Origin of the sequence: Flavobacterium psychraquaticum (assembly GCF_034497725.1) — a bacterium.
Taxonomy (GTDB): Bacteria; Bacteroidota; Bacteroidia; order Flavobacteriales; family Flavobacteriaceae; genus Flavobacterium; species Flavobacterium psychraquaticum.
Window position 1 is genome coordinate 57,672 of record NZ_JAXKVR010000023.1, and the last position, 57,671, is coordinate 115,342.

55 protein-coding genes (2 of these 55 cut by a window edge) are annotated in these 57,671 nt (G+C 32.6%); 39 read left to right on the forward strand and 16 right to left on the reverse strand.

The window, feature by feature from the left end:
* The 7 genes from T1L09_RS03025 to T1L09_RS03055 form a co-directional block, all read left to right on the forward strand.
* On the forward strand, positions 1–769 hold the 3' portion of the coding sequence (locus T1L09_RS03025) for an OmpA/MotB family protein (RefSeq protein WP_322549474.1). The gene continues 71 nt to the left of window position 1, outside the view; the window shows 769 of its 840 coding nt (coding positions 72–840); its start codon lies beyond the left edge, outside the window; it ends in the stop codon at positions 767–769.
* A gap of 323 nt (positions 770–1,092) precedes the next feature.
* A complete protein-coding gene (locus T1L09_RS03030) occupies positions 1,093–1,911 on the forward strand; it encodes a hypothetical protein (protein ID WP_322549475.1) in 819 nt (272 codons plus the stop codon).
* Positions 1,912–1,964: 53 nt separating this feature from the next.
* On the forward strand, positions 1,965–2,444 hold the full coding sequence (locus T1L09_RS03035; protein WP_322549476.1) for a hypothetical protein: 480 nt from the start codon (positions 1,965–1,967) through the stop codon (positions 2,442–2,444).
* Positions 2,441–3,169, forward strand: coding sequence for a curli-like amyloid fiber formation chaperone CsgH (gene csgH / locus T1L09_RS03040; protein WP_322549477.1), 729 nt, complete (start codon positions 2,441–2,443; stop codon positions 3,167–3,169). Before T1L09_RS03035 ends, csgH begins: the two co-directional genes overlap by 4 nt.
* Before the next feature lie 11 nt (positions 3,170–3,180).
* A complete protein-coding gene (locus T1L09_RS03045; RefSeq protein WP_322549478.1) occupies positions 3,181–3,633 on the forward strand; it encodes a curli production assembly/transport component CsgF in 453 nt (150 codons plus the stop codon).
* A 71-nt stretch (positions 3,634–3,704) separates the two neighbouring features.
* Positions 3,705–5,132: a CsgG/HfaB family protein gene (locus T1L09_RS03050; RefSeq protein ID WP_322549479.1), complete on the forward strand. Its 1,428-nt coding sequence runs from the start codon at positions 3,705–3,707 to the stop codon at positions 5,130–5,132.
* A 2-nt stretch (positions 5,133–5,134) separates the two neighbouring features.
* Positions 5,135–6,622: a carboxypeptidase regulatory-like domain-containing protein gene (locus T1L09_RS03055; RefSeq protein ID WP_322549480.1), complete on the forward strand. Its 1,488-nt coding sequence runs from the start codon at positions 5,135–5,137 to the stop codon at positions 6,620–6,622.
* A gap of 194 nt (positions 6,623–6,816) precedes the next feature.
* Here the strand turns inward: T1L09_RS03055 and T1L09_RS03060 are convergent, their stop codons facing one another.
* A complete protein-coding gene (locus T1L09_RS03060; protein ID WP_322549481.1) occupies positions 6,817–7,437 on the reverse strand; it encodes an L-threonylcarbamoyladenylate synthase in 621 nt (206 codons plus the stop codon).
* 41 nt (positions 7,438–7,478) lie between these two features.
* Positions 7,479–9,812, reverse strand: coding sequence for an ATP-dependent helicase (locus tag T1L09_RS03065; RefSeq protein WP_322549536.1), 2,334 nt, complete (start codon positions 9,810–9,812; stop codon positions 7,479–7,481).
* A 221-nt stretch (positions 9,813–10,033) separates the two neighbouring features.
* Between T1L09_RS03065 and T1L09_RS03070 the strand changes: the two genes are divergently transcribed.
* The gene (locus T1L09_RS03070) at positions 10,034–10,558 is read left to right on the forward strand and encodes a DUF7935 family protein (protein ID WP_322549482.1); all 525 of its coding nucleotides are present in this window, start codon (positions 10,034–10,036) and stop codon (positions 10,556–10,558) included.
* Positions 10,559–10,609: 51 nt separating this feature from the next.
* On the opposite strand, the gene T1L09_RS03075 is transcribed toward T1L09_RS03070, so the two are convergent.
* Positions 10,610–11,317: a hypothetical protein gene (locus tag T1L09_RS03075; protein ID WP_322549483.1), complete on the reverse strand. Its 708-nt coding sequence runs from the start codon at positions 11,315–11,317 to the stop codon at positions 10,610–10,612.
* Between the two features lies 1 nt (position 11,318).
* A complete protein-coding gene (gene folP / locus T1L09_RS03080) occupies positions 11,319–12,152 on the reverse strand; it encodes a dihydropteroate synthase (RefSeq protein WP_322549484.1) in 834 nt (277 codons plus the stop codon).
* Positions 12,153–12,255: 103 nt separating this feature from the next.
* On the opposite strand from folP, the gene T1L09_RS03085 reads away from it, so the two are divergent.
* The 4 genes from T1L09_RS03085 to tpiA all read left to right on the forward strand — a co-directional run bounded on the left by T1L09_RS03085 (position 12,256) and on the right by tpiA (position 15,286).
* Positions 12,256–12,795, forward strand: a complete 540-nt coding sequence (locus tag T1L09_RS03085) for a DUF1599 domain-containing protein (protein WP_322549485.1) — start codon at positions 12,256–12,258, stop codon at positions 12,793–12,795.
* Between the two features lie 148 nt (positions 12,796–12,943).
* Positions 12,944–14,029 (forward strand): MauE/DoxX family redox-associated membrane protein, encoded by a 1,086-nt coding sequence (locus tag T1L09_RS03090; RefSeq protein WP_322549486.1) that lies wholly within the window; start codon positions 12,944–12,946, stop codon positions 14,027–14,029.
* Positions 14,030–14,031: 2 nt separating this feature from the next.
* Complete coding sequence (locus T1L09_RS03095) at positions 14,032–14,529, forward strand: TlpA family protein disulfide reductase (RefSeq protein ID WP_322549487.1); 498 nt, start codon at positions 14,032–14,034, stop codon at positions 14,527–14,529.
* A gap of 4 nt (positions 14,530–14,533) precedes the next feature.
* On the forward strand, positions 14,534–15,286 hold the full coding sequence (tpiA, locus tag T1L09_RS03100) for a triose-phosphate isomerase (RefSeq protein WP_322549488.1): 753 nt from the start codon (positions 14,534–14,536) through the stop codon (positions 15,284–15,286).
* 58 nt (positions 15,287–15,344) lie between these two features.
* Here tpiA and T1L09_RS03105 read toward each other — a convergent pair whose 3' ends face one another.
* Positions 15,345–15,689 (reverse strand): DUF2853 family protein, encoded by a 345-nt coding sequence (locus T1L09_RS03105; protein ID WP_322549489.1) that lies wholly within the window; start codon positions 15,687–15,689, stop codon positions 15,345–15,347.
* A 70-nt stretch (positions 15,690–15,759) separates the two neighbouring features.
* Positions 15,760–17,415 (reverse strand): 2-succinyl-5-enolpyruvyl-6-hydroxy-3-cyclohexene-1-carboxylic-acid synthase, encoded by a 1,656-nt coding sequence (gene menD / locus T1L09_RS03110; protein WP_322549490.1) that lies wholly within the window; start codon positions 17,413–17,415, stop codon positions 15,760–15,762.
* A 79-nt stretch (positions 17,416–17,494) separates the two neighbouring features.
* On the opposite strand from menD, the gene T1L09_RS03115 reads away from it, so the two are divergent.
* Positions 17,495–17,989 (forward strand): GNAT family N-acetyltransferase, encoded by a 495-nt coding sequence (locus T1L09_RS03115; protein ID WP_322549491.1) that lies wholly within the window; start codon positions 17,495–17,497, stop codon positions 17,987–17,989.
* Between the two features lie 78 nt (positions 17,990–18,067).
* Here the strand turns inward: T1L09_RS03115 and T1L09_RS03120 are convergent, their stop codons facing one another.
* Positions 18,068–18,658, reverse strand: coding sequence for a glutathione peroxidase (locus tag T1L09_RS03120; protein ID WP_322549492.1), 591 nt, complete (start codon positions 18,656–18,658; stop codon positions 18,068–18,070).
* A 112-nt stretch (positions 18,659–18,770) separates the two neighbouring features.
* Here T1L09_RS03120 and T1L09_RS03125 point away from each other — a divergent pair, with 112 nt between their 5' ends.
* Positions 18,771–19,136, forward strand: a complete 366-nt coding sequence (locus T1L09_RS03125; RefSeq protein ID WP_322549493.1) for a potassium channel family protein — start codon at positions 18,771–18,773, stop codon at positions 19,134–19,136.
* Between the two features lie 24 nt (positions 19,137–19,160).
* Here the strand turns inward: T1L09_RS03125 and T1L09_RS03130 are convergent, their stop codons facing one another.
* A complete protein-coding gene (locus T1L09_RS03130; RefSeq protein ID WP_322549494.1) occupies positions 19,161–22,322 on the reverse strand; it encodes a cytochrome c biogenesis protein CcsA in 3,162 nt (1,053 codons plus the stop codon).
* A 104-nt stretch (positions 22,323–22,426) separates the two neighbouring features.
* Complete coding sequence (locus T1L09_RS03135) at positions 22,427–23,158, reverse strand: biotin--[acetyl-CoA-carboxylase] ligase (RefSeq protein ID WP_322549495.1); 732 nt, start codon at positions 23,156–23,158, stop codon at positions 22,427–22,429.
* 85 nt (positions 23,159–23,243) lie between these two features.
* Here T1L09_RS03135 and rsfS point away from each other — a divergent pair, with 85 nt between their 5' ends.
* From rsfS to T1L09_RS03175, 8 genes are all read left to right on the forward strand, one after another.
* Positions 23,244–23,615, forward strand: a complete 372-nt coding sequence (gene rsfS / locus T1L09_RS03140; RefSeq protein WP_322549496.1) for a ribosome silencing factor — start codon at positions 23,244–23,246, stop codon at positions 23,613–23,615.
* 9 nt (positions 23,616–23,624) lie between these two features.
* The gene (ftsH, locus tag T1L09_RS03145; protein ID WP_322549497.1) at positions 23,625–25,553 is read left to right on the forward strand and encodes an ATP-dependent zinc metalloprotease FtsH; all 1,929 of its coding nucleotides are present in this window, start codon (positions 23,625–23,627) and stop codon (positions 25,551–25,553) included.
* Positions 25,554–25,658: 105 nt separating this feature from the next.
* Positions 25,659–26,270 carry an LUD domain-containing protein gene (locus tag T1L09_RS03150; protein WP_322549498.1) on the forward strand — a complete coding sequence of 204 codons (612 nt, stop codon included), beginning with the start codon at positions 25,659–25,661 and terminating at the stop codon, positions 26,268–26,270.
* Between the two features lies 1 nt (position 26,271).
* Positions 26,272–27,078, forward strand: coding sequence for a phosphatidate cytidylyltransferase (locus T1L09_RS03155; RefSeq protein WP_322549499.1), 807 nt, complete (start codon positions 26,272–26,274; stop codon positions 27,076–27,078).
* Positions 27,068–27,721 carry a phosphatidylserine decarboxylase family protein gene (locus T1L09_RS03160; protein WP_322549500.1) on the forward strand — a complete coding sequence of 218 codons (654 nt, stop codon included), beginning with the start codon at positions 27,068–27,070 and terminating at the stop codon, positions 27,719–27,721. The genes T1L09_RS03155 and T1L09_RS03160 overlap by 11 nt, the downstream gene beginning before the upstream one ends.
* A complete protein-coding gene (locus tag T1L09_RS03165) occupies positions 27,721–28,008 on the forward strand; it encodes an acyl-CoA-binding protein (RefSeq protein WP_322549501.1) in 288 nt (95 codons plus the stop codon). The genes T1L09_RS03160 and T1L09_RS03165 overlap by 1 nt, the downstream gene beginning before the upstream one ends.
* The gene (locus T1L09_RS03170) at positions 28,005–28,781 is read left to right on the forward strand and encodes a superoxide dismutase (protein ID WP_422718388.1); all 777 of its coding nucleotides are present in this window, start codon (positions 28,005–28,007) and stop codon (positions 28,779–28,781) included. The genes T1L09_RS03165 and T1L09_RS03170 overlap by 4 nt, the downstream gene beginning before the upstream one ends.
* A gap of 67 nt (positions 28,782–28,848) precedes the next feature.
* Positions 28,849–32,091, forward strand: a complete 3,243-nt coding sequence (locus tag T1L09_RS03175) for a T9SS type B sorting domain-containing protein (RefSeq protein WP_322549502.1) — start codon at positions 28,849–28,851, stop codon at positions 32,089–32,091.
* Between the two features lie 52 nt (positions 32,092–32,143).
* Here T1L09_RS03175 and T1L09_RS03180 read toward each other — a convergent pair whose 3' ends face one another.
* Positions 32,144–33,076: a peptidylprolyl isomerase gene (locus T1L09_RS03180; protein WP_322549503.1), complete on the reverse strand. Its 933-nt coding sequence runs from the start codon at positions 33,074–33,076 to the stop codon at positions 32,144–32,146.
* A 124-nt stretch (positions 33,077–33,200) separates the two neighbouring features.
* Positions 33,201–34,358 carry an MFS transporter gene (locus T1L09_RS03185; protein WP_322549504.1) on the reverse strand — a complete coding sequence of 386 codons (1,158 nt, stop codon included), beginning with the start codon at positions 34,356–34,358 and terminating at the stop codon, positions 33,201–33,203.
* A gap of 158 nt (positions 34,359–34,516) precedes the next feature.
* On the opposite strand from T1L09_RS03185, the gene T1L09_RS03190 reads away from it, so the two are divergent.
* The 5 genes from T1L09_RS03190 to T1L09_RS03210 all read left to right on the forward strand — a co-directional run bounded on the left by T1L09_RS03190 (position 34,517) and on the right by T1L09_RS03210 (position 39,569).
* Positions 34,517–35,236 carry a 3-ketoacyl-ACP reductase gene (locus T1L09_RS03190; protein ID WP_322549505.1) on the forward strand — a complete coding sequence of 240 codons (720 nt, stop codon included), beginning with the start codon at positions 34,517–34,519 and terminating at the stop codon, positions 35,234–35,236.
* A gap of 100 nt (positions 35,237–35,336) precedes the next feature.
* On the forward strand, positions 35,337–36,020 hold the full coding sequence (trmD, locus tag T1L09_RS03195; protein ID WP_322549506.1) for a tRNA (guanosine(37)-N1)-methyltransferase TrmD: 684 nt from the start codon (positions 35,337–35,339) through the stop codon (positions 36,018–36,020).
* A gap of 133 nt (positions 36,021–36,153) precedes the next feature.
* Positions 36,154–36,510, forward strand: coding sequence for a 50S ribosomal protein L19 (gene rplS, locus T1L09_RS03200; RefSeq protein WP_322549507.1), 357 nt, complete (start codon positions 36,154–36,156; stop codon positions 36,508–36,510).
* 155 nt (positions 36,511–36,665) lie between these two features.
* On the forward strand, positions 36,666–38,888 hold the full coding sequence (locus T1L09_RS03205) for an NADP-dependent isocitrate dehydrogenase (RefSeq protein ID WP_322549508.1): 2,223 nt from the start codon (positions 36,666–36,668) through the stop codon (positions 38,886–38,888).
* A 105-nt stretch (positions 38,889–38,993) separates the two neighbouring features.
* Positions 38,994–39,569, forward strand: coding sequence for a hypothetical protein (locus T1L09_RS03210; protein ID WP_322549509.1), 576 nt, complete (start codon positions 38,994–38,996; stop codon positions 39,567–39,569).
* 39 nt (positions 39,570–39,608) lie between these two features.
* Here T1L09_RS03210 and T1L09_RS03215 read toward each other — a convergent pair whose 3' ends face one another.
* Positions 39,609–40,277: a hypothetical protein gene (locus tag T1L09_RS03215; protein WP_322549510.1), complete on the reverse strand. Its 669-nt coding sequence runs from the start codon at positions 40,275–40,277 to the stop codon at positions 39,609–39,611.
* Positions 40,278–40,399: 122 nt separating this feature from the next.
* Between T1L09_RS03215 and T1L09_RS03220 the strand changes: the two genes are divergently transcribed.
* The 3 genes from T1L09_RS03220 to T1L09_RS03230 are packed head-to-tail and all read left to right on the forward strand — an operon-like array spanning position 40,400 to position 44,304.
* On the forward strand, positions 40,400–42,772 hold the full coding sequence (locus T1L09_RS03220) for a TonB-dependent receptor (protein WP_322549511.1): 2,373 nt from the start codon (positions 40,400–40,402) through the stop codon (positions 42,770–42,772).
* Between the two features lie 4 nt (positions 42,773–42,776).
* Positions 42,777–43,607: a DUF4249 family protein gene (locus tag T1L09_RS03225; protein WP_322549512.1), complete on the forward strand. Its 831-nt coding sequence runs from the start codon at positions 42,777–42,779 to the stop codon at positions 43,605–43,607.
* A gap of 34 nt (positions 43,608–43,641) precedes the next feature.
* Positions 43,642–44,304, forward strand: coding sequence for a thiamine diphosphokinase (locus T1L09_RS03230; RefSeq protein WP_322549513.1), 663 nt, complete (start codon positions 43,642–43,644; stop codon positions 44,302–44,304).
* Here T1L09_RS03230 and T1L09_RS03235 read toward each other — a convergent pair whose 3' ends face one another.
* Entirely contained in the window at positions 44,305–44,874 is a 570-nt protein-coding gene (locus T1L09_RS03235; RefSeq protein WP_322549514.1) for a C40 family peptidase, read from the reverse strand.
* 105 nt (positions 44,875–44,979) lie between these two features.
* Here T1L09_RS03235 and uvrB point away from each other — a divergent pair, with 105 nt between their 5' ends.
* Both uvrB and T1L09_RS03245 read left to right on the forward strand, forming a co-directional pair.
* Positions 44,980–46,971 (forward strand): excinuclease ABC subunit UvrB, encoded by a 1,992-nt coding sequence (gene uvrB / locus T1L09_RS03240; protein ID WP_322549515.1) that lies wholly within the window; start codon positions 44,980–44,982, stop codon positions 46,969–46,971.
* A 2-nt stretch (positions 46,972–46,973) separates the two neighbouring features.
* Positions 46,974–47,444 carry a DMP19 family protein gene (locus tag T1L09_RS03245; RefSeq protein WP_322549516.1) on the forward strand — a complete coding sequence of 157 codons (471 nt, stop codon included), beginning with the start codon at positions 46,974–46,976 and terminating at the stop codon, positions 47,442–47,444.
* A 154-nt stretch (positions 47,445–47,598) separates the two neighbouring features.
* On the opposite strand, the gene T1L09_RS03250 is transcribed toward T1L09_RS03245, so the two are convergent.
* The gene (locus T1L09_RS03250) at positions 47,599–48,000 is read right to left on the reverse strand and encodes a TerB family tellurite resistance protein (RefSeq protein ID WP_322549517.1); all 402 of its coding nucleotides are present in this window, start codon (positions 47,998–48,000) and stop codon (positions 47,599–47,601) included.
* A gap of 262 nt (positions 48,001–48,262) precedes the next feature.
* Between T1L09_RS03250 and T1L09_RS03255 the strand changes: the two genes are divergently transcribed.
* Entirely contained in the window at positions 48,263–48,730 is a 468-nt protein-coding gene (locus T1L09_RS03255) for a DUF1456 family protein (RefSeq protein ID WP_322549518.1), read from the forward strand.
* Between the two features lie 43 nt (positions 48,731–48,773).
* Here the strand turns inward: T1L09_RS03255 and rho are convergent, their stop codons facing one another.
* Entirely contained in the window at positions 48,774–50,567 is a 1,794-nt protein-coding gene (gene rho / locus T1L09_RS03260) for a transcription termination factor Rho (protein WP_322549519.1), read from the reverse strand.
* 188 nt (positions 50,568–50,755) lie between these two features.
* Here rho and T1L09_RS03265 point away from each other — a divergent pair, with 188 nt between their 5' ends.
* Positions 50,756–51,166: a DUF4293 domain-containing protein gene (locus T1L09_RS03265; RefSeq protein WP_322549520.1), complete on the forward strand. Its 411-nt coding sequence runs from the start codon at positions 50,756–50,758 to the stop codon at positions 51,164–51,166.
* Positions 51,167–51,301: 135 nt separating this feature from the next.
* Here the strand turns inward: T1L09_RS03265 and T1L09_RS03270 are convergent, their stop codons facing one another.
* Positions 51,302–51,796 (reverse strand): metallophosphoesterase family protein, encoded by a 495-nt coding sequence (locus T1L09_RS03270; RefSeq protein WP_322549521.1) that lies wholly within the window; start codon positions 51,794–51,796, stop codon positions 51,302–51,304.
* A 118-nt stretch (positions 51,797–51,914) separates the two neighbouring features.
* Here T1L09_RS03270 and truA point away from each other — a divergent pair, with 118 nt between their 5' ends.
* The 5 genes from truA to T1L09_RS03295 form a co-directional block, all read left to right on the forward strand.
* Positions 51,915–52,667, forward strand: a complete 753-nt coding sequence (gene truA, locus T1L09_RS03275; protein WP_322549522.1) for a tRNA pseudouridine(38-40) synthase TruA — start codon at positions 51,915–51,917, stop codon at positions 52,665–52,667.
* Positions 52,667–54,484 (forward strand): ABC transporter ATP-binding protein, encoded by a 1,818-nt coding sequence (locus T1L09_RS03280; RefSeq protein WP_322549523.1) that lies wholly within the window; start codon positions 52,667–52,669, stop codon positions 54,482–54,484. Before truA ends, T1L09_RS03280 begins: the two co-directional genes overlap by 1 nt.
* Positions 54,485–54,599: 115 nt before the next feature.
* Positions 54,600–55,988 (forward strand): dihydrolipoyl dehydrogenase, encoded by a 1,389-nt coding sequence (gene lpdA / locus T1L09_RS03285; protein WP_322549524.1) that lies wholly within the window; start codon positions 54,600–54,602, stop codon positions 55,986–55,988.
* Between the two features lie 197 nt (positions 55,989–56,185).
* Complete coding sequence (locus T1L09_RS03290; RefSeq protein WP_322549525.1) at positions 56,186–56,965, forward strand: MlaE family ABC transporter permease; 780 nt, start codon at positions 56,186–56,188, stop codon at positions 56,963–56,965.
* 8 nt (positions 56,966–56,973) lie between these two features.
* Positions 56,974–57,671, forward strand: partial view of an ABC transporter ATP-binding protein gene (locus tag T1L09_RS03295; RefSeq protein ID WP_322549526.1) — the 5' portion only. It continues 49 nt past the right edge of the window; the window shows 698 of its 747 coding nt (coding positions 1–698); its start codon is at positions 56,974–56,976; its stop codon lies beyond the right edge, outside the window.

Here is a 57,671-nt window from a genome sequence, read left to right on the forward strand (position 1 = left end):
CACGGAATTAGAAACGAAGAACAAAGAAATTCAAGATTTATTAAACACAGCTACAGTAAAGTTAAACTCTTGCTTAACGGAAAGAGAAGCATTAGCCAGCCAAATTGATTTTTTAAAGAAGAATAATTCTGATTTAATTAACAATATGGGTAATTTAACTACACTTACTACAAAAGGAGCTGAAAACCTTGAAAAATCACTAGAAAGCTTAAAAGAGAAAGATTTAAGAATCACTCGTTTACAAGATGCTTTAACGAAAAAAGATAGTGTAACATTGGCTTTAGTTACAAGCTTAAAACGTGAAGTAGGTATTGATGATCCAGACATTAATATTAATGTTGAAAAAGGAGTTATTATGATTTCTATCGCTGATAATTTATTATTTAAGTCAGGAAGTTATGACGTTAGTGATAGAGCCAAAGAAGTTTTAGCTAAAGTAGCAAAAGTAATTAACAGCAAACCAGATTTTGAATGTATGGTTGAAGGTCATACCGATAATTTACCAATTAAAAATGCAGTTTTATTAGACAATTGGGATTTATCTGTAAAAAGAGCAACATCTATTGTAAGAGTATTACATAAAGATTTAGGTGTAAATCCAAAACAATTAATTCCAGCAGGAAGAAGCTCATACATTCCTTTAGTGGATAACGATTCTCCTGCAAATAGAGCTAAAAACCGTAGAACAAAAATTATCATAATGCCAAAAATTGATCAGTTTTACGAAATGGTTGAAAAAGAAATGAAAAACTTGAGTAACGGTAAATAAGCGACTTAGATACAATTTATAAAATTAAAACACCTCATTTGCTTGAGGTGTTTTTTTTTATTCATTTTTTTTTAGAAAAGGTTTCGATACATAATTAGCACTTCATCTATGATTTTAAACAATTCGTAGAAAAGTAGATCAAAAAATACAATATTAACATCTTAAAGTTTGTATAATTAAATAATCTGTATAATTTTGGTAAAAATAAAACGCATTTAGCCCCCCAAAGCTACTTTGATAGAATGCCGCTGATAAAAACAACTCACCTAACTTTTTGGTCATATTTATATTTTGAATTTAATAACCAATTAAATATTTATATTATGAAAAAAGTTGTTTTAAGCATCTCCGCGATGCTATTTGGACTTGCAATGTGTGCACAAGCCAATTTAAGTTTAGTAAACCAAACAGGTTTAAGTAACTCGTCTGATGTGGACCAATTCGGATTGTTAAATTATTCTTCTGTAGATCAAAACGGCCGTTTCAACGTTGCCGAAGTAGATCAAGTCGGAGCGCTTAACGGATCAGATATAATTCAAGATGGAAGACGAAATGATGCTAAAGTAGATCAATTTGGTATTGCAAATTATTCCAATGTCAATCAAGACGGAAGAAGAAACGAAGCCGATGTAATGCAAGTTGGTATTGGAAATGATTCTGACATTGATCAAGTAGGAAGAAGAAATAGTTCTTCTGTAGATCAATTAGGACTTTTCAATGAAGCAAATGTTGCACAAACAGGATTACGCAACGATGCTACTGTTTTACAAATTGGAGATGATAACGTTGCTGATCAAATCCAATATGGAAATGACAATTCAGCTGATGTAATTCAATTTGGAGAACGTAACTATTCTTACCAAGGACAAGATGGAAATGGAAACTCAGCTTTGACATTACAACTAGGAGAAGACAATACTTCTGTTCAATGGCAAATTGGTGATGACAACTCTGCTATCCATATGCAAGATGGTGATGGTAACTACGCCTTCTCTAACCAAGTTGGGCAAGATAACTTTTCTTTAATTATGCAAGATGGTACTACAAATAGTGCTATTACAAATCAAACAGGTCAAATGCATATGAGTTTTGTTAACCAAAGTGGAACTAGCAACAATTCATTAGTAAATCAATCGAACTAATTTTTTAATAGATAGGACAAGTGAGTATTCTTACTTGTCCTATTTTTATTCATATGAAAAATCTAACTAAAATATTCTTTCTTTTTACAGTGCTAATTGGCTCAAATGGAGCTTTTTCGCAAGAAATTTTATTGAAAGAAGCCGAAGTTTTAAATCAAATTAATACAGCATACAAATTAACAGCAACAGTCTCCGAAAAAAATAGTGTTATAGTTACACAAATAGGATCGCAAAACTGGAATCAAAATACGATAACAGCAAATCAATCAACCATTCAAATTTATCAGAACGGACAATTTAATGCTACTGACATTTATCGAATGGAAAACGAGGTAAATGAATTTATAATTCAAAATGGGGATTACAATTCAATAAATGAAATGGTTATCGGAAGTTACAATTCAACAAACAATTATTTAATCCAAAACGGTGATAATAATAGAATTACAAGTTTTGGAAGTAACTCAATATCTGAAGATTTAAAAATTAAGATTAATGGAAATAATACTTCAGTACTAATAATTAACCGATGAAACCTAAAAGCTTATTATATGCTATCTTATCAATTATACTTTTTAGTACTCCACTTCAAGGGCAAATTTTGAATATAGAAGTAAAAGCGAAAATCGAGTTAAGTTATTTTGAAGAAATGGTTTCTGTAACAGGAACTGCAGAAAACTTAGCTGATGGTATGAAGAATTTATCTTACACCCTGTCAGTTATTAAAAAAGATAAAAAAAATGGAAATACTTCAAATAATTCTCAAAAAGGAGATTTTACTTTGAAACCAAATCAAAAACAAGAACTTTCTACAACTAAAATCAACCAAAGTGCCACAGACGAAATTATCATTTTACTTTTAATTTACGATGAAAATGATATTATGGTTGGAAAAGATCGAATCGTTGTGGATGAAAAAAAAAGTGAAATAGCACGGAAAAATGAAGATGAGTTAGAAATACTAGGAATCGTCTCCGATGATACCAAAACCAAAATAGGAAAAGATTTTTACGATTTATATTTCTCGAAATACAATATGGAAGCCATTAAAGGCAATCAAATTGTACAAATTGAAGAACAACTTAGTATGGGGAGAACCACTATTATAAAAATAAGCATAGATAACAGAATAATTTCAGAGTTTATAGCCAATCCAAATGAGGAGTTTTTAGCGCAAAAAGCAAACGAAGTAATCCAATTAACTAAAAGATATTTTAAAGATATCGCAAAGCTCCGAAATAGAGTGGAACAATATTAAAAGCTAGAAAAATGAAAACATATTTAACAGTACTTGCTTGTTTTTTTGTGGGATTTTCATTGGCTCAAGATTTAACATACAAACCTAAAAACCCTGCATTTGGCGGAGACACATTCAATTACCAATGGATGTTAAGTTCGGCAGAAGCTCAAAATTTATTGAAAGATCCAGAAGCCGAGAAAGGTTTTGGACAAAAGTCAGAATTAGAACGATTTAAGGACAACTTAAACTCTCAATTGCTTAGTTATTTGTCTAGAGAATTATTTAATAATCAATTTGGAACAGGGACAAATGGTTCTGGAACTGGGACTGGTGGGACAGGAACAGCCGGAAGTTTGCAAAACGGTGTTTATACCTTTGGAAGTTTATCAGTTGAAATATATAGTTCAAACTTAGGGTTAGTAATTAATATTTTAGACATACTAACAGGTGAAGAAACACAAGTTATCATTCCTGGGAATTGATAGATAGACAAATAATTTCTATAATAGTTTTAAAAAGCCTTTAAACTCTCATTTTACTTAAAACCGTACCGATGAAACCAATTATAACCCTATTTTGTTGTAGTTTATTTTTACTTTTAACTAGTTGTGGCGCCTATTTTAATCAACCCGTAACCGAGCAAAAAGCATCTTATGGTGAACAAACACCAGCTACGGTTTCTTTAAAAAATTTACCACTACCAAAAGAGCAAATCGTAGTTGGTGTCTATAAATTTAGAGATCAAACCGGACAATATAAACCATCAGAAAATGGAAGTAATTTTAGTACGGCGGTTACCCAAGGCTCTACATCTATACTTATAAAAGCATTGGAAGATTCAAAATGGTTTATTCCTATCGAAAGAGAAAATCTAGCCAATTTATTACAAGAAAGAAATATCATAAGAACTACGCGTCAAGAATATTTGAAAGATGCCAGTCCAAAAGACGCACAACTAACTCCACTACTCTATGCTGGTGTTTTGTTGGAAGGTGGAATTGTTTCTTATGATTCTAATATCATTACAGGCGGTTTTGGAGCACGCTATTTTGGCGCGGGAAGCTCTACACGATACAGACAAGATAGAGTTACAATCTATTTAAGGTTAGTTTCTACTCAAAACGGAAAGATTTTAAAAACAATCTACGTTTCAAAAACTATTTTATCTCAATCAATTGATGCCAGTCTTTTTCGCTATGTAAAATTCAAAAGATTATTAGAAGTAGAAACAGGATTTACTAAAAATGAACCGTTACAATTAGCCGTTACTGAAGCGATTGAAAAAGCAGTAGAAGGTTTGGTAATTGAAGGTATAAACGATAATATTTGGGTTTCAAATGCTCCTATTTCTACCTTAACAGAAGTAATTAACGAATACAATAAAGAGAAAGATGAATCAGAATCTACCTTAATTTATAAACGCTATTTCAAAGAACGCAGAGCAAAATTTGCGCTTAATGCAGATATTGGTGGTGCATTAATTCAAGGCGATTATCCAAGTCCAGTTATAAAACCTGCGCTCCGGGTAGGAATGCGTTACTTCGTAATCCCCTCATTTAGTATCAGTACCTCAGCCAATATATTTTGGTTAGAAAATAAAAACAAATTTAATGATGCGCACACTTCGTTCGATTTGAATTCTGAAATTATATTTCTTCCTTATGATAGAATTTCACCTTTATTATACATAGGAACAGGAATCGGAGCACGATCAAACTATGAAGCACCTTATTTGAAATTACAAAGTGGATTAGGAATAGAATATTTAGCAACTGATAATCTTGGCATTCGCATTTTAGGAGAAATAAATCTTACCCAAACAGACAAAATAGATGCTATTGAAGCAGGAATTCGAGATGATAACTATTATCGCTTTTACTTTAGCTTAAACTACTATTTTCCGCGAAAAAAATATGACGAAAAAGCAATCAAGCGACACGTAAAAGAACTATCAACTGAAGGAACTCTTAATTTAAATTAATTATGAACAAGCTACATAAAATAGGCCTTTTCTTAATAATGTTAGCATTATCGTTCTCTTGTTCAGAAGAAACCCTTGATGAAAGTGGATTTGGAACTGTGAAAGGTCGTGTTGTGCAAGCAATTACTTTTGAACCCATTGCAAATGCAAAAGTTTCATCGAATCCTAACTCCAGTTCTGTTTTTACAGATGTTGATGGATATTATACAATTGAAAATATCAAAACTGGAGATTATGCATTTGAAGCTCGAAAAGACGGATATATCGCAAAATTTGAAGCAGGAACAGTTATAAAAGATTTGGTAATTGAGGTTATTTTTGAGTTGGCACCTGTAGAAGAAATTAATCAATCGCCAACAACACCAGTACTTTTGACCCCCGCCGACAATGCAACTGATATTAGTTTGAGTGTTAATTTAACTTGGCAATCAACCGATGTTGAATTGGATCCGCTAACTTATAAAGTAACACTTCGAAATGATATAACGAATGAAATTACAGTTTTTGAAGATATTACAACTGCTTCTTATACTTTAACGGGATTGAATTATAGCACGAAGTACTTCTGGGAAGTTTCTGTTTCTGATGGAATAAATCCGGATGTAAATAGTTTGACACATTCTTTTAGAACTTTAGCTTTTCCAAATGCACGGTATCTTTTTACCAGAAAAATTGGTGATAATAATGTAATCTACACAGCCGATGATGCTGGAAATAAATTGCAAATTACTTCAGACGCAACAAATAGTTTCCGACCAAGAAAAAATATTCCAGCTAATAAAATTGCTTTTTTAAGAACAACTGGAGGTCAAGCCCATATTTATACTATGAATCCAGATGGTTCAAATGTTTTTAAAGTTACAGCCGGAATTCCTGCTGCAGGATTCAATCTAGATCATTATAATTTTAGTTGGAAAAGTAACGGAAGTCAGCTCATCTATTCCAATTTTGATAAACTCTATAAAATTAATGCCGATGGAAGTGGCTTAGAACTCATTTTTCAAACACCAAACGGTAAATTAATTTCCGAATGCGATTGGAGTATTGACAGTTCTATTATTGCGATAAAAGTCAATAATTTGTATGGTTATGAAACCGAAATTTATGTGATTGATTCCGGCGGAACAATTATAGAAAATGTAATATCTGGAACTTTGGGTGCAATTAGTGGTTTACATCTTTCTGTAACGAACAACAAACTAATCTATACCAGAGACATTACGGGCTTTGAAAGTTTTGATTACCGTCAGTTGGATTCTAGAATTTTTCAATATGATTTCATTACAGATTTAAGTACTGCAGTTGATGTACAAAAACCAGCAGGTTATAATGATAGTGACGTTAGATATTCACCAACTGAAGCCGAATTATTATTTATGAGTACACCAAATGATGGATTATCGCCAAAAAATAGTTATAAATATTCAATAGGAACAACAAGTTCAAGAGTACAACTTTATGAAAACGCAATAATGCCCGATTGGAAATAAAAAAAGCAGGCCTAAAAGACCTGCTAAATGTAAATCCTAATCTTTTTATTAATAACCAATTAAATATTAAATTAAGAAAATACATAGTTTTAAAGTTTAACTTCTAAAACTGTGAATGTCTTGACTTAAAATTGGTATTACTTAGAATAGTATAAGCTAAATTATAATTAAAAAGCGATAAAAAAAATATTTATCTACAAAATATCTAAACTTCCTTTTCCTTCACGAATAACTTCGGGCTCATCACCAGTTAAATCTATAATAGTTGAAGCTATATTGTCTCCATAACCTCCATCAATGATTAGATCCACTTTGTTTTGCCACTTTTCGAAAATTAATTCAGGATCAGTTGAATACTCGATTACATCATCGTCATCTTTAATAGAAGTTGATATTATTGGATTACCAAGCATTTCTACAATTTGCAAAGCAATATTATTCTGCGGAACACGAATTCCAACTGTTTTTTTCTTTCTAAATTCTTTTGGCAAGTCATTATTTCCTGGTAAAATAAAAGTATAAGGTCCAGGCAAAGCACGTTTTAAAATCTTAAACGTTGATGTATCAATTTGCTTCACATAATCAGAAATATTGCTCAAACTAGAACAAACGAAAGAAAAATTTGCCTTTTCTAACTTAATTCCCTTGATTTTAGCCAATTTTTCTAAAGCACGCGAATTCGTAATATCACAACCAAAACCATAAACAGTATCGGTTGGATAAATAATTATGCCACCATCTTTCAACACAGCAACTACTTTTTTAATAGCAGCTTCATTGGGTTTATCTTCGTATATTTTTATAAATTCTGCCATAACTTTTTGTTTCAGGTTAATTTTGTTTGAAGTTTCAGATTTTATCCAATCACTTCCAATTTTGCAAAACGAAGTAATAATTTCTTCAATCCGCCAACATCAAATCTAATTTCGGCTTTTTTATCAGCTCCAATTCCTTCTATATTTACAATTTGTCCTTTTCCAAATCGTTCGTGCATTACTATATTTCCCGGAGCTAAATTCGAATCAAATAAATTAGCACTTCCTGAATTCGAATTGCTCGACATTGGCTTCAGCTTTCTGATATTTGCTGATGGATTTAGTTGATCGCTTATCAAATTAGCCGGTGGTGTTCCCATTTTTGGTTTAGCCAATCTTAACTTAGATTTATCAATATCACCAAAAACATCAATATCCATTACAGGTTTATAACGATAACCGGAATCAACTGGATTCAAATATTCTAAATATTGGTCGTCAATTTCTTCAATGAATCGAGAAGGCTCACTATCTACTAGTTTTCCCCAACGATAACGCGATTGGGCGTAAGTCAAATACGCTTGATGTTCTGCACGCGTTAAAGCCACGTAAAACAAACGACGTTCTTCTTCCAATTCACTTCTGGTATTCATACTCATCGCACTTGGAAATAAATCTTCTTCCAATCCGACTACAAATACGTGTGGAAACTCTAATCCTTTCGCCAAGTGAATCGTCATTAACGCTACTCTATCGTCATCACCCGTATCATTATCTAAATCGGTAACCAAAGCAACATCTTCCATAAATTCGGCTAATGCTCCTCTTGCTCCATCAATTTCAACTTGTCCTTCTGTAAAATCTTTGATCCCGTTTAAAAGTTCTTCGATATTTTCAATTTTAGCAATTCCTTCCGGCGTTCCGTCTTTTTTCAATTCTTGAACTAATCCTGTTTTTTTGGTAACGTGCTCTGTCAAGAAAAAAGCATCTTGATTTTCATTAATTACTTGAAAACTTTTAATCATCATCACAAAATCATTCAATTTAGTTTTCGTTCCTGAATTTAATTTCAAATCAATCTTGTCAATATGTTCCATTACTTCAAAAATCGAACGCTTGTAGTGATTTGCAGCAACAGTTAATTTTTCCAAAGTTGTATCGCCAATTCCCCTTGCCGGGTAATTGATAACTCGCACCAAAGCTTCTTCATCTTTTGGATTAATCACCAATCTAAGATAAGCCAAAACGTCTTTAATTTCTTTACGCTGATAAAATGATAAGCCACCATAAATTCGATACGGAATATCACGCTTACGCAATGCATCCTCCATAGCACGCGATTGTGCATTGGTACGATATAAAATTGCAAATTGACCGTTTAACATTTGGTTTTGCATCTTTTCTTCAAAAATGGTAGCCGCTACAAAACGACCTTCTTCCCCATCCGTTAAACTGCGATGCACTTTTATCTTTGGACCATCTTGATTCGCAGTCCAAACAATTTTATCTAATTTGGTTTTATTCTTATCAATTACGTTATTAGCCGCTTCTACAATGTTTTTTGAAGAACGATAATTTTGTTCTAATCGATACATTTGAACATTCTCATAATCTTTCTGGAAATTCAAAATATTATTGATATTCGCTCCACGGAAGGCATAAATACTCTGGGCATCATCACCAACTACACAAATGTTATGAAAACGATCTGATAAAGCACGAACAATTAAATATTGCGAATGGTTTGTATCTTGGTACTCATCAACTAAAATATAACGAAAACGATCTTGATATTTCGCTAAAACTTCCGGAAAAAGATTCAATAATTCGTTTGTTTTTAATAACAAATCATCAAAATCCATCGCACCTGATTTGAAGCAACGCTCTACATAATTCTGATAAATTTCTCCCATTCGAGGCTTTTTGCTCATCGCATCGGCTTCCTGTAATTCGGGATTATTAAAATACGCTTTAACCGTAATTAATGAGTTTTTGTAGGAAGAAATTCGGCCTAAAATCTGTTTTGGTTTGTAAATTTCTTTGTCCAATTGCATTTCCTTGATGATTCCACCAATACAACGCAATGAATCTTGCGAGTCATAAATCGTAAAGTTCGAAGGATAACCCAATTTATCGGCTTCACTTCTTAGAATTTTAGCAAATACCGAGTGAAATGTTCCCATCCAAAGGTTTTTAGCTTCGTTATTTCCTACAATATCAGCAATACGTTTTTTCATTTCACGTGCTGCTTTGTTAGTAAATGTCAAAGACAAAATATTAAAAGCATCGACTCCCTGACTCATTAAATTAGCAATACGAACCGTAAGCACACGTGTTTTTCCAGAACCTGCACCTGCAATAACAATCATTGGCCCATCTTTTTGTAAGACTGGTAACTGTTGTGCCTCGTTTAATTGGCTAATATATTTCTGTATATCCTTCATTTTCTGATTAACTTTTAACTAATCTACAAAAATACGCTTTGAAACGGGTTATTACAAGTTTTATTTTAATGCATTTATTAGAACACGGATAACACAGATTTAGCGGATTAAAACAGATTTTTTAATTTTTTATGATTTCTTAAATCTGTGTTGTTAAGTGTTTGTAATTTGATTTTTTTAAACTTAATTTGCGATAATAAAATAAACCAAAAATGACAATCGAAAGTAAATTATTAGAAATTGCCGCTTACACATTACCAGCTCTAATTACAGGTGGTGTAGCTTTTGTGATGATGCAAAAATTTTATAATAGTGAAGAAAGTAAGCGTAAATTTGAATTATTAAGAGAAAATCAAAAACAAGCTTTACCGATTCGTTTGCAAGCTTATGAGCGAGTAGTTTTACTTTTAGAACGTATAAATCCTACGCAATTACTTTTACGAGTTGCTCCTATTAGTAAAAGTAAAGAAGATTATGCGACATTGTTAACGCACAATATTCAAACGGAATACGAGCATAATTTAACACAACAAATTTATTTAACTGCCGAAACTTGGGATATTATTTTAAAAGCCAAAAACAGCACAGTTCAAATGATACGAAAAAATGCAATTCGTGAAGATATTGTTGATGCTGATAAACTTAGAGAAGCAATAATGCTAGAATTAACAGAAGTTGAATCGCCCAGTAGTATTGCAATCAGCTTTTTGAAAGAAGAATTAAAAAGAGTTTTTTAAATAGAAATCCCGAGCAAAACTCGGGATTTCTCATTTTTATTAAGTTTACAATTACATCGGAGGCAATTGGTTTGCATCGTATATAAATTCAAACGAAGACAATTCGACTTTTTCATTTGTGGCTTGCCACGCTAATAATTTGCTTTTGATATAATCACCATAAGTTAATTCCTTATCAAAATTCAAATGCAAGAGTACTAATTTCCCATCCGTCGAGAAATCAGAAAATTCTTTTATAAAAGCTACAAATTCTTTTCTGCCGACTTCAAAACCATCAACTATAATGACATTATCTTTCTTGAAATTTACCGTGAAATTGTGGTAATTCATATATTGTTGAGCGTTTTTCTTGATAAAAAGCTTTGAAAAATCTTTATCCATTTTAAATTGGACATCTGTAAATGGAAAAAAAGCTAAATTTTTCGCAATACTATCCGAATAGGTAAAAACATTGATAGAACCTTCTTTTGCGTGCGAACTTCCTTTCTTTTTTTCTTGTAATTTCATCACTTCTGGAATTACTAGTTTCAAAGGCAAACGCTTGTCAATGTTAAAAACCCAATTCGTAGAACTGATTGAATTTTTTTTATTCACTTCCACAATCGTATCTTTTTTATCTTTTAAATCAAAAAACATATAAATCGGCGAATGATCTTCAATATCTTTCATTACTGATAATTCGGCTTGTGGTAATTTTACTTCTTTATCGCTACAAGCAAACAGGCTAAACAAGGCAACTATAACTACTAATTTTTTCATCTTATTTTAATTTATCAACTAATTTTATACATTCTACCGCTTCTTTCACATCGTGAACACGTAAGATTTTAGCACCTTTTTGAACAGCAATCGTGTTTAAAACCGTTGTGCCGTTCAAAGCATCTTTTGCTGTTTTTTCTAAAACTTTATAGATCATCGATTTTCGTGAAATTCCGGCCAACAAAGGTAAATATAAAAGGGAAAATAATTCCAACTTGTTCAATACTTCGTAATTTTGTTCTAAAGTTTTAGCAAATCCAAATCCAGGATCAATAATTATATCCGAAATCCCGAAGCTTCTCGCCTTTGCCACACGTTCCGAAAAATAAAATATCATTTCCTTAACAATATCGTTATAATCCGTAAGCGCTTGCATCGTTTGAGGATTTCCACGCATATGCATCATAATGTAAGGAACTTTCAAATCGGCAACGGTTGGTAACATATTTTCGTCTAACAATCCAGCTGAAATATCATTTACAATAGCAACTCCATTTTCAACAGCAATTTTAGCCACATTTGCTCTAAAAGTATCGACTGACAAAATGATGTTTGGAAAGGTATTGACTATTTCTTTCAACACAAAATTTAACCGATTAATCTCATCAGCTTCAGAGACAAAATCGGCAGTCGGTTTGCTGGAATAAGCTCCAATATCAATAAAGGTTGCTCCATCTGAAAGCATTTTATCTACTTGATGAATTATGGTGTTGATGTTTTTATGTTTTCCACCATCGTAAAACGAATTCGGCGTCACATTTAAAATCCCCATCACTTTTGGTGTCGATAAATCAACAAGTTTTCCGTTGCAATTGATTGTAAATTGTGTGTTCATATCCATTTTTTAGTTGAAAAATTAAAAATCGTTAAGGTTCATTCTTCAAACCCAAAAATATTATTTACTTTTGATAAAATTTCATACAAATATAAAGCAAATAATGTCGAATACTTCTCAAGAATATGATAAAGTTATAGCGATTTGTCGCGAGTTATTCAGTAAAAAAATGAAAGATTATGGAAGTGCTTGGCGTATTTTGCGTTTGCCATCGCTTACCGATCAAATTTTTATTAAAGCTCAAAGAATAAGAAGTCTTCAACAAAATGAAGTGCGAAAAGTAGATGAAGATGAAACCTCAGAATTCATCGGGATTATCAATTATTGCAGTATGGCATTAATCCAAATTGACAAAGGAATCGCAGAACAACCGGATATGGGATTTGAAGAAGCAATTGTTTTATACGATGAAAAAATTGCCTTGACAAAAGCATTAATGGAAGCTAAAAATCACGATTATGGCGAAGCTTGGCGTGAAATGCGTGTTAGTAGTTTAACCGATTTGATTTTACAGAAATTACTTCGCGTTAAGCAAATTGAAGATAATAAAGGAAAAACTTTAGTTTCGGAAGGAATTGATGCCAATTATCAAGATATGATCAATTATGCTGTTTTTGCACTGATTTTAATGGAAAACAAATAACAAGTCTTTAACAACTTACCATCATAAGAATTTGTATTTTTATCGAAAATAAAATATTTTATGAAATCGCTGTAGATTAAAGCCTTTTTTGAAGAAAAGGAGAAAAAGCGAAACCATATAAGCCATTTAAACATTAAAACTTACATATATGAAAAAGGAAACTATTTCTTGGATTATTCGCGTAATTATATCCGCCTTATTTATTGTTTCTGCCTTTGCAAAATTATACCCTTCACCCTATTTTGCTATTTCTACATTTGAAGTAAAACAATTGTATCCTTTAGGATTTTCAGAAGGTTTTGCTCCGTATTTCTCACGTATTTTAATCGGAATTGAGTTTGCTTTAGGTATCGCAATCTTAATTAATCACCATATTAAAAAAATTACCATTCCTGCAACGATTTTATTATTAGTTGTTTTTATAGTCCAATTGGCTTATGAAACTTTTTTTAGCGGGAACTCAGGAAACTGTGGTTGTTTTGGAGAATTAATTCCAATGACTCCTGTTGAAGCGATTATTAAAAACATCATTGCTGTAGGCTTATTAGTTTGGTTATTAAAACTATTACCATCCGACGGAAAATCGAATATTTGGGTATTATTTACCATTTTACTTTTAGGAGTTTTGAGCTTGTTTATGTTGGCTCCAATGCAATCGAAAACCAAACAAATTGACAATTCGTTCTTTAATGAAGATAATATTCTAGGAACGGAAATTGACACTACACTTTCGACTGTAATTCCTACGGTTGAAAAATTAATTGAAGCCGAAAATAGTAAAACTGAAGCGGAAGCTTTAAAGGAAGAAGTCAAAATTGATGAGCCAAAAGCAGTAAAATCTGGCTATTCTTCTTATTTTAAAAATATTGATCAAGGTAAAAAAATTCTTTGCTTTTTTGCTCCAGGATGTGACCATTGCCAAGATACTGCAAAAGAATTACATCAAATGAAGTTAAAAGATCCTTCTTTTCCAGATGTTTACATTATCTTTATGGATGAAGAAGTAGATAAGATTCCTGAATTCTTTAAAATTGCTGGCACAAAATATCCTTTCCAAGTTATTGATATCATCAGTTTCTGGACCGTTTTAGGAAATAATAGAGATACGCCAGGTGTGAAATATTTATGGAATGGAAACGAAATAAAATTCTATGACGGAATCAATGCTAATCAATTTAATGGTGCAGAATTGAAGAAAACTATCAGCAAAAAATATTCAGAAATTAAAAAATAAGTATGAAAAAAATATTCATTTTATCGGCTTTCGTAATCAGCTTTTTTGGTTGTGCCCAAATTGAAGAAACAAGTTTCAAACCAGAAGCTTTAGCCAATCAAATGATTGGAACAGATCACGAACCAATAACATTTGCTGAAATATTAAAGCAATATGAAGGCAAAACAGTTGTAATAGATGTTTGGGCTTCTTGGTGCTCTGATTGTTTAAAAGGAATGCCTAAGGTTAAAGAATTACAATCTAAATATCCAGATGTAACTTATTTATTCATTTCTATGGATAAAACATATGATGCTTGGTTAGCTGGAATTGAAAAACACGAAGTAAAAGGCGAACACTATTTAGTTTCAGACGGAATGAAAGGTGTTTTTGGAAAGTCAGTGAATTTGAGCTGGATTCCTCGTTATATGATTGTGGATAAAACTGGAAAAATTGCACTTTATAATGTAATTGAAGCGGATGATGCGAAATTGATCAAAACATTAGATTCTTTAAAATAAAATTATGAGAAAAAATATAGTTGCAGGAAACTGGAAAATGCATAAGAATCAACAAGAAACTATCGCATTATTAGAAGAAATTATAGCTCAAAAACCAACTACAACAGCAGAAATCATTGTAGCTCCTACTTTTGTGAACTTAGCAAAAGCTGTTGAAACTACAAATGGTTCAGAAATAACGGTTGCCGCACAAAATATGCATCAAGCAGAAGGCGGAGCGTTTACTGGAGAAATTTCAGCCGGAATGTTGACTGACATTGGTGTATCAACTGTAATCTTGGGTCACAGTGAAAGAAGAGCTTATTTCAATGAAACAGATGCTTTGATTGCAAACAAAGTGGATACAGCTTTGAAACATAATATGCGTGTTATTTTTTGCTTTGGTGAAGAATTAAAAGACCGTCAAATTAATAATCATTTTAATGTGGTAGAATATCAATTGCGTGATGGTTTGTTTCATTTAGAAAAAACAGACTGGCGTAATATTGTTTTGGCCTATGAACCTGTTTGGGCAATTGGAACAGGAGAAACCGCGTCTCCAGATCAAGCACAAGAAATGCACAAATTTATTAGAGATTTAGTTGAAAAAGTATATGGATTTGATATCGCAAATGAGCTATCAATCTTATATGGTGGAAGTGTAAAACCAGACAATGCTAAAGAAATCTTCTCTAAACCTGATGTAGATGGTGGTTTAATTGGTGGAGCAGCTTTGAAAGCAAATGACTTCTTAGCGATTGTAAAAGGTTTCGAATAATATAAGTTTCGATTAGAAACAAAAAATCCTGAATTTTCATTCAGGATTTTTTTATGTCTTATTTGTTATAAACAGCTTCTTTTTTGAAATGTTTTGCTAATAAATAATAAACTACAGCTCTATATTTACTTTTGTTTGATTTTCCATATTGCTCCATAACAGCTTCAATACCTTTATCTAACTCTGGACCATCTTTTAGTCCTAATTTTTTGATTAAAAAGTTGTTTTTTACTGTTGCTAATTCTTTTTCGTCAGAACCAGCTACAGTTGAAGAATCTGCATTATAGATTGATGGACCGCAACCAATAGTTACTTTCGTTAAAAAATCCATATCTGGAGTTACACCACATTTCTCTTTTAAATCAGCTGCGTATTTAGCAATTAATTCATCTCTTTTACTCATAATGTTGTTCGTTTAAAGGTTTATCGTCTCAAATTTACAAAATTATTTTAACATTTGTTTAAAAAACTAGTTAATTGTTTAGGGATTTAAAAAAATCTAGTAAAATGGAATTATTCAATTTTTCGGGTGTAAAAATCTCTAAAATACTTGGTCCATTTTCATCGTTTACAAACAAAGAAAAATTAGCTTCCAAACTTGATTCATCACTCGCCATAAAATAATTCAAATGATACATTTTTGCTAAATGAACTGCATTTAATTGATGTGAAGTTTCGAAAAATGTATTAAAAGTCTCCGTTTCTTGATGACCTGGCAAGATTCTAAAAATTCCTCCTCCTCCATTATTCAAGATAATTATTTTGAAATTTTTCGGAATATAATTGTTCCAAAGTGCATTGCTGTCGTATAAAAAACTGATATCACCTGTAATAAAAAATGTAGGTTTCTCATTCATCACAGCAGCACCAATTGCCGTTGAAGTGCTTCCGTCAATTCCACTGGTTCCTCGGTTGCAGAAAACTTCAATAGTTGGATTCAAATCAAACAATTGGATATAACGAATCGGAGAACTATTACTAACTTGTAATTGGATATTTTTAGGTAAATGTTGCCTTAAAAAATCAAACACTTTAAAGTCTGAAAACGAAACTGATTCTGAATACATTTTATGAGCTTCAACTCTATCCTTCCAAATGGAAGCTATTAACTTTTTATAATTACTTTCTACTTTATTTGCAATCAAGAAATGATTGAAAAAAGTATTAATTGAAGTTTCAAAATGATGCGATAAAACACCGTAAGTATCATAAGCCCTCAATTCATCAACGTGCCAATGATTTTCGGGTTGGTATTTTCTTAAGAACGATTTAATTCGTTTTGAAATCACCATTCCACCAAAAGTTAACAATATTTCAGGTTGAAAATTCTCAAAATCAGCTTCCGAAAAAGGTGTAATTAAAGTATCAATCTGATTAATAAACGATTCGTGATGAATATTCGAAGTTTTTTCGGTTAAAACCACAACACTTGGATCGTTGCCTAAATTATCTAGGTATTTTTGTTCGATTGCATTTGGAAATAATTCGCCCACCAAAATTAACTTCTTAGTTGCTTTGTTCCATTGCTCTATAAATTCAGCTTGAAAATCGATCGTTTTATCAATTGCTAATTTTTCAGAAAGCGAAGGGAAATAAGTCATTTCGGAAACTGTTTCATACAACGGTTCTTCAAATGGAGCGTTGATGTGAACTGGCCCTTTTTTAGAAACAGCAATATGAAGTGCTTCTTGAATCAAATTATCATTAGCAACAGAAGTTTCATCGGATAAATTCGCATTGAATAAACTGTGATTTGCAAATACATTTTCCTGACGAATCGTTTGACCGTCTCCAATATCTATTTTACTTTGAGGTCGGTCTGCAGAAATAACAACCAAAGGAATTTGATTGTAGAATGCTTCGGCCAAAGCCGGATAATAATTCAACAAAGCCGAACCTGAAGTGCAAACTAAAGCGACCGGTTTTTGCATTTGTTGTGCCATTCCTACGGCAAAAAAAGCCGCACAACGTTCATCAGCAATACTATAACATTTAAAATAAGGATTATTAGTAAAACCAATGGTCAAAGGTGCATTTCTTGAACCTGGAGAAATTACGATATGTTGGACTTCCTTTTGTTTGCAAATTTCAATAATGCTTTGTGCTAAAGGAATTTTTGGATACATCATTTTTTTATAACTAAATGGATTACAAATTTACGAAGATGTGCTGATTTTTACTACTTTTACGCAACTATTTCACTTTAAAATGATGATTCAAATAAGAACTTACACTATTACAGATTGTCCTGCAATTTTAGCAATAATAAATGAGGTAATTTTGACTTCAACTGCCTTGTATGATTACCATCCGAGAACTTTGGAACAGCAAATTGCTATTTTTGAAGATAAAATTTCAAAGGGTTTTCCAATTATTGTGGCCGAAGAAAATAATCAAGTTATTGGTTTTGGTTATTATAGTGAATTTAGATTCAGAGAAGCGTACAAATTTACAGTAGAACATTCGGTTTATGCTGATAAAAATTATATTGGAAAAGGCATTGGAAAATTATTACTATCGGAATTAATTCAACTTGCCAAAGCTCAGAAAATGCATACTATGATTGGTGTTATCGATTCTGAAAACCTAAATAGTATATCTTTTCACGAGAAATTTGGCTTTGAGGAAGTCGGATACATTAAAGAATCGGGGTATAAATTTGACAAATGGTTGGATTCTATTTTTATGCAGAAAATATTGTAATAAAAAAATCCCAAACTCCAATAGTAAAATTGAAACTTGGGATTTAAAAAAAACAAAAACATTATAGTGAACAAAAAATTATTTTCCTTCTATCCAATTGGTAATTTCAGCATCTGTTGGAAGTGTTCTTGGTCCAACTACTTTAGCTAATTCGCCATTTTCGTTGATCAAATATTTCTGAAAATTCCATTCTACATCACTATCTTCTAAACCATTTTTAGCTTTTTGAGTTAAAAATTGATACACAGGATGCATATCTTTTCCTTTTACAGAAATTTTATCCATCATTGGAAAAGTCACTCCATAATTGCGTTGGCAAAATTCAGCAATTTCACTGCTAGTTCCAGGTTCTTGACTCATAAAGTTATTTGCAGGAAAACCTACAATTACAAAGTTCTGATCTTTATATTTATCATAAATTGCTTGTAATTGTTCATATTGTGGCGTTAATCCACATTTTGAAGCCGTATTTACTACAAGTATTTTTTTTCCTTTTAAAGTTGAAAAATCAAAATCACTGCCTTCTAACGTTTTTACTTTAAACTGATAAATAGTTTCTTTTGCCATAGTTACTGCTGTTTCTGATTCGTTAATTTGCTTTGGTTGCGCTTGATTTTGACAACTCCACAAGGAAATAATTGCCGAAAACAAGAAAATTGTATTTTTCATAGTATTTTTATTTTAGTCTTTCGAACAAATTTAGAAATTTAATTACCTTTACTATCATAAACAAACTATAAATGTTGCCTAATATTTATAATTTAAAGAAACCAGTTGACCTATGTTTTTTCTAAAAACTATTTTATTATTTCTACAAGACGAACAATACCGCGATTTGCTAATCACAACTGCAATAATTTTGCTAATTGGAACGGTAAGTTATCATTATTTAGAAGGCTGGGGCTATGTGGATTCACTTTATTTCTCAATGGTTACATTGACAACGATTGGTTATGGGGATTTTACGCCGCAAACTGACGAAGGAAAAATTTTCACTGTACTTTATATTATTGTTGGAATTGGCGTGATTTTAAGTTTTATTAACACTATTCAACAACATTATGCTAAAATGAAATACAACGAGAAAAAACATTTTTTAACTTCGCGCAAAGCTGAAAATTCAAATCATAAAAAAAGGGAAAATTAATATTTTCCCTTTTTTATATTCAATCTATTTCTTAAAATGTTTCCGGTATGGGAAATATGCAATTGCTGCGATTATCAATACAATTACTAAGATAATAAAGTAATACGTTACGTTCTGCTGTTCTCCGGAAGCATAACTATGTAAACCACTTAAGTGGAAGTTTACGCCAAAATAGGTCATAATAATAGATGCAAAAGCTAAAACACTCATTACATTATAAATCCATCGTCCGCGTAAAGCAGGTACAAAACGAGCATGAATTACAAAGGCATAAATCATAATACTAATTAGAGCCCAAGTTTCTTTTGGATCCCAACCCCAGTAACGCCCCCAACTTTCATTTGCCCATTGTCCGCCTAAGAAGTTTCCAATGGTAAGCATTACTAATCCGACAGTTAAAGCTAATTCATTGATATAAGTAATTTCATCAATGCTCATTTTCATTTTTTCTTTGTTCTTATCCGTTGTGAAAATCATCAAGAATAATGCAATTAAACCTAAAACCATCGCCAACGTAAATGGACCATAACTTCCTACGATTACCGCTACGTGAATCATTAACCAATACGAATTTAAAACAGGTTGTAAATTACCAATTGATGGATCCATCCAGTTCCAATGTGCAATCATCAAAATCATTGAAGTTACAAAAGCCGTTGATGCAACCGTTAATTTTGAATCCTTTCCAAAAGCTAAACCAAAGAACATTGTTGCCCAAGCCACATAAATCATACTTTCATAAGCATCACTCCATGGCGCGTGACCAGAAATATACCAACGCACAATTAATCCCGCCATATGCAAGGCGAAAAAGAATGCAATTAATCCATGAAAAACATTAATTATTCTACGAATTACTTTCGAATTATTAAAAATTTGAACGATACAAAATGCTAACATAAGAATTCCTCCGAACATATATAAATAATACAATTGCTTGAAAATATCATATTTATTATAGACAACTTCCGAATTGATTTTACTATCAGCAAGCATAACAGAACCACCATATTTATGCTGATATTTCGTTAAACCTGTTAGTAAACTATTTGCCATTGTATAATCGTTATTCTCTGAAGCTTTTTCTACAGCATTTAAATAAAAAGGCATAATATTTTTAATGGAATCCAGCGCAGTTCCAGTAGGTTCGTTAATTTCTAAAAACGATACCCATTTATTTGATTTATCTCCGGGAACTGGAAATACTTTTAAAATTTGACCACTTAAAGCCGAATACAATAAATTAACTTTTTTATCCGCATCAATAAAATCTTTTTGAAATTGATTTGGAACTGGTTCTTTGGATGCATCTTCTAAATAACTGGCCAACTTATAACCTCCCGTTTCATCAAAAAATGAAACCAAAGGTGCATATTTTGCATCTTTTTCAATACCAATTATTTTACGAATACTATCATTACCTCTTTTTAGATAAATGATAGGCAAACTATACCAATATTGCGGATACTGCGTCATAGAAATAAACGCCTGATCAGAATTCATATCTTCATATGTATCATTTTTGGATACTTTACGAAGTAATTCAGATGAAAACGTATTGATAGGCTTCATACGGCCACCATCTTGAATTACGATTTTACCAAATTTAGAAGCATGTTCCTCTGAAACAATATGTTTCTTAAGTAATTTAAGTGTTTCTTCTTTATTGGGTTTGTGATTGTGTTGTTCTTGTGCAAATGTTAATGAAGTGAATAATATCAAGAAAACACTAAGCATCTGACTCTTTTTGATTTTCAATTTTTCTAATTTTTCTTTAATACTAGCAAAACGCGTATTTTTAACAAACATAATTGCCATCATACCAAAATATAAAAGGAAATAACCAATGTAAGTAATCCAAGTTCCCCATAAATCGTGACTTACCGATAACTGAGTTCCTTGTTCGTCTGGATCAAAGCCAGCTTGGAAGAATCTAAATCCTCTGTAATCTAATACGTGATTCATATAAATACTATCTTTAATAGTCTTATTTTCCTCTTTATCTTGCACTTCAATTATACTTTTGAAAGCCGAATAATTTTTTTCAGTACCAGGATATTTGTCCGCAATAAAATCGTCTAATTTAATATTGAAAGGTGTGTTATATATTTTACTTCCAAAGAAAAGTGTAAATTCTAAATTTCCAATTTTAACACTTTGCGGTGTACCTTGTTGTCCTTTTGAACCAACTAATGTAAGTACTTCTTCTTTTCCTTGACTTTTAATTTTCACGACAAGCGCGTCACTGGTTTGTTTGTCTTTGAAATCATTGTTAGATTTCATTACCATTTCTCCTTTAACGGCTTCATCAGGAAATACGAATTGTGCGCCTCCAATGTTATATAGCGAACGCAACATTAAAGGTTGCACCTCATTTTTGACAACTTTTCCTTGTAATTTATCTGCCATTCGCATAAAATCACCTTCAAAAGGAGTCTGAATAGTGTAAGCGTCCGCAATTTTTGTTATATTTATTGCTCCGTCAGTATATTTATTGAAGGCAAATAATACATTGTGTAAATTTTGAACTTCGCCTTCTTTCAAAAAGTGTTCGTGACGTGTTCCTCCACTAGATTCAACCATCTTGATCATTAGTTGACCGCTTTCATTTGGCTTTAAAGTTTCGGTTGCGTTTAAAATGAATTCTTGATGGACTACTTCGAAAGGGATCTGACTAAAATCTCCACCTAATGAAAAATTATTACTAGCAAAAAAAGATAAGAACGAATCGCCTTCAACTTCCGGAGCAAATATTAAATCTTTTTCAAAAGTTTTGCGTTTCATTTCACCTTGAAAATCACCATCTACTAAAACAGTTAAGTATGCTTTATCGGAATAAATCATATTTGCACTTTCACCTTCTCTAATTGGCATCATTCCTTCATAACTGATATATCGCGTAATGAAAGCACCAACGATAATTAGAATAAACGATAAATGTAATAATAAAGTTGCCCAATTTTCCTTTTTCTGTAACTGATAACGTTTAATATTTCCAATAAAATTGATCACAAAAAACACCATTATAGATTCAAACCACCAAGAATTGTAAATTATATTTCTAGCTGTATCTGTATTGTAATAATCTTCTATAAAAGTTCCAGCTGCCATTGCTGCAGCAAAAGTGATGAACAAAACGGCCATTAAACGCGTTGAGAACAAAAATGAATATATTTTTTTTTCCATAAGATTTAGGAATTCTAAGTTTTATAAATTGGCACAAATGTACTCATTTCGAAATTCTTTATTTAAAGTTTAACAAAGGTTTTAGTAAATTTTAGCAATTGCTGCTAATACAACATTTTAACTTCTTTAACATCAAAATCAACTTCCAAATCATCTTCTAACTGCACCTTTAACTTACCTTCCGAAGTTACATTAATAATTTTACCAACAAACCGCTGATCGTAAGCACTTTCGAAAGAGGATACAATGTCCTTTTTATATAAATTATCGTGATATTTTTGCCAAAAATACGTTTCTTCAGAGTCAATAAATTTAATTAGATTATATTCTAAACGATCAACGATGTTTTTTAAAAGCAAATCTTTATCCTTTTTTTTTCGCTCCAACAGAAATAAAGAGGAGGCTTGAGGCAAATTTTCAAAATTTTCTTGATTTACATTAATGCCAATACCTATGATTGATTGTAATTCTGACTGACTTTTTATGTTATTTTCAATTAATATACCCGCAATTTTTTTATTATCTGACAAAATGTCGTTAGGCCATTTAATAAAATATTTCAAATTACTGTCTGTCTGTAATCCCTCAATAACGCTAATTGCAACGATTACATTTAAGGTAAAAAGATTAGTATTTGTTTTAAAACTGTTTTTATACAAAACACTAAAGGTAAGGTTCTTACTGGGTTCAATTAGCCAATTTGAACCACGCTGACCTCTTCCATTCGTTTGGTGTTCGGCCACAACAACTGTAAAATTATCCACTTTTTCAGAAGAAGCTAAATTCTTTAAAAAGGTATTTGTAGAATCAATGGCACTGAGTTTGATTAACTTCATATTCAAGTAACAAATTTTAATCTTATGTTAAGGTTCAAAAATAATCACAAAAAATGATACCTTTGCATAAATTCATAAAAAATAAATGGCTAAGAAAAATATAAACAACGATGATTTATTAGCAAACATCATCAAAGGTATTGAAGAAGTAAAAGGAGATAATATTAAAATTCTAGATTTAAGAACTATAGACAATACCGTTTGTGATTACTTTGTAATCTGCGATGGAAATTCGAACACACAAGTTAATGCTATCGTGGGTTCTATCCAAAAAATTGTTTCAAAAGAATTAAAAGACAAACCATGGCACGTTGAAGGTGCTGAAAATGGCGAATGGGTATTAATGGATTACGTTAACATTGTAGTACATGTCTTCCAAAAGCACATTCGTGAATACTACCGAATAGAAAATTTATGGGGTGATGCAAAAATCACTACTATCGAATCAAAATACTAAAAAACTTTTATGACACCAAATAGCAACAATAAGAATTCGGGCTTTAAGTTCAGTCCATGGATGAGTATTGCTACTGTTATAGCAATTTTTATCACTATTAGTTTTATTTCTAATGGCTTTGACTTGAGCAATCCAGGCAAAACTAGTTTGTCAAAATTCAATCAATTTTTACAAGCTGGAGAGGTAGATAAAGTAACTTTTACCAATACCAAAGCAACTGTTTTTCTTAAGAAAGAAGCATTAGAAGCAAAGAATCATGAAAAAATTAAAAATGATATCACTGGTAAATTAAATACCAAAGGACCTCATTATTATTTTGAAATTGGTGATTTAAAAACATTTCAAGAAAGCTTAAATAAGGCAGATGCAGAACAAAAAATTAACTCTTATGAAAAAGAACCTGAAAGCTTTTTAGGCGATTTAATCATCGGAATTATTCCTATCTTATTACTTGTTGTTCTATGGATCTTCATGATGCGTAGAATGTCAGGCGGTGCTGGTGGCGGTGGCGGACAAATTTTCAACATTGGAAAGTCTAAAGCAAAACTATTTGATGAAAAAACAGATACTCGAGTTACATTTGAAAATGTAGCTGGTTTAGAAGGTGCAAAAGAGGAAATTATGGAAATTGTAGAATTTCTTAAAAATCCTGAAAAATATACTTCAATTGGAGGGAAAATTCCAAAAGGAGCCTTATTAGTTGGTCCTCCAGGAACTGGAAAAACATTATTAGCAAAAGCCGTTGCCGGTGAAGCTAAAGTGCCTTTCTTCTCGCTGTCAGGTTCTGATTTTGTGGAAATGTTTGTAGGAGTTGGAGCATCTCGTGTTAGAGATTTATTCAAACAGGCTAAAGAAAAATCACCTGCAATTATCTTTATTGATGAAATTGACGCTGTCGGAAGAGCTCGTGGAAAAAACAGCATGACAGGCGGAAATGATGAAAGAGAAAACACCTTAAACCAACTTTTAACAGAAATGGATGGTTTTGGCACGAACACAAACGTAATTGTCTTGGCGGCAACAAACCGTGCCGACGTTTTAGACAAAGCTTTGTTGCGTGCTGGTCGTTTTGACCGTCAAATTTATGTGGACTTACCAGATATTAGAGAACGTAAGGAAATTTTTGAAGTGCATTTAAAGCCTATAAAAAAATCAGAAGAGTTAGATACTGAATTCCTAGCAAAACAAACCCCTGGTTTCTCTGGAGCTGATATTGCTAACGTATGTAACGAAGCAGCTTTAATTGCAGCCAGAAAAGACAAAAAAGCAGTGGACAAACAAGATTTCTTAGACGCCGTCGACCGAATTGTTGGTGGACTAGAAAAGAAAAATAAAATTGTAACGCCAAACGAAAAGAAAGCAATTGCTTATCACGAAGCGGGTCATGCAACTGTGAGTTGGATGTTAGAACACGCGGCTCCATTAGTAAAAGTCACTATTGTGCCTCGTGGACAAAGTTTAGGTGCGGCTTGGTATTTACCCGAAGAGCGCTTAATCGTTAGACCCAACCAAATGTTAGACGAAATGTGTGCTACTATGGGCGGAAGAGCTGCTGAAAAAGTAATTTTTAACGAAATTTCTACCGGTGCATTAAGTGACTTAGAAAAAGTTACGCGTCAAGCTAAAGCAATGGTTACTATTTATGGTTTAAATGAAAAGCTTGGAAACATCACTTATTATGATTCTTCTGGTCAATCAGAATATAATTTCTCAAAACCATATTCAGAAGATACTGCGAGAGTAATTGATTTTGAAATTTCTAAATTAATTGAAGAGCAATATCAAAGAGCAATTCATATTCTTGAAACTAATAAAGACAAGTTAACTCAATTAGCTACTATTTTAATTGAAAAAGAAGTTATTTTTAAAGACGATTTAGAAGCAATTTTCGGAAAGCGCCCGTTTGATAAAGAAGAAGAAATTTTTGCTGATAAATAATACTTATCAACAACAAAATCTTAATAAAAAACTCAGTTAGTGACTAATCTAACTGAGTTTTTTGTTATCTTTGATTTTAAATCATAATTTACCTACTGAGAATAGATGAGTAGTATTTTTAGAAAAATTTTCGGGAATTTAAGTGATGAGGCAAAAGACGACAAACAAAATGAAGTCAAAAGTCCTTATACGCCTAATATATCATTGCCTATAGATGAGCAATTTACTATGAATTTCATTAACAACGGTGGTAAATTCATCTATTGCGAAAATTTGAAGGAAGTTTCAGATAACTTTGAAAATATTTTAGCTGAAAATGACTGGTACGAAAAAGAAGCTTTATGTTTTGACCCAAGACTTTTTAAATTTTTAGATGAAAATAAATTGTCGCCAAACGGAACAATTAAAGACTCTAGTTTTCTGTTAGTAGGCTGTGAAAATTTAATTGCCAACGAAGGTTCAATTTTATTCTCATCTAACCAATTGAAGCATTATAAACCAGACGAATTACCAACAAATATGATTGTATTTGCTACAACTAGTCAATTAGTTGCGGAAAAAGGAGATGGAATGACTCGTATTAAAAATGCTCGTCAAAACGCTTATCCAACAAATATTACTACTATAAAATATTTTGAAGAAGTAAAAGAAATAGATTTTCTTCACTATGGAAGTTGTCATAAAAACCTATACCTACTTCTATTAGAGGATTTATAAAATGAATGAAACGCTTAAAAGAGCACTATCTGGAACAGTTTATGTAATATTACTATTGGGCTGTATCTCTTATTCAAAAGAAAGCTTAGCACTTTTATTTGGTGCTTTTTTGGTTATTGGAGTTTATGAATTTTGTAAAATAGTGAGAATCAATTTATTAATTAGTCTTTGTATAGCTTCTGTTTCTTACTTTTTATTGTGGAATCAGTATGATAACTTAGTTGCCAAAACAATAATTACAAGCATCTCTATTCTAACTTCTATAAAATTATTACTATATCTCTTCAATGCAGAAAAAACTGGTTTTAGTATTGCAACAAATTATTGCTTATTAATCGGTTATATTGTTATTCCTTTTATCTTAGTAAACTATGTAGCTATAGGAGTAAAGGGCTACAATCCTAAAATTTTAATTTCTATTTTAATTCTAATTTGGACTAATGATACTTTTGCTTATATCGTTGGCAAAAGTATCGGAAAAACTAAATTATTTCCAAGTGTTTCTCCCAAGAAAACAATCGAAGGATTTGTTGGAGGTGTTATTTTTACCATAATTAGCAGTGTTCTTTTATCTAAATTTTTTATTGAATCAAAGATTTTATACATTTGGATAACAATTGCTATTATTGTAAGTATTTTTAGCACTTTAGGTGATTTAATACAATCCAAATTTAAACGCGTTGCCGGAATAAAAGACAGTGGAAAAATTATGCCAGGACATGGCGGTATCTTAGATCGCTTAGATAGTATTATCTTTGTAATCCCAATTATTAATTTGTTTTATTTAATTTTATATTATGTTTCATAAAGAAGGTTCAAAAATCATATTTATTACATTGTTATTAGTGGTAGCAATTATTTTAGCGGCAGGCGAATTTGTAACAATCGAGTGGTTGAAAACAATTCTTATTGTCTTTGCCTTGGCTCTTTTAATTATAGTTTTACAGTTCTTTAGAAATCCTACAAGAATTGCAGACAATAGTGACAATCATATCTTAGCACCAGTAGATGGTAAAGTAGTTGTTATTGAAGAAGTATACGAACCTGAATATTTTAAAGATAAACGTTTAATGGTTTCTATCTTTATGTCACCTATAAACGTTCATGTTACAAGATACTGTGCAAATGGTACTATAAAATATAGCAAATACCATCCAGGAAAATTTCTAGTTGCTTGGCATCCAAAAGCAAGTGAAGAAAATGAAAGAACTACAGTAGTGATTGATAATCGCGTGTATGGCGAAATTCTATACAGACAAATCGCTGGTGCTTTAGCAAGAAGGATTGTCAATTATGCACAAGCAGGTATGCGCGTTACACAGGGGGATGATGCAGGATTCATTAAATTTGGTTCACGTGTTGACATTTATTTGCCTCTAGGTACAGAAGTTAACGTAAAATTGGGCGAAGTAGCTGTAGGAAATAAAACAGTAATTTGTAAAAAAGCATAATGAAGGAAAAAGATTTAAATACATTATTTGATGAAGCATTTTCACATGCTCAATTGATTCCACAAGAATCAGTTCCGCAAGATATGCAATTGGTTTTGTATGGTTTATACAAACAAGCCACCTCACAAAGTACCAATCAAGTATATGTTCAAAATCCCCAAGACTTAAGAAATGCTTTCAAATACAACGCTTGGATGCAACAAAAACACGTTTCCCCAGATGATGCTAAAATTCAATATATTGACATCATCAATCAATTAATGAAAGAACGCAATATTAAATCATGATGAAAATAACAAAATTTTTTATAGGAACATTTATACTTTTTATTCTTGTTAGTTGTAAAAAAGAAAATGAACTTATTGAAGTTCAAATTCCAGATCCGGAAGTCGAAATTGTTCAAACAATTTTTGGAAATCCCGTAGATGTAAAAGTAGATGAAGGCGGAATTTTCAAAATGAAAGGATTGAAATATGCTTACGATGATTTAGCGCCATTTATTGATGCTAAAACTATGGAAATTCATTATTCCAAACACCATTTAGGGTATGCCAATAAATTAAATAAGGCTATAGCTGGTTCTGATTTAGAACTCAAATCTATTGAAGAAATTCTTTTAAAATTAGATCTAAAAAATACTGCCGTAAGAAATAATGCTGGTGGTTATTACAATCATAATTTATTTTTTGAAATTTTAACCCCCAAAGGAACTGGAGCTCCCACAGGAGTTTTAGCTGATGCAATAAATACTGAATTCGGTTCATTTGAAGAATTTCAGAAAAAAATAACCGAAGCTGCTGCAACTCAATTTGGAAGTGGTTGGGCTTGGTTGGTCGTAACTAATGAAGGAAAATTAGCCATAACCAGTACAGCTAATCAAGATAATCCATTAATGCCTAATGCTGAAATAAAAGGTACACCAATTTTAGCAATTGATGTTTGGGAACATGCGTATTATCTAAATTATCAAAATAAAAGAAATGAATATTTAACCGCGATTTTCAATGTAATTGATTGGAATATAATTGATTCTAAATACGTAAAACTTGTTTCTCATTAATAATTATCTTTTTCCTAATAAATTAAGTCTGAAAAAGGATGCATTCATATTTAATTCACAAAAAGAAATGAAATCTCTAAAATTTTTAAAATTACATTTAGCATTTTTGCTTTTATTTAATTTTTCGGTCAACTCTCAAATAGTTTCAGGAAATGCTTTCTTACAAGTTGATCACGTGGAAATTGGTGTAAATCAACATGGCGTTTTTGGTTCTTCTACTGGTGCTCCTACTGGCTATCATCCCAAAACAGTTGACGGAAGTCTTAATTTAGGTTTTGTTGCTGATCCCGAAAAAAATGGATGGACAGTTGGAAACCCTGCCTATTATGGCGATTTTTTCGTTCCGGGTGTTCCGCAGGAAGGATTTGCAGTTGAATTTAATGGTACCACCTACAGAAATTTTAACTCTGGTACATTTAATATTCCTGGTGCAAACATCTCACATAACACAGATGCTAGCGGCGTTACTTCAGTTTGGCAAGGAAGTGTTTCAGGATTACAAATCAATCAAAAAACAATTGCCCCTCAAAATGAAGTTTTTTTTGTAGTTCGTGTAGAATTGACAAATACTACTGCAGCCGATATGAATAATGTTTATTATATGAGAACCTTAGATCCTGATAATGACGTTACTTTATCGACAAATTTTGCTACACTAAACTCCATTATTTATGATTTACCTAATCCTCAGAACAATACTTTGGTGTCTGCTAAAGGAACTATCTTTACCAATTGTTTTTTGGGACTAGGAACTAAGGACTGTCGAGCAAATTCTTTTATACTAACATCTGGCTTAAATCCCCAATTTACCAGACCTATCAGTGACTATCACAATGAAACAGCTAACGCAACAGTATATTCAGGAGTGTTTTCGGGAGATGTTGCTATTGGAATTACTTATAATATCGGCACTATAAGAGCCGGAGAAACTAAACGAATAGCGTTTACTTATATTCTGAATCAAAATGATTTAGACGTCGCTTTGAGTCAAACACTTTCGGAAGTATTTGCTAACACAACAACTCCAGTTATATCTGGAAACAACTATACTTTTTGCGAAGGCGACGTAATACCAATGTCAATTAAAAACGGTGAAGATCAAGTTTGGAAGTGGGAACCAGCGGAATATTTTTCAGCACCATTTGGTGAAAATGTAATACTGACCGTCCCATCTGAAACTGTTAATTTTATAATTACGGGGATATCAGAATGTAGTCCAGTTACTTATAACTTCAGTATCAATCCTTCTGTATTTGAAGTAGAGTTAAATGAAAGATATCATGTAATTTGTAGCGGTAGCAGCACCAATTACAATCCTATGATTGGTGTATCTTCTCCTACATCTACAATAAGTTGGTATGACGCTCCTACTGGTGGTAATTTATTAGGCTCTAGTTTTAATTTCACTACGCCGGTTTTAATAAATACAAATTCCATACCGGTTGATTATGTTTATTATTTTCAAGAAACCAATACTACTGGCTGTGTTTCGGAGAGAATACCTTTTAGAGTAAAAGTGTATGAAAGTTTAAATATTCCAAATTTTGACTTGAAAGCCTGTACAATTGGTAGTGAATTAACAGCATTCAACTTATTAGACTATCAAAACATCATTGAGCCTATAGCTAATGCGTCTTTTACTTATTACGCTTCATTGACTGATTTAGCGAATAATATTCCTATTTCAAATCCTGAAAATTATACAAACATTGTAAATAATCAAATTATTTATGTACAAATAGAGGTAAATGCTTTTTGCATTGATGTTGCTGAATTAACACTTCGCGTTTTTGACCAAATTATTGTTACGCCAACGCAGTTACAAGGTTGCGATATAGATTTTGACAATAACTTTGATTTTGATTTAACAATTTCAAATACAGTAATAAACGGTAATGCTGATTCTCAATTTTCTTACTTCTTAACATTAAGTAATGCTCAAAATAATTTGAATCCTATTACCAACTTTACAAATTATACTAATGTTATCAATCCTCAAATCATTTATGTTAAAGTTTCCAATCCAAATTGCAGCAGTATTACGGAACTTAAATTGGAGGTTTTTGCGAAACCCGAGTATAATTTTGGCATACTAAATGATTGTGAAGAAAATTTAGACGGTAGTGCAAACTTCGATCTAACCAATGCCCAGGCACAATTCAGTCCAGATAACACCAATTCTTATAATTACGCAACATCATTAAGTAATTTAGAAAATAACATTTTAATTACAAATGTTACTAATTATGTAAACATAAGTAATCCTCAAATTATTTATGTTGAAGGTATTACTTTAGATGGCTGTCGAAATAAATCTGAATTAACGCTTACTGTACTACCTGTTAACAAAATTACAATTACAGACTTTAATAAATGTGATGATGATTATGACGGTCAAACAGTATTTAACTTAACAGAAAAAGAGGCGGAAATGAATTTGGTTTTGCCAGCCGACATCTATACTTACACCTATCACTTGTCTGAATTAAATGCATTAAATGGCGCAGATGCCATATCTTCTAATTTCACTAATACATTAACGCCAGAGCAAACAATATATGTCAAAGCTAAAGGAACTGGTTGTCCTTATATTATAAGTTTTAAACTAATTGTTTTATTAAAACCTAATCCAATTATTCCAGCTACAAGAACATTATGTAAAGGTGGAACAATTGTAGTGAACGCCGGATCTAATTTTGACGCCTATTTATGGTCAACAGGAGAAACCACACAAACAATAAATATTAGTACTCCTGGTATTTATACGGTAACTGTTTCAAATAGTTTTGGTACGTTTATGTGCTCAACAACTAAAAGCATTGATGTTATAGCATCTGATATTGCTATTATTACTGATGTTCAAGTGGCAGATTTCACGAATAATGATAACAGCTTAAATATTATGTATGATGGAATTGGCGATTATGAATTCTCAATAAACGGAATTGATTATCAAGATTCACCTATTTTTGAAAACCTTGAAAGTGGTCTTTATACCGTTTTTGTAAAAGATAAAAATGGTTGCGGAATAGTTGATAAAGATGTCTATGTTTTGATGTATCCGAATTACTTTACACCAAATGGAGACGGAATTAACGACTTTTGGAATATTAAATTTTCAAGTCAAGAACCCGATTTAACCGTTTCGATATTTGATCGTTATGGTAAATTATTAAACGTAATTACAGGAGCAGGCTATGGCTGGGATGGTACTTATAATGGCGAACAACTGAGTTCTTCCGATTATTGGTTTGTTGTAACTAGAAAAGATGGGAAAGAAATTAAAGGACATTTCACATTAAAAAGATAAAAAAAAAGGGTATTCGAAATGAATACCCTTTTTTTATTTTTACTAAAGAATACTATTTCACATCCATTAGTTCTACATCAAAAACCAATGTAGCATCTGCAGGAATAACACCTCCAGCACCTCTGGATCCATATCCTAAATAAGCAGGAATCACAAAACGAGCCTTATCTCCAACTTGCAACAAAGCAATACCTTCGTCCCAACCTTCAATTACTTGTCCTGCGCCCAATTTAAAATCAATAGGTTGTTTTCTTTTGTATGAGGAATCAAAAACTTCACCGTTTTCTAAAGCACCTTGATAATGTACAGAAACCATTTTACCTTTTTCTGCCTGTTTACCATTTCCTTTTTGAATAATTTGGTAACGTAAACCACTATCTGTTTTTTGAAAACCAGCGGCTAATTTTTCCAAAGCATCCTCTGCTGTTTTTTTTTGCTCTGCTAATCTTTTTTCTCTTGAACCTGTAAATGTTATAAACGCTTCAACTGCATTCCAGTTTTTTGCCTCTTCTCCTACTCTAATAATTTCAATAGAATTTAAAGCATCTGAACCTTCAACTGCATCAACAACATCCTGACCTTCGACTACGTGACCAAAAACAGTATGTTTTCCGTCTAACCAATTTGTAGGAATATGCGTAATGAAAAACTGAGAACCATTTGTTCCAGGACCAGCATTTGCCATCGATAAAACTCCTGGTCTGTCATGTTTTAAACTTGGATGAAACTCATCGTCAAATTTATAACCAGCATCACCAGTTCCTGTTCCTTGTGGACATCCGCCTTGAATCATAAAATCTGGAATTACTCTGTGAAATTTTAATCCATTATAATAAGGCGTTCCCATTGGTTTTACCGAATTTTCTAATTGACCTTCTGCTAATCCAACAAAGTTACCCACTGTTCCTGGCGTTAAATCGTGTGTTAATTTTACTAAAATTTCACCTTTTGCAGTGTTGAATTTAGCATATATTCCGTTTTCCATTGTTCTGTTTTTTTTTATTTGTAGTGCAAATTTAAATAATATTGTGGATATGACCTAAAATTTAAAATTATGAAGTGCGTTTTTAACTCAATTTTATGGACTTCAGCCTCTTAATACAAACTAATTATTTGCGTTTATAGGTCAAAAGGTAAATTAGGATAGAAAGAAGCGCCAATGCAATTCCTCCAACTGAAAAAGCGTGCCATTTTCCATAATTCCATAACCAAATTCCAAAGGCCGATCCTAAAGCCGTTCCTAAAAAACTAAACGACATAAAAATGGTGTTCATTCTATTTCTTGCTTCCGGAAGTAACGCATAAATACGAGTTTGATTAGAAATATGGATCGCTTGTAAACCCACATCTATAAATACAATCCCAATTAAAATTCCGACTAAACTTTCAGCTGAAAAATAAAAAACCATAAAACTTAGCAGTAACAAACCACATCCATAACCAATGACTTTCCTTGGATTACCTTTATCACCAAGTTTCCCAACTAATGGCGCTGCCAAGACTCCAGAAGCACCAACAATTCCAAAAAGTCCAATTGTTGCGCTGTTATAATTGAAAGGAGCATCGGAAAGTAATAGAACCATTGTGGTCCAAAATGCTCCAAATTGAGCAAAGCTTACCGCATTAATTAACGTGGCTTCTCTCAGCATTTTTTGCTCTTTTATCAAAGTAAACATCGAATTAAATAATTGCGTATAAGTTCCTTTGAAATTTGGACGATTTACCGGGAATTTCTTTTGAATGACAAGCATAATTAACAAACATAAGAAAGCTGCAATCCAAAACATACCACGCCAACCGATCCATAAACCAACAAAACCACTAACTGTCCTCGAAATTAAAATTCCAACAAGTAAACCGCTCATTATCGTTCCAATGACTTTTCCTCGCTGTTCTGGAGAAGCTAAACTAGCCGCTAAAGGCAAAATCAATTGAGGAACTATCGAAAAAGCACCAATTAAAAAACTAGCGATTTGCAACATTAAAAAACTTCTAGAAGTTGCCGCAATAATCAATGCAATAATTGCGGCAAAAGTGGTGTATTGAATTTGTTTTTTACGTTCGAGCTTATCGCCTAAAGGAACCATAACAAACATTCCAATTGCATATCCAGCTTGTGTTAGATAAGTAATTGTAGCTGCTTTTTCTTCAGCAATTAAAAATTCTTTGGCAATTAATATTACTAAAGGTTGACAATAATATAAATTAGCAACAATTAATCCGGTTGCAATTGCCATAAAACCTACATCTGTTTTTGATAAATTCATGGGTGCAAAATTAGTTTTATAAGTCTAAACTGAATCATAAATTAAACTTAAAAATGATTAATTAGTTTTAAGTTTAATTTATGATTAATTTAAGGTTTGAATGACACCAAAACCATTTTTAATATTTAATTTTACTACAAATAAAAAAATAGCTTAAAATGGAAGATTTAAAAGGTAAAAAAGCAATTATAACTGGAGGAAGCCGAGGTTTAGGAAAAGCAACTGCAATCGCTTTCGCAAAAGAAGGAATTGATGTGGCGATAACTGGAAGAAACGAAAAAAGTCTACAAGACACGGTAGCTGAACTCAAAGCTTTAGGTATAAATGCCACTTATGCACTATTTAATGTCGGAAACTACGAAGAAGTTCAAAAAGGAATAAAGTCAATTATTGCTGATTTTGGAAGTGTTGATATTTTAGTAAATAATGCTGGAATAGCCGCTTTCGGATCTTTAAATGATATGAAAGTGGATCAATGGTCAGAGATTATTCAAACGAATGTAATGGGAATGTATTACGTTACTAAAGAAGTCTTACCTTATTTAATTACTAACAATCAAGGTGATATTTTCAACGTGTCGTCTACTGCTGGATTAACTGGAAACCCAAATACTTCAGCTTATTCTGCTTCTAAATTTGCCGTAATTGGTATGTCAGAATCCTTGATGAAAGAAGTTCGAAAAAATAACATTCGTGTTTGCACTTTAACACCAAGCACAATCGCTTCCGACATGTCAATTGAATTGGGAATTGCCAATAAAAACTCCGAAGATTCTGTTTTACAACCGGAAGATTTTGCTGAATTAATCGTAGCTGGCTTAAAATTACCAAGAAGAGCGATGTTAAAAGGCGCTTCACTTTTATCAACTAATCCGTAATTTATTTCTGCTATTGAAATACAATTATAATGGAAATGAAAACCAATCTGAAATGAAAATCGTTAGCATCAACTAAAAAATAATCTACTATCTTTGCACTATGCGAATAGATATTATTACAATTTTACCCGAATTATTAAGAGGTCCTTTTGAAGCTTCCATTATGAAACGGGCCATTGAAAAAGAATTGGTGAAAGTTAATTTTCACAATTTAAGAGATTATACAACCAACAAACAAAGAAGTGTTGACGATTATCAATTTGGCGGTGGTGCCGGAATGGTGATGAGTATTCAACCGATTGATGCTTGTATTTCGAAATTAAAAGCAGAACGAACCTATGACGAAATCATTTATATGACGCCAGATGGGAAAACTTTAAATCAAAAAATGGCGAATTCCATTTCGATGTATGAAAACATCATGATTTTATGTGGTCACTATAAAGGTGTCGATCAACGAGTTCGTGATTTACATATTACACGTGAAATTTCAATTGGAGATTACGTTTTAAGTGGCGGTGAAATTGGTGCTATAGTTTTTTGTGATGCTATAATTCGATTAATCCCGGGCGTTTTGAGCGATGAAACTTCAGCCTTAACGGATAGTTTTCAAGATAATTTATTGTCGCATCCTATATATACAAGACCATCTGATTATAATGGAATGAAAGTTCCTGAGATATTATTGAGTGGTAATTTCGCCAAAATTGAAAAATGGCGGGATGATATGGCCTATGAACATACTAAAAACAGAAGACCTGATTTACTTGAAGATTTAGAGTAATTTAAGACACCGAAATTTATTCGTTTTAATTTTTAATTATAAATTAATTTTCATACTTTTGCACCCACTTTGAACCAACCTCTGGCGATACCCGTGTATGTTGCTTTGAAATAAACCTTTATTATTAAAGACTATGTCAAATTTAGTTGATTTCGTTAATAGCGAATTTGTAACAAAAAAAGATTTCCCTACATTCGGAGCTGGTGATACTATCACTGTTTACTACGAAATTAGAGAGGGTGAAAAAACAAGAACTCAGTTCTTCAAAGGAGTTGTAATCCAAAGAAGAGGAATCGGAGCTACTGAAACTTTTACAATCCGTAAAATGTCTGGAGCTATCGGTGTTGAGCGTATCTTCCCTGTAAACTTACCTGCACTTCAAAAAGTTGAAGTAAATCAAAGAGGTAAAGTTCGTAGAGCTCGTATCTACTACTTCAGAGAACTTACTGGCAAAAAAGCAAGAATCAAAGAAAGAAGATACAAAAACTAATTTGTACTTTCTCAAGTATAAAAAGCCACAACAATGTTGTGGCTTTTTTATTGAATAATAATCAAGATTTAACCGATTTTAACTAATTATCTCTTTCAAAATTCTTACATTTGGCAGATTTAACAAACTATATTCAAACATAATACATAACTTTCATGTCTAAGCAGTCAAAAATAATGTATACCATTACGGATGAAGCGCCAATGTTGGCTACACATTCGTTTTTACCTATTGTAAAAGCCTTTACAAAACCAGCTAATATTAGTATAGAAACAAGAAATATTTCTTTAGCAGGAAGAATATTAGCGAACTTTCCAGAATTCTTAAAAGACGACCAAAAAATGGGCGATGCTTTAGGAGAATTAGGAGCATTAGCTACAACTCCAGAAGCAAATATCATTAAATTACCAAACATTTCAGCTTCAATTCCACAATTAAAAGAAGCTATTGCTGAATTGCAGTCACAAGGATATACCATTCCAAATTATCCGGATGACGCAACAACAGAAGAAGAAAAATCAATCAAAACCAAATACGCTAAAGTATTAGGTTCGGCTGTAAATCCGGTTTTAAGAGAAGGGAATTCAGACCGAAGAGCACCAAAAGCTGTTAAGAATTATGCCAAAACAAATCCACATTCAATGGGAGCTTGGTCTGCAGATTCAAAAACGGAAGTTGCTCATATGGACCACGGAGATTTTTACGGAAGTGAAAAATCAGTAACGATAGCAGAAGCTTCTCAGTTTGTAATTGAATTCACAGCTGAAAACGGAACAACAACTGTTTTAAAAACTGCTTCACCATTATTGGCTGGAGAAATTATCGATTCATCGGTATTGAGCTTAAAAGCTTTAAAAGAATTTGCTACTAAAGAAATCGCTGATGCAAAAGCAAAAGGATTATTACTTTCTGTACACTTAAAAGCTACTATGATGAAGGTTTCAGATCCTATCATTTTTAGTGCTATTGTTGAAGTTTTCTTCGCCGATGTATTTGCAAAATATGCAGATTTATTCAACGAATTAAACGTTGATACTAAAAACGGTTTAGGTGATGTTTATGCAAAAATTGCAGGTCATCCAAAACAAGCAGAAGTTGAAGCTGCTTTAAACGAAGCTTTCGCAAACGGTCCGGCTGTGGCTATGGTAAATTCTGAAAAAGGAATTACGAATTTCCAAGTTCCTTCTGACGTTATTGTTGATGCTTCAATGCCTGCGATGATCAGAACTTCTGGTCAAATGTGGAACAAAGAAGGCAAACAACAAGATACTAAAGCGTTAATTCCAGACAGATGTTATGCAGGTTTATATACCGCAACTATTGATTTCTGTAAGAAAAATGGTGCTTTTGACCCAAAAACAATGGGAAGTGTTCCGAACGTAGGTTTGATGGCACAAAAAGCAGAAGAATATGGTTCGCACGATAAAACGTTCCAAATGACTGCAAACGGAACAGTGAAAGTTTCGGATGGTAACGGACACGTTTATATGGAGCAAAAAGTGGAAACAGGTGACATTTTCAGAATGTGTCAAGTGAAAGATGCACCAATTCAAGATTGGGTAAAACTAGCGGTAAACAGAGCAAGATTATCAAATACACCAGCAATCTTCTGGTTAGATGAAAATCGTGCACACGATAGAGAAATTACTAAAAAAGTAACTACTTACTTAAAAAATTACGACACTACAGGTTTAGATATTCAAATTTTAAATCCAGTGGCTGCAACTTTATACACTTTAGAGCGTTTAAAAGCTGGTTTAGACACCATTTCAGTTACAGGAAACGTTTTACGTGATTATTTGACAGACTTATTCCCTATTTTAGAATTAGGAACTTCTGCTAAAATGTTATCAATCGTTCCTTTAATGAATGGCGGTGGATTGTTTGAAACCGGTGCGGGAGGATCAGCTCCTAAACACATTGAACAATTTGTTGAAGAAGGCTATTTACGTTGGGATTCATTAGGTGAAATCTTAGCTTTAGGTGTTTCTTTAGAACATTTAGGACAATCGTTAAACAACGAAAAAGCAATGGTTTTATCAGAAACTTTAGATGAAGCTACTGAAAAATTCTTAGCAAACGACAAATCGCCAGCTCGTAAAATCGGACAATTAGACAATAGAGGTTCGCATTTTTATGTGGCTTTATATTGGTCTCAAGCTTTAGCTAATCAAGATAAAGATGCAGAATTGAAAGCTATCTTCGCTCCTATTGCTGCTGAATTAACAGCTAATGAAGAAAAAATTAATGAAGAATTAATCGCTGCTCAAGGAAAACCTCAAAATATTGGTGGTTATTATCATCCAAACTTTGAATTAACTGACAAAGCAATGCGTCCAAGTGCTACATTGAATACTATTTTAGCAAAACTAAATTAGAAAAAGTTTAACTAACACTAATTAGTTCCTATATTTAAAGCTGTTGTCAGAGAATTATTTAATTTTTTGATAACAGCTTTTTTTAATTGTAATAAAAAGTAAATTATGAAAATATTTATTGGAGTTATTTTCTGTTTGATTTCTACACATACATTCAGTCAAAAAGTAGCTATAAACTTTAAGATTGAAAATGAAAAATCTATTGTGGATTATCTTGACGAAAAGAAATTAGTCTACAATTTAGACGATATTGCCATTCTAAAAGATATAAAAGTGTTTAGCGATTACGGAAACACAGAACGACTTGTTGTTCCAGAAGCTTATTTTTTTAATAAAGAAGGTTTTTTACTGAAGAATAAGAACAAAGGAGTTGGTTGTGGTGCTTCTATCAAAAATATAACTAAAATATTAAAGAGTAAATTTGATACCAATCAACAAATTAAAAATTGGTTAAAAGACTATCAAATTCTAGGAACTAAAGATAGTTTGTCAGATGAATATGATATTTATGTACTGATAAATTGGGCGATTTTTCTCAATTCAAATAATGAAACTTCCTTTAAATGGTATACCTCTTTAAAAAATAACAAAGAATTAAAAATCAAAGTGATATTAATTAATTTAGACGTGCAAGAAATTTGGAATTTAACGGATGGTCAAAAAGAGTTTTTGGGTGTTTAATATTCAAATAAAAATGACTTAATTAAAAAGTAGTTTTATTTATTTTCTTTCCAAAGGTTTACGATAGACTAAGAAAAACTTAGCGGCCAAACCTGTATTTAAATTCCAATCATTTGTCGTAATTAGATTGCCGTTGTCATCATAAATGGCAAAAGTTGCCGTATTTGGACCTGATAATCCTTGATTAAGTGCCAAAATATCTAATAAATTATCACCTTCCTTTAAATCGATATAATGTGTTTGAAAAGCACCTTCTAAAGTTATATTCATAATCACCACCACATCATCTAAAATTACACGAACTCTATCGCCATCAGGATCTGCGAAATCACGTGTCATTAGTTTAATTCTTGGGGTTTCGACAATAAATTTTCCGAAGAAAACATCCACTTTACTTCCTTCGCTTATTTCTTTATTTAATTTAGCTTTGTAAGCATCGCCCGGATTTTTATATTCTGATTTCTTTTCTAATAAACTAGTAGTTTCATTTTTCTTTTCGAAAAGAGAATATTTTTTTAAATAAGAATCATCTTTATCTAAAATACTTTTGTAAGGAATTCCTGGAGTATTTGCACCTGTTTCTGGAGCAATTACTGGCGGTTGATCCCATTCTAATTTCAACTTTTTAGATTTGAAAGGCGAGTCATTTTGAGCCCAACTAAATTGAGAGAAACATACAAACGCAATTAATATAAACTTGAAATTCATTTAATTTATTTTCTTAAAAAGTAAAAATATAATTTTAAATAGCATTTTCTCACAAATTAACATTTGTTTTAAAAATTAACTAATTATTATACTCAAATTTGTAAATCAAAAACCGTGCAACAATGAGGCTAAAACATAAATTTTATACTTTTTTATTACTTTTTACCGTTTTTGGTTTTGCTCAAGAACGAATAACCATCAGCGGAATCATTTCAGATGCTAAAAATAACGAAACCTTAATTGGCGTTTCGGTTTATATTCCCGAATTAAAAGCAGGAACTTATACCAATGAATATGGTTTTTACTCTTTAACAATTCCCAAAGGAAGTTATGAGATTAAAACCGATTATTTAGGCTACGGCAATACTTCCGAAAAGATAGATTTTTATCAAAATACTAAGAAAAACTTCAGTTTAAACGAAAGTAGCACGGAACTTGCCGAAGTAATCGTGGTAGAAAATGCCTATAAAACTAAGATCAAAAAGCCAGAAATGAGTGTGACGAAATTATCGATTAACACCATCAAACAAATGCCGGTTTTATTAGGCGAAGTCGATGTTATTAAATCACTTTTATTCATTCCTGGTGTCACAAATGCTGGCGAAGGCCAATCAGGATTCAATGTTCGTGGTGGTGGAGCTGATCAAAACTTGGTCCTTTTAGATGAAGCGACATTATACAGCACTTCACATTTATTTGGATTATTCTCGGTTTTTAATCCAGATGCTATTAAAGATTTGTCCTTATATAAAGGAGGAATTCCAGCACGATTTGGCGGAAGAGCGTCGTCTGTTTTAGATATATATCAGAAAGATGGAAATGGTAAAAAATTTAGCATGAACGGAGGAATCGGACTTATTTCGAGTCGTTTATTAGCCGAAGGTCCGATTGTAAAAGACAAAAGTTCGTTCATTATTGCGGGAAGAGGTTCGTATGCCCATTTTTTTTTGAAATTATCCGACAATAAAAACATCGCTTATTTCTATGATTTGAACACTAAAATCAACTATAAAGTAAACGAAAACAACAACTTATATCTTTCTGGATATTTTGGAAGAGATATCTTTTCTTTAAGTGAATCATTAACAAATACGTATGGAAATTCAACCTTGAATCTGAGATGGAATCATCTGTTTTCGGACAAATTATTTTCTAATCTTTCCTTGATTTATAGTGATTATTATTACGGTTTAGATTTGAACTTTATCGGGTTTAATTGGGAATCTGGCATAAAAAATTACAACATCAAATACGATTTCAAATATTATCTTTCGGATAAAATGAAGATGAATTTTGGAACTAATTTAACTTATTTTGATTTGAATCCCGGAACGATTAATCCATTGGACGAAAACTCTTCGATAAACTTCAAACAATTGGACAAAAAATATGCTTTAGAAACCGGATGGTTTGCCGAAATGGAACAAACTTTGTCTGAAAAACTAAACTTTTCGTATGGTTTCCGTCTGAGCACTTTCAACCGTTTGGGAAATTCCACAGTGAATTATTACGCGAATGATCAAGCCGTAGTTTATAATGAAGACTTGAAAATTTATGAAAAAGGAACACCAATTTCAACAAAATACTTCGGAAAAAACAAATCAATTGCCGATTATGTAAATTTTGAACCAAGAGCAACTTTAGCTTATGAAATAGACGAAAACACATCGGTAAAAGCGAGTTATAATCGAATGACACAATATATGCAACTGGTTTCAAACACGGCTTCTCCTACTCCATTAGACGTTTGGACGCCAAGTGATAATTACATCAAACCGCAACTAGCCGACCAAATTGCAATTGGTTATTTCAAAAATTTCAGCAAAGGCGACTATTCCTTAGAAGTTGAAAGTTATTACAAAAAAATAAAAAACAGAATTGATTATATCGATGGTGCCGATTTAATTGCCAATGAAGCCATCGAACAAATTATTTTAAATGGAAGAATGCGTTCGTACGGATTAGAAGTTTTGGTACGAAAAAACTCCGGTAATTTCAACGGTTGGGTTGCTTACACTTTATCGCGTTCGGAACAACAAACGCCAGGAAGAACACCAACAGAAATAGGAATTAACAATGGCGATTGGTATCGTTCGGCTTACGATAAAACACATAATTTAGCGGTAACCGGAAGCTATAAATTAGATGCGAAATGGACTTTTGGAGCAAATTTCACCTTGCAATCGGGTCAACCTGTGACTTTTCCTTCGGGCAAATATGTATTTCAAGGCGTAACTGTTCCGAGTTATAATTCAAGAAACGAAGACCGATTACCCGCTTATCATCGCTTGGATATTTCGGCAACTTTAACACCAAAACGCAAAGATAAACACAAATACGAACGCGAATGGGTGTTTGGAATTTACAATGTTTACAGCAGATACAACGCGGCATCGATCAGTTTTAGACAAAACGATGAAACCGGAAGAAATGAAGCAGTTCGCCTTTCAATATTTGGAATTGTACCTTCAGTTTCTTATAATTTTAAATTTTAATCCGATGAAAAAAATATTCTTTTATATAACGCTATTTTTCAGTGCTACGCTATTTACCAATTGTGAAAAAGTGGTCGATATCGATTTGAATAATGATAGTCCTAAATTAGTAATTGATGCGATTATCAAATGGGAAAAAGGAACAACAGGCGAAAATCAAACCATTAAATTAAGCTTGACGAATGATTTTTTTACCAATACAATTCTTCCAGCAAGCGGTGCGGTAGTTAAAGTTTTTAATAGCACCGGAAACGAATTTGATTTTACAGAAATAATTCCGAATTCAGGAGAATACGTTTGTACTAATTTCTTACCTGCTATTGACGAAACTTATGATTTAACGATTCAATATGCTGGTGAAATTTACACTTCTTCAAGTAAATTATTTGCAACGCCCGAAATTGCATCAGTTACGCAAGAAACAGTCGTAGGCTTTTCAGGCGAAGATGAAATTCAAGTCAAATATTTCTTCCAAGATAATGGTGCAGAAGACAATTATTATTTACTAAGAATTAAAAATCCAAATAAAGCAATCCCAGAATTTGGTGCTGTTAGCGACGAGTTTTTTCAAGGAAATCTAATGTTTGGATTTTACGGAAGTAGTAAAACAGAACCAGGAACAACTTTAAATTTGAGTGTTCAAGGTATTTCGCTTGGTTATTATAATTATATGACCAAACTTTTGTCCATTGCAGGAAGTGGCGGTGGAAATCCCTTTGCGACGCCACCAGCAACCCTTAGAGGAAATATCGTGAATGAAAGTAATGTTTCGAATTATGCTTTAGGTTATTTTTTCTTAAGTGAAATTGATACTGTAGAATATTTAGTACAATAATTTAAAACATTATCTTTGACTTTTAAATAAAAATATGTCATCACACCAAATTGTTAGAGACGATCAAGAACCAGCTTTAATTATTGCAAACGGTGCTTCGTGCAGTGAAGAATTAATCGGACAACTTTTAGAATGGTCGCCTTTAGTGATTGTTTTGGATTGTGCAATGGATCGCGTTTTAGAATTAGGCATCAAAATCGATGTATTATTAGGTGATTTTGACCGCGATTTTAATCCAGAAATCTATTTAGAAAAGCAATATCCGCTAGAAATTGTGCACACGCCTAATCAAGACAAAACGGATTTAGATAAAGCATTCGATTATCTTATTACAAAAGGTCATAAAGCGGTAAATGTTATTTGGGCCACCGGAAAACGTGCTGATCATACGATTACGAACATCACCAACATTGTTGCTTATCGCGATCAGTTGAAAATTGTGGTTTTAGACGATCATTCAAAAGTGTTTTTATTGCAAAAGAAATATGAAAAATGGTATCCAAAAAACACTACAATTTCGTTAATTCCGATTGGAAAAGTTACCGGAATTACTACAAAAAATCTATTTTATCCGTTGAAGAATGAAGAATTAATTATCGGATATCGAACGGGAAGTAGCAATCACGTTGCCGAAGATGGAATTGTTACGATCGAACATCAAGAAGGCGATTTACTTTTGATGGAATGTTGGGATTAATTACTGATTGATAACATCGACCGCGTGCAAGAACCTTTTTGAATAATGTGTAGAATTCAAGTCGCTAATTGTTACTTCCATTACTTTTCCTGAAGATGCGTGAATAAATTTAGAATTTCTTCCGTTTGCTTCAGAAACGATTCCTAAATGTCCAACAGAATTTGTATCGCGATATCCTGTAAATACTAAAACATCGCCCACTTTTACATCTTCAATTGCGATTTTCCTACCATAATTTTTAAAACCGCTTGAACTTCTTGGAACTGTTATATTATAATTTTTAAAAACATAATTAATAAATCCCGAACAATCAAATCCTACTTTTGGATCTTGTTTCGCATAAACATAAGGTGTTCCTAAAAAAGTAGTAGCAAAATGAATTAAATCTTTCCTGCTAATATCATCTCGATTTTCATTAGAAGTCTCAACAATATCATTTTTTATAGTGTCCTCAATTTTAAAAAGATCAATTTGAACAATAGGAAATTCTTTAGCTGTTTGTTCAATTTTTAAATCTTCAGCAGTTTGAAAACTTAAAAAAGACGTTATAATAAGTAAGATGATTTTCATACGTGTAATTTAAAAGAAATTCCAAAAATAATGCATTCAAAATTGAATTGTGTTAAAATAAAATAAAACAGTTCTATTAACTATCTTTGTAAATTATAAAAAAATATGAAATTCCAAGTCGTTTCCGATTATGTTCCTACTGGCGATCAACCTCAAGCTATTGAAAAATTAGCAAAAGGGATCATCAACGGTGAGAAATATCAAACCCTTTTAGGTGTTACAGGTTCCGGAAAAACATTTACAGTTGCAAATGTGGTTCAGGAAGTACAAAAACCTACTTTAGTTTTAGCTCATAATAAAACTTTAGCGGCACAATTGTATTCGGAATTCAAGCAATTTTTCCCTAATAATTCGGTACAATATTTTGTTTCGTACTATGATTATTACCAACCCGAAGCTTTTATTCCCGTTACCGGAACGTATATAGAAAAAGATTTATCTATCAATGAAGAGTTGGAGAAACTTCGTTTGAGCACGACTTCTGCCCTACTTTCAGGTCGAAGAGATATTATTGTGATTTCGTCCGTTTCGTGTTTATATGGTATTGGAAATCCGGTTGAATTCCAGAAAAACGTAATTAATATTGATAAAGGCGAACAAATTTCGAGAACTAAATTATTACACAAATTAGTACAAAGTTTATATTCTAGAACGGAAGCGGATTTCGGACCAGGAAATTTTAGAATTAAAGGCGATATTGTCGAAATTTTTCCAAGTTATGGCGATGAACCGTTCCGAATTCACTTTTTTGGTGATGAAGTAGAAGAAATTGAAGCATTTGACTCGATTAATGCAAAAGTGGTGGAGCGTTACGAAAAGCTTACGGTTTATCCGGCCAATATGTTTGTGACTTCTCCTGATGTTTTACAAAATGCAATTTGGGCCATCCAACAAGATTTGGTAAAACAAGTCGATTATTTTAAAGAAATTGGGAAACATCTCGAAGCTAAACGATTAGAAGAACGTACGAATTTCGACTTAGAAATGATTCGGGAATTGGGTTATTGTTCGGGAATTGAAAACTATTCGCGTTACCTTGACGGAAGAGAGCCCGGAACAAGACCATTCTGTTTATTGGATTATTTTCCAGATGATTTTTTAATGGTTGTTGATGAAAGTCACGTTACCATTTCCCAAGTCCACGCAATGTATGGTGGCGATCGAAGTAGAAAAGAAAATTTAGTAGAATATGGTTTTAGATTACCCGCTGCGATGGACAATCGTCCTTTAAAGTTTGAAGAGTTTGAAGCCTTACAAAATCAAGTAGTTTATGTTTCTGCAACGCCAGCCGATTATGAATTACAAAAGTCGGAAGGGGTTTATGTAGAACAAGTAATTCGCCCGACAGGATTATTAGATCCAATTATTGAAGTGCGACCAAGTGCGAATCAAATTGATGATTTAATTGAAGAAATTCAGTTGCGTTGTGAAGCCGATGAACGCGTTTTAGTGACGACTTTAACCAAAAGAATGGCCGAAGAATTAGCAAAATATTTCACGAAAGTGGCGATTCGTTGTCGTTACATTCACTCGGATGTGGAAACCTTAGAACGCGTGGAAATTATGCAAGATTTGCGTAAAGGAATTTTTGATGTTTTGATTGGTGTGAATTTACTTCGTGAAGGTTTAGATTTACCCGAAGTTTCGCTGGTGGCTATTTTAGATGCTGATAAAGAAGGTTTTTTAAGAAGTCATCGTTCGTTGACGCAAACGGTTGGTCGTGCTGCCCGAAATGTAAACGGAAAAGCGATTATGTATGCCGATAAGATTACGGCTTCGATGCAAAAAACAATAGATGAAACTACTTATCGCAGAGAAAAACAAACCGCTTACAATACAAAACATGGATTAGAACCTAAAGCTTTAAAGAAAAGTTTAGGAAGTGCCTTAACCGGAAATTCAGTTTCAACTGGTTACTATGAAAAAGAAGCATTAAAGGCTGCTGAACCAGAAAGTTTATATCTTTCGAAACCCGAATTAGAGAAAAAAATCAGAGATTTGCGTAAAATGATGGAAAAAGCAGCAAAAGAATTAGACTTTATGCAAGCTGCCAAATTGCGTGATGATATTAAAGTATTACAAGATAAATTAAAATAATTATGAGTAAAATTGACAGCATTTTAAAATTAGAAGATGAAGTAGCAGTAATTGAAGCTATTGGAACACTAATTTGGGAGAAGAAAGAAGAAACACAAGATTTTTCGTCTTTAACAGATGAAGAAAAAGTATTTGTATTCATAGATATTTATGAAGGTGCGATGGGTCACGGTGGATTTGAATTCTTTTTCAAATCAGAATCTGCTAATTTTGTAGAAGAAATTATTACTTCATATTTAGAAATTAAAGCACCAAAAACAGCCGAATTAATTGCAAATGCGGTGAAATCATTTCCAGGAACTTTTACTACAGATTTAGAAGAACGTATTTCATTAATTGAAAAAGCTGATGAAGAAATAATTTCGGGTTGGGAAGATTTAGACGAAATGTTCTTTGAAAACGAAACGGAAGAAGATGTGGTTAGTCTGATTGTAGAATACATCAAAGCAAACGAAGGTCAATTCGGACAATAATTACTTTATTCTTAAAAATAATAAACTTCGCCGTAATCTAAAAAATTGGGCGAAGTTTATTATTTCTTGTGAATAATTTCGACTTAATTATCAAGTTCTCTAATTAATTTTTCTAAAATATCTCGTGCAGAAGTAAATTAAAATAGGTCCTAAATTAATTATGTTGTTCTGAGAAAACTGCTAATAAAACCGCGCCATCAATCGTTTGATCTGGTGTGTTTTTCATTATATGCAAAACCCGTTTCATTGCATATGGATTCAACCCCATATTTATCCCTATTTCATTTATTTTTACTAATTCATTTTCATGCAAAACACCATCGGTATGCATCAACAGAGCCAACCGATAAAACTGACAAATTCTATTAAATTCATCTTTGATTACAACATTACCTACGGAATTTTTAAATAAATTTAGGAAAGTTGGTTTATCAATTTCTAACTGATTCGCAATAATATCTAAGAAATCATATTCCCTATCGTGTAATTGGCCGTCTACTAAAGCAAAGGCAATCATTTCTTGTAACAAATTTATTCGTTCTTCGTAATTCTCCATCGAAATACAATTTTTATGTCTTATAATGAATCAAATATAAAAATCTAAAAGGAATTATTGCAATTTACTTTTGATATTTTATCAACATTGTATATCAGTAGCTCTGATTAATGGCAATAATTTTAAAATATCGTAAACTGTGATAGTGCAAGAATAATCATTTGATAAAAAACATAATAAGAAATTATGTGTTATAGAAATAGCAAAAGTGTATCTTTGTGGTGTTAAAGCGAAAGCGAATAATATAATAGAAATAAATAAGATGAATAACAACGATATTTTTAAAAAGTTGCGTGTAGCGTTGCAATTGCGTGATGAACAAATCATTGAAATACTAAATTTAGTTGATTTTAGAGTTTCTAAAGGTGAACTAGGTAATGTATTTCGCAATGAAGACCATCCAAATTTCATAGAATGTGGTGATCAATTGTTGCGTAATTTTTTAAATGGTTTGGTAATTTATCTACGTGGCACAAAAGAGAATCCAAAACAACCGATGGAAGTTTTGAATACGATTAAAGCAAATAAAATTCCTTTATCAGATAGTTATAAAGACGATTCGGTTAAAGAGAAGAAGCCCTATAATAAAGAAGGTGCAAAGAAATCTTTTAAACCTAAAACAGGAGAAACTAAAAAGCCTTTTGGAAAAGGAAAGCCATCTGCAAAAAATGCTAAGCCAGAAGATCCTGTAGAACGATTTAAATTTAACTCCGGAAAAGATAAAAAATAAAAAAAAATCCTGCTTTTAAGCAGGATTTTTTATTTATACTATTTTATTGATTCATCGAAATTAGAAACTCTTCATTATTTCGAGTTTTTTTAAATCGATCTTGTATAAAGTCCATGGCTTCTACAGGGTTCATATCAGCAAGATATTTACGCATTATCCACATTCTATGAACTGTATTTTCATCTAATAATAAGTCATCTCGACGCGTACTTGAAGAAACTAAGTCGATGGCAGGGAAAATACGTTTGTTAGCAATTCTTCTATCTAACTGCAATTCCATATTACCGGTTCCTTTGAATTCTTCAAAAATAACTTCGTCCATTTTAGAACCTGTTTCAGTTAACGCTGTTGCGATGATACTCAATGAACCACCATTTTCAACATTACGAGCAGCTCCAAAAAATCTTTTTGGTTTCTGTAACGCATTTGCATCAACTCCTCCACTTAAGATCTTTCCAGATGCGGGTTGAACCGTGTTGTATGCTCTTGCTAAACGCGTAATTGAATCTAAAAGAATCACTACATCGTGTCCGCATTCTACCAAACGTTTTGCTTTTTCTAAAACTATATTAGCAATCTTAACGTGCTCTTGTGGCTCTCTATCAAAAGTAGAAGCAATAACTTCACCACGCACACTACGTTGCATATCGGTTACCTCTTCTGGTCTTTCATCAATTAATAAAACAATTAAATAAACTTCCGGATGATTAGCAGCAATTGCGTTAGCAACATCTTTTAAAAGCATTGTTTTACCTGTTTTTGGTTGGGCAACAATCATTCCACGTTGACCTTTTCCTATTGGTGAAAACAAATCAATAATACGCGTTGAAATCGTACTACCACGTTCTGCCAAGTTGAATTTTTCTGTTGGGAAAACTGGCGTCAAATGTTCAAAAGAAATTCGATCACGAACAACTTGGGGATCGTGACCATTTATTTTTAAAACCTTAACCAATGGAAAATATTTTTCACCTTCTTTTGGTGGGCGTACTACTCCTTTTACAGTATCTCCGGTCTTAAGTCCGAATAATCGAATTTGAGAAGTAGATAAATAAATATCATCTGGCGAAGCTAAATAGTTATAATCTGACGAACGAAGAAATCCGTAACCATCGGGCATCATTTCTAAAACACCTTCACTTTCAATAATTCCATCAAATTCAAAATCAGGTTCTCTGAAATTTGGTTTTTTATTTTGATGTGGGGCTTTTGGAGTCGGTACTGCGTTTGCAGTATTTGTTGGAGTTCCAACACTTCCTTCAGTATTCGTACTTTTCTTGTAATCTGGATGGTTGGGATTATTTTGATTTGCCTTATGATTTGGGTTCTTAGACAAATTTCTCTCTTTTTGAGCAACTTCAGAGGTTTCTGTAGCAACTGCCACAGGAGTTTCCGCGGTCTTAGCTTCAGTACTTGCAACTTTCTTCGGTAAAGGTTTCTTTTCTTTTAAGTCTTTAACCGGAGGTTTTGGATTTGGTTTAGCAACAACTTCTTTAACTTCTTCCGCTCTGACTTCTTCTTTCACTTCAGGAGTTGCAATTTCAACTTCTTCAGGTAAATCTTTCAACGGTTTCGAAAATAGGTCTTTTTTAATTTGAGGTGATTTACTTAAGTCTTTTTTCGGTAGAATACGCGCTCTTTTTTCTTTGGGTTGGTCGTCAGCTGTGTCTGGAGTTAAATCAGATTTAATTACTTCAGGTTTCGCTGCTTGTAAGTCTAAAATCTGGTATACCAAATCATCTTTTTTCAAAGATCGGTATTTATTGATTTTAGCTACTTTTGCAATCTCTTGCAAATCAGAGAGTTTCATCTCCTTTAATACTTCAATATCAAACATAGATATAATGTAGAATAAAATTATTGAATTTGTTAAAACAAAAAAATGATAGGTATTTTTTTGTGGTCTAAGGTATCGTAAAATGAAGTACTTACGCCTTATCCTATGCAATAGTACGAAGAAATTTTAAAATAACAATAGTTTAAATAAAAAAGAAGTACTATTTTTGCTCAACAAAACAAGTAAATATGTTTCAAAGAATTCAAACGGTATATATGTTAATCAGTGCTATAATCACTGGTGGTTTGCCATTTGTATTTCCGTTATGGACTGATAATCAAAAAAATGAGGTGTTTTTTACTTCATCAATTATATATATTAGTTTGTTTGTATTATCTACTGTTTTGGCTATTTATAGTATAATAAATTTCAAAAAAAGACAACACCAATTTGTTTTAAACAGATTGAATATGATATTTAACTTTATTTTACTAGGATTTTTTGTGTATTGGTCTCTAAATCTATCCGGAGAAGCTTTGGTTTCTGAGAAGGGTATTGGGATGTTTCTTCCTGCAATTTCTATCGTTTTATTAGTCTTGGCAAACAAGGCAATAAAAAAGGACGAAGATCTCGTAAAATCTGTAGATCGGTTGCGATAAACCTAACATCTTAGTTTATTAGTGCGAAGAAAAAATCCGAAGCGAAAGTTTCGGATTTTTTTGTTGCTATAAACCGAGACTGCAAACTGAACACTGACCACTGAGCACTGAACACTGAACACTGAACACTGAAGCTTACTTCTTCCCTATCTCAATCACTTCTAAACTTTGGATTTTGTCACCATCTATTTCAAAACGCAACATTGTTCTGACTTGGTGAAAACCGTATTTTCCACAAGCTCCCGGATTCATATGCAATAAATTCAACTTCTTGTCAAATTGTACTTTTAGAATGTGCGAATGCCCGCAAATAAATAATTTAGGCGGATTTTTATTAATTTCAGCACGAATATCCTGATTATATTTATCGGGATAACCACCAATATGCGTAATCCAAACATCAATTCCTTCACAGAAAAAACGATTGTTCAGCGGAAATTCCATTCGTGCTTTATCATCATCAATGTTGCCATAAACACCTCGAAGCGGTTTTAATTTCTTAATGGAATCGGTAACTTTTAAATCGCCAATATCTCCAGCGTGCCAAACTTCATCGGCTTGTTCAACATATTTCAAAATAACATCATCAATATGGCTGTGGGTATCGGATAACAGGAGGATTTTCTTCATAAGGCAAATTTAGGTTTTTATTATTAAATTTTGAAATTGCAATTGCCTTTGAATTTCGTAAATTTGCAAGCTATTGCACAAAACTGATTACTAATTACTGAACACTGATTACTATATTTTGAGATATTTCATAGAATTTGCATATAACGGAAAAAACTTTCACGGTTTTCAATGTCAGCCCAATGTTTCCTCAGTGCAAGAAACGATGGAGCAAGCACTTTCTACCTTATTAAGAGAAAAAATAGCCATTGTTGGAGCCGGAAGAACCGATTCTGGTGTGCACGCCAAACAAATGTATGCCCATTTTGAAACCGATCAGGAATTAGAATCGAAGTATTGGACTAGTAAATTAAATTCGTACTTACCGCCTTCCATTGTAATTTATAGAATTTTCCCAGTAGCTGATGATGCTCACGCTCGTTTTGATGCTACCTCAAGAACTTACAAATATTACATCCATTCGTATAAAAATCCTTTTCTTACGGAAGGAAGTTGGATGTATTCGCACAAATTGGACATTGATAAAATGAACGAAGCTTGTCAGATTTTATTTGATTACACCGATTTTGAATGTTTTTCAAAAGTACATACGGATGTGAATACCTTTAATTGCGACATCTCAGAAGCCTATTGGGAACAAACCGAAAATCAACTTATCTTTACCATCAAAGCCGATCGATTTTTACGTAATATGGTGCGAAGTATCGTAGGAACAATGGTAAATATTGGTCTTGGAAAAATCGAAGTCGCCGATATGCATAAAATTATCGCAAGTAAAAACCGTGGAAATGCTGGCTTTTCAGTGCCTGCTCAAGGTTTGTATTTAGTAAACGTAACTTATCCTTATATAAAAGAAAGAGAAAATAAATAATGAGTAAAACAACAAAATCTTCATTCAATAAATTGTTAGCTTATGCAAAACCCTACATAGGTAAATTATACTTTGTTGCGTTTTGGGCCATATTTTTAGCGATTATTACTGCTATAAGACCGTTTTTGTTGAATTTCACCATTGACAATTACTTAGTAGAATCCAAGAAAGAAACGAATATTATTCAGACTTATTTTGAGAATTTTATGCAGTTTTTCTTTTCCGGAAATGATAATTCTTCGAATCTAAAAATATTAGTTGTCATAATGTTTGTTGCACTTGTGCTTGAAGCTTTGGCACAATTTTTCTTTACTTATTTAGCCAACTGGTTAGGCCAAGATATTATTAAAGACCTTCGGGATAAATTATACAAACACATCAATTCGTTCAAAATGAAATATTTTGATGTGGAACCTGTGGGGAAATTAGTAACGCGTGCCGTTTCAGATATTGAATCGATTGCAAGTATTTTTAGCCAAGGTTTATTTATGATTATCAGTGATTTGCTAAAAATGATTATCGTAATTGTATTTATGCTGGTTGTAAACTGGAAAATTACAGCAGTTGTGCTTTCAATTATGCCTATTATTTTAATTGCAACGCGAATTTTCAACCGAAAAATGAAAGTTGCTTTTAAAGAGGTTCGAAATGAAGTAGCCAATTTGAATACTTTCATTCAAGAACGATTGACAGGAATGAAAATCGTGCAACTTTTCAACAGAGAAAAAATCGAATTAGAAAAGTTCAAAGAAATCAATGAAAAACACAACAAAGCTTGGTTAAAAAATATTTTATACAACTCCATCTTCTTCCCTATTGCTGATATTATTTCAAATATTAGTATTGGTTTGGTGGTTTATTTTGGGGCACTTTGGATAATAAATGGCGACACGGAAACTACTATTGGACAGTTAATTGCCTTCAATATGTACATTACGATGTTATACAATCCGTTGCGTCAAATTGCAGATAAATTCAATGTGATGCAAATGGGAATTGTCGCTGCCGATCGTGTTTTTGAAATTTTAGATACCAATGAAAACATTCAAGATAACGGTACAATTGAAGCTACTCATTTCAACGGAATTATCGACCTAAAAGACGTTCGTTTCAGTTACATTAAGAATGAAGAAGTATTAAAAGGTATAAATTTACACGTTGATTCAGGCGAAACCATTGCAATTGTCGGAAGTACTGGAGCTGGAAAATCGACAATAATCAATTTATTGAATCGTTTTTACGAAATTGATTCGGGTGAAATATTAATCGATAATCAGAATATTAAAAATTATACGAGTGCAAGTCTTCGCAGGCAAATTGCTATTGTTTTGCAAGATGTATTTTTATTTTCGGATAGTATTTTAAACAATATTACGCTCCACAACGAAGCCGTTTCTAGAGAAGATGTTATCGCTGCGGCACAAAAAATTGGAGTACACGATTTCATTATGACTTTACCTAACGGATATGATTATAATGTGAAGGAACGCGGCGTGATGTTATCTTCGGGTCAACGCCAATTGATTGCTTTTTTGCGTGCTTATGTAAGTAATCCTAGTATTTTAATCCTAGACGAAGCTACTTCTTCCATCGATACGCATTCAGAAGAATTGATTCAAAAAGCAACAGAAACAATTACTAAAGGAAGAACTTCGATTGTAATTGCACACAGATTAGCGACAATCATCAATGCAAGCAAAATCATCGTAATGGATAAAGGTCAAATTGTAGAAGCGGGAACCCATTCGGAATTAGTCTTGAAACCAAACGGTTATTACAAAAAATTATACGATTCGCAATTTGCAGTTGAAGTTTAGCAGCGGTTAAACTATTTAAACCTTCTGCACGTATTGAAATTGTTCTCGACCTTGCTCTTGATTTGAAAAAAATGCTTAAATTCGCACATTAAATAAAACCGAAAAAAGTTTACAAATGAAATACGATATTATAGTTTTAGGAAGTGGTCCTGGTGGCTATGTAACTGCCATTAGAGCATCACAATTAGGCTTCAAAGTAGCCGTTATTGAAAAAGAAAATTTGGGTGGAATTTGCTTAAACTGGGGTTGTATCCCTACAAAAGCCTTATTAAAATCGGCTCAAGTTTTTGATTACCTAAAACACGCTGCTGATTATGGACTGACTGTTTCTGATTTTGATAAAGATTTCTCAGCAGTTGTAAAACGTTCTAGAGATGTAGCAGATGGAATGAGCAAAGGTGTTCAATTCTTGATGAAAAAAAATAAAATTGACGTTATTGATGGTTTTGGAAAAATAAAACCTGGGAAAAAAGTAGACGTAAAAGCTGCTGATGGAACCGTAACGGAATATACAGCAGATCATATCATTATTGCAACGGGAGCGCGTTCAAGAGAATTACCAAACTTACCACAAGATGGTAAAAAAGTAATTGGATACCGTCAAGCAATGACTTTAGCAGAACAACCAAAATCGATGATTGTTGTAGGTTCTGGAGCTATTGGTGTTGAATTTGCACATTTTTATAATTCAATGGGAACGGATGTAACTATTGTTGAATTTATGCCCAATGTAGTTCCTGTAGAAGACGAAGACATCTCGAAACAAATGGAGCGTTCTTTGAAAAAATCAGGAATTAAAATTATGACCAACTCTTCAGTAGAACGAATTGACACTACTGGAAACGGCGTTAAAGCATTTGTAAAAACAGCTAAAGGAGAAGAAGTTTTAGAAGCTGATATCTTACTTTCTGCAGTTGGAATTAAAACAAACATTGAAAATATCGGTTTAGAAGAAACAGGTATTGCTACAGATAGAGATAAAATTTTAGTCAATACATTCTACCAAACAAACGTTCCGGGTTATTATGCGATTGGTGATGTTACGCCAGGGCAAGCTTTAGCTCACGTAGCTTCTGCTGAAGGAATTTTATGTGTAGAAAAAATTGCTGGATTGCACGTTGATGCATTAGACTATGGAAACATTCCAGGTTGTACGTATGCTACTCCAGAAATTGCATCTGTTGGTATGACAGAAAAACAAGCGATTGAAAAAGGATACGAAATTAAAGTTGGGAAATTCCCGTTTTCAGCTTCAGGAAAAGCAAAAGCAGCTGGAACACCAGACGGTTTTGTAAAAGTAATTTTTGATGCTAAATATGGCGAATGGTTAGGCTGTCATATGATTGGTGCTGGAGTTACAGATATGATTGCGGAAGCAGTTGTAGCGCGTAAATTAGAAACAACAGGTCACGAAATTTTAAAAGCAGTGCACCCGCATCCTACAATGAGTGAAGCGGTTATGGAAGCTGTTGCTATGGCTTATGGTGAAGTAATTCATTTGTAAGTACGAAATACGAGGTACGAAGTACGAAGTGAGAAATACAAAGTACGAAGTAAGAAATACAAAGTAAGAAGTACGAAGTTATAAAATAGTAAGAAATCCGGTTTGAAATTTTCAAATCGGATTTTTTTTTGCACTTAATAAAACTGCTCCAATTCATTTAAAATCACTACATTTGATAGGAAAGAAATCCATAGTTTATGAATAAATATTGGATAAAAATAAAAGAAGCTTTTCGAAATTTTCTAATTGAAGTAGGCGAAATCGCTTATTTCACTGCTAGATTTTTCAAAGAAGTTTGGCGACCTCCTTACGAATTCAAAGAATTTTTGCGTCAGTGCTTCAACATCGGGAATCGCTCGTTTTTTTTAGTAGGAATTACTGGTTTTATTATTGGATTAGTTTTCACCTTACAATCTCGTCCAACACTAGAGCAATTTGGTGCTGTTTCTTGGATGGCATCGATGGTAAGTGTTTCCATCATTAGAGAAGTCGGTCCGATTATCGTTGCCTTAATTTGTGCTGGTAAAGTGGGTTCTGGTATCGGTGCCGAATTAGGTTCAATGAAAGTTACCGAGCAAATCGATGCAATGGAAGTTTCAGGAACAAATCCTTTTAAATATCTTGTGGTTACGAGAGTACTTGCTGCTACTTTAATGTTGCCATTGCTAGTGATTTTTGGTGATCTTATTGCAATATATGGCTCCTATTTGGTTGAAAACATCAAAGGAAATGTTTCGTTTGCTTTATATTTCAACCAAGTTTTTAATATCTTACAGTTCAGCGACATTGTTCCTGCGACTATAAAAACATTCTTTTTTGGTTTTGCCATTGGATTAATTGGCTGCTACAAAGGCTATACTTGTAAAAAAGGAACGGTTGGCGTAGGAAAAGCAGCAAATGCAGCAGTTGTTTACACCTCGGTATTGCTGTTTGTGATTGATTTTATCGCCGTTTTCATTACCAACATCTTTTTATAATTACTACTATGACGAACACTAAACCCATCATAAAAATAGATAATCTGCACAAAAGCTTTGGTACGAACGTAGTATTGAATGGTTTTACGATGGATTTAAAAGAGGGCGAAAACGTCGTTGTAATGGGAAAGTCAGGTTCCGGAAAATCAGTGATGATTAAATGTGTGATTGGTCTAGAGAAACCTGATAGCGGTACGATTTTGGTGATGGATAAAGAAATCAACCATTTGAATCGGGAGGATTTAGATGAATTACGTACTGAAATTGGTTTTCTATTTCAAGGAAGTGCTTTATATGATTCGATGTCGGTTCGGGAGAATTTAGAATTCCCATTGCGACGTCATACGAAGAAGTTTGGCCACCTGAAAGACACGACGCCTTTGGTAATGGAAGCGTTAGAAAATGTAGGGTTAGCTCACGCAATCGATTTAATGCCAAATGAACTTTCTGGTGGAATGAAACGCCGAGTAGCCTTAGCACGAACACTTATTCTAAAACCAAAAATCATTCTATACGATGAACCAACGACTGGTTTAGATCCTATAACCTCAAAAGAAATCATACAATTAATGAATTCGATTCGAAAAGAATACAACACGTCTTCCATCATAATCACTCACGATGTCGATTGTGCCAAAGCCATTTCAGACCGAATGATTTTATTAATTGACGGAATTAATTATATTGAAGGTCGTTTTGAAGAATT

Bases quoted from the DNA above. Each gene is read 5' to 3' on its own strand.
- T1L09_RS03105 (WP_322549489.1), bottom strand. From the start codon at position 15,689: ATGAGTAAAAGAGATGAATTAATTGCTAAATACGCAGCTGATTTAAAA.
- T1L09_RS03120 (WP_322549492.1), bottom strand. From the start codon at position 18,658: ATGAAAAATACAATTTTCTTGTTTTCGGCAATTATTTCCTTGTGGAGT.
- rsfS (WP_322549496.1), top strand. From the start codon at position 23,244: ATGGCTAAGAAAAATATAAACAACGATGATTTATTAGCAAACATCATC.
- T1L09_RS03255 (WP_322549518.1), top strand. From the start codon at position 48,263: ATGAATAACAACGATATTTTTAAAAAGTTGCGTGTAGCGTTGCAATTG.
- T1L09_RS03115 (WP_322549491.1), top strand. From the start codon at position 17,495: ATGATGATTCAAATAAGAACTTACACTATTACAGATTGTCCTGCAATT.
- T1L09_RS03085 (WP_322549485.1), top strand. From the start codon at position 12,256: ATGTCGAATACTTCTCAAGAATATGATAAAGTTATAGCGATTTGTCGC.
- T1L09_RS03160 (WP_322549500.1), top strand. From the start codon at position 27,068: ATGTTTCATAAAGAAGGTTCAAAAATCATATTTATTACATTGTTATTA.
- T1L09_RS03030 (WP_322549475.1), top strand. From the start codon at position 1,093: ATGAAAAAAGTTGTTTTAAGCATCTCCGCGATGCTATTTGGACTTGCA.
- T1L09_RS03050 (WP_322549479.1), top strand. From the start codon at position 3,705: ATGAAACCAATTATAACCCTATTTTGTTGTAGTTTATTTTTACTTTTA.
- T1L09_RS03190 (WP_322549505.1), top strand. From the start codon at position 34,517: ATGGAAGATTTAAAAGGTAAAAAAGCAATTATAACTGGAGGAAGCCGA.
- T1L09_RS03210 (WP_322549509.1), top strand. From the start codon at position 38,994: ATGAAAATATTTATTGGAGTTATTTTCTGTTTGATTTCTACACATACA.
- uvrB (WP_322549515.1), top strand. From the start codon at position 44,980: ATGAAATTCCAAGTCGTTTCCGATTATGTTCCTACTGGCGATCAACCT.
- folP (WP_322549484.1), bottom strand. From the start codon at position 12,152: ATGAACACACAATTTACAATCAATTGCAACGGAAAACTTGTTGATTTA.
- T1L09_RS03180 (WP_322549503.1), bottom strand. From the start codon at position 33,076: ATGGAAAACGGAATATATGCTAAATTCAACACTGCAAAAGGTGAAATT.
- T1L09_RS03095 (WP_322549487.1), top strand. From the start codon at position 14,032: ATGAAAAAAATATTCATTTTATCGGCTTTCGTAATCAGCTTTTTTGGT.
- T1L09_RS03135 (WP_322549495.1), bottom strand. From the start codon at position 23,158: ATGAAGTTAATCAAACTCAGTGCCATTGATTCTACAAATACCTTTTTA.
- T1L09_RS03175 (WP_322549502.1), top strand. From the start codon at position 28,849: ATGAAATCTCTAAAATTTTTAAAATTACATTTAGCATTTTTGCTTTTA.
- T1L09_RS03220 (WP_322549511.1), top strand. From the start codon at position 40,400: ATGAGGCTAAAACATAAATTTTATACTTTTTTATTACTTTTTACCGTT.
- T1L09_RS03125 (WP_322549493.1), top strand. From the start codon at position 18,771: ATGTTTTTTCTAAAAACTATTTTATTATTTCTACAAGACGAACAATAC.
- T1L09_RS03290 (WP_322549525.1), top strand. From the start codon at position 56,186: ATGAATAAATATTGGATAAAAATAAAAGAAGCTTTTCGAAATTTTCTA.
- T1L09_RS03075 (WP_322549483.1), bottom strand. From the start codon at position 11,317: ATGAAAAAATTAGTAGTTATAGTTGCCTTGTTTAGCCTGTTTGCTTGT.
- T1L09_RS03045 (WP_322549478.1), top strand. From the start codon at position 3,181: ATGAAAACATATTTAACAGTACTTGCTTGTTTTTTTGTGGGATTTTCA.
- T1L09_RS03225 (WP_322549512.1), top strand. From the start codon at position 42,777: ATGAAAAAAATATTCTTTTATATAACGCTATTTTTCAGTGCTACGCTA.
- T1L09_RS03185 (WP_322549504.1), bottom strand. From the start codon at position 34,358: ATGAATTTATCAAAAACAGATGTAGGTTTTATGGCAATTGCAACCGGA.
- T1L09_RS03245 (WP_322549516.1), top strand. From the start codon at position 46,974: ATGAGTAAAATTGACAGCATTTTAAAATTAGAAGATGAAGTAGCAGTA.
- T1L09_RS03280 (WP_322549523.1), top strand. From the start codon at position 52,667: ATGAGTAAAACAACAAAATCTTCATTCAATAAATTGTTAGCTTATGCA.
- T1L09_RS03130 (WP_322549494.1), bottom strand. From the start codon at position 22,322: ATGGAAAAAAAAATATATTCATTTTTGTTCTCAACGCGTTTAATGGCC.
- ftsH (WP_322549497.1), top strand. From the start codon at position 23,625: ATGACACCAAATAGCAACAATAAGAATTCGGGCTTTAAGTTCAGTCCA.
- T1L09_RS03090 (WP_322549486.1), top strand. From the start codon at position 12,944: ATGAAAAAGGAAACTATTTCTTGGATTATTCGCGTAATTATATCCGCC.
- T1L09_RS03035 (WP_322549476.1), top strand. From the start codon at position 1,965: ATGAAAAATCTAACTAAAATATTCTTTCTTTTTACAGTGCTAATTGGC.
- rplS (WP_322549507.1), top strand. From the start codon at position 36,154: ATGTCAAATTTAGTTGATTTCGTTAATAGCGAATTTGTAACAAAAAAA.
- T1L09_RS03205 (WP_322549508.1), top strand. From the start codon at position 36,666: ATGTCTAAGCAGTCAAAAATAATGTATACCATTACGGATGAAGCGCCA.
- T1L09_RS03215 (WP_322549510.1), bottom strand. From the start codon at position 40,277: ATGAATTTCAAGTTTATATTAATTGCGTTTGTATGTTTCTCTCAATTT.
- T1L09_RS03165 (WP_322549501.1), top strand. From the start codon at position 27,721: ATGAAGGAAAAAGATTTAAATACATTATTTGATGAAGCATTTTCACAT.
- menD (WP_322549490.1), bottom strand. From the start codon at position 17,415: ATGATGTATCCAAAAATTCCTTTAGCACAAAGCATTATTGAAATTTGC.
- T1L09_RS03055 (WP_322549480.1), top strand. From the start codon at position 5,135: ATGAACAAGCTACATAAAATAGGCCTTTTCTTAATAATGTTAGCATTA.
- T1L09_RS03070 (WP_322549482.1), top strand. From the start codon at position 10,034: ATGACAATCGAAAGTAAATTATTAGAAATTGCCGCTTACACATTACCA.
- T1L09_RS03230 (WP_322549513.1), top strand. From the start codon at position 43,642: ATGTCATCACACCAAATTGTTAGAGACGATCAAGAACCAGCTTTAATT.
- T1L09_RS03270 (WP_322549521.1), bottom strand. From the start codon at position 51,796: ATGAAGAAAATCCTCCTGTTATCCGATACCCACAGCCATATTGATGAT.
- T1L09_RS03060 (WP_322549481.1), bottom strand. From the start codon at position 7,437: ATGGCAGAATTTATAAAAATATACGAAGATAAACCCAATGAAGCTGCT.
- tpiA (WP_322549488.1), top strand. From the start codon at position 14,534: ATGAGAAAAAATATAGTTGCAGGAAACTGGAAAATGCATAAGAATCAA.
- rho (WP_322549519.1), bottom strand. From the start codon at position 50,567: ATGTTTGATATTGAAGTATTAAAGGAGATGAAACTCTCTGATTTGCAA.
- T1L09_RS03265 (WP_322549520.1), top strand. From the start codon at position 50,756: ATGTTTCAAAGAATTCAAACGGTATATATGTTAATCAGTGCTATAATC.
- lpdA (WP_322549524.1), top strand. From the start codon at position 54,600: ATGAAATACGATATTATAGTTTTAGGAAGTGGTCCTGGTGGCTATGTA.
- trmD (WP_322549506.1), top strand. From the start codon at position 35,337: ATGCGAATAGATATTATTACAATTTTACCCGAATTATTAAGAGGTCCT.
- T1L09_RS03150 (WP_322549498.1), top strand. From the start codon at position 25,659: ATGAGTAGTATTTTTAGAAAAATTTTCGGGAATTTAAGTGATGAGGCA.
- csgH (WP_322549477.1), top strand. From the start codon at position 2,441: ATGAAACCTAAAAGCTTATTATATGCTATCTTATCAATTATACTTTTT.
- T1L09_RS03235 (WP_322549514.1), bottom strand. From the start codon at position 44,874: ATGAAAATCATCTTACTTATTATAACGTCTTTTTTAAGTTTTCAAACT.
- T1L09_RS03170 (WP_422718388.1), top strand. From the start codon at position 28,005: ATGATGAAAATAACAAAATTTTTTATAGGAACATTTATACTTTTTATT.
- T1L09_RS03155 (WP_322549499.1), top strand. From the start codon at position 26,272: ATGAATGAAACGCTTAAAAGAGCACTATCTGGAACAGTTTATGTAATA.
- T1L09_RS03250 (WP_322549517.1), bottom strand. From the start codon at position 48,000: ATGGAGAATTACGAAGAACGAATAAATTTGTTACAAGAAATGATTGCC.